Annotated in this window: 55 protein-coding genes (1 of these 55 cut by a window edge); 22 read left to right on the top strand and 33 right to left on the bottom strand. The window is 67.8% G+C overall.

Annotated elements, in window-relative coordinates:
* Both serB and AC3ENO_RS13320 read left to right on the top strand, forming a co-directional pair.
* Positions 1–566: the 3' portion of a phosphoserine phosphatase SerB gene (gene serB / locus AC3ENO_RS13325; protein ID WP_434971103.1), read on the top strand. It extends 70 nt beyond the left edge of the window; only the last 566 of its 636 coding nucleotides appear in the window; its start codon lies off the left edge, out of view; its stop codon occupies positions 564–566.
* Positions 567–650: 84 nt separating this feature from the next.
* The gene (locus tag AC3ENO_RS13320) at positions 651–1,349 is read left to right on the top strand and encodes an alpha/beta fold hydrolase (RefSeq protein WP_434971084.1); all 699 of its coding nucleotides are present in this window, start codon (positions 651–653) and stop codon (positions 1,347–1,349) included.
* 6 nt (positions 1,350–1,355) lie between these two features.
* Here AC3ENO_RS13320 and fabG read toward each other — a convergent pair whose 3' ends face one another.
* On the bottom strand, positions 1,356–2,066 hold the full coding sequence (fabG, locus tag AC3ENO_RS13315; protein ID WP_434971083.1) for a 3-oxoacyl-ACP reductase FabG: 711 nt from the start codon (positions 2,064–2,066) through the stop codon (positions 1,356–1,358).
* 141 nt (positions 2,067–2,207) lie between these two features.
* Between fabG and AC3ENO_RS13310 the strand changes: the two genes are divergently transcribed.
* The 4 genes from AC3ENO_RS13310 to AC3ENO_RS13295 all read left to right on the top strand — a co-directional run bounded on the left by AC3ENO_RS13310 (position 2,208) and on the right by AC3ENO_RS13295 (position 4,133).
* A complete protein-coding gene (locus AC3ENO_RS13310; RefSeq protein ID WP_434971082.1) occupies positions 2,208–2,675 on the top strand; it encodes a DUF4190 domain-containing protein in 468 nt (155 codons plus the stop codon).
* Positions 2,676–2,741: 66 nt separating this feature from the next.
* Complete coding sequence (locus AC3ENO_RS13305; protein ID WP_434971081.1) at positions 2,742–3,104, top strand: DUF3099 domain-containing protein; 363 nt, start codon at positions 2,742–2,744, stop codon at positions 3,102–3,104.
* The gene (locus AC3ENO_RS13300) at positions 3,094–3,297 is read left to right on the top strand and encodes a hypothetical protein (RefSeq protein WP_434971080.1); all 204 of its coding nucleotides are present in this window, start codon (positions 3,094–3,096) and stop codon (positions 3,295–3,297) included. Before AC3ENO_RS13305 ends, AC3ENO_RS13300 begins: the two co-directional genes overlap by 11 nt.
* Positions 3,294–4,133 (top strand): SURF1 family cytochrome oxidase biogenesis protein, encoded by an 840-nt coding sequence (locus AC3ENO_RS13295; RefSeq protein WP_434971079.1) that lies wholly within the window; start codon positions 3,294–3,296, stop codon positions 4,131–4,133. The genes AC3ENO_RS13300 and AC3ENO_RS13295 overlap by 4 nt, the downstream gene beginning before the upstream one ends.
* A gap of 17 nt (positions 4,134–4,150) precedes the next feature.
* Here AC3ENO_RS13295 and AC3ENO_RS13290 read toward each other — a convergent pair whose 3' ends face one another.
* The gene (locus AC3ENO_RS13290; RefSeq protein WP_434971078.1) at positions 4,151–5,749 is read right to left on the bottom strand and encodes an ABC-F family ATP-binding cassette domain-containing protein; all 1,599 of its coding nucleotides are present in this window, start codon (positions 5,747–5,749) and stop codon (positions 4,151–4,153) included.
* 110 nt (positions 5,750–5,859) lie between these two features.
* On the opposite strand from AC3ENO_RS13290, the gene AC3ENO_RS13285 reads away from it, so the two are divergent.
* On the top strand, positions 5,860–6,498 hold the full coding sequence (locus AC3ENO_RS13285) for a biotin transporter BioY (protein ID WP_434971077.1): 639 nt from the start codon (positions 5,860–5,862) through the stop codon (positions 6,496–6,498).
* A gap of 3 nt (positions 6,499–6,501) precedes the next feature.
* Here AC3ENO_RS13285 and AC3ENO_RS13280 read toward each other — a convergent pair whose 3' ends face one another.
* The 6 genes from AC3ENO_RS13280 to sufB all read right to left on the bottom strand — a co-directional run bounded on the left by AC3ENO_RS13280 (position 6,502) and on the right by sufB (position 11,976).
* On the bottom strand, positions 6,502–7,656 hold the full coding sequence (locus tag AC3ENO_RS13280) for a MalY/PatB family protein (protein ID WP_434971076.1): 1,155 nt from the start codon (positions 7,654–7,656) through the stop codon (positions 6,502–6,504).
* A gap of 250 nt (positions 7,657–7,906) precedes the next feature.
* A complete protein-coding gene (locus AC3ENO_RS13275) occupies positions 7,907–8,236 on the bottom strand; it encodes a metal-sulfur cluster assembly factor (RefSeq protein ID WP_195693758.1) in 330 nt (109 codons plus the stop codon).
* A 9-nt stretch (positions 8,237–8,245) separates the two neighbouring features.
* Complete coding sequence (sufC, locus tag AC3ENO_RS13270) at positions 8,246–9,016, bottom strand: Fe-S cluster assembly ATPase SufC (RefSeq protein WP_434971075.1); 771 nt, start codon at positions 9,014–9,016, stop codon at positions 8,246–8,248.
* A gap of 11 nt (positions 9,017–9,027) precedes the next feature.
* Positions 9,028–9,369, bottom strand: coding sequence for a non-heme iron oxygenase ferredoxin subunit (locus AC3ENO_RS13265; protein ID WP_434971074.1), 342 nt, complete (start codon positions 9,367–9,369; stop codon positions 9,028–9,030).
* Positions 9,366–10,556 carry a Fe-S cluster assembly protein SufD gene (sufD, locus tag AC3ENO_RS13260; protein ID WP_434971073.1) on the bottom strand — a complete coding sequence of 397 codons (1,191 nt, stop codon included), beginning with the start codon at positions 10,554–10,556 and terminating at the stop codon, positions 9,366–9,368. Before sufD ends, AC3ENO_RS13265 begins: the two co-directional genes overlap by 4 nt.
* Position 10,557: 1 nt before the next feature.
* A complete protein-coding gene (gene sufB / locus AC3ENO_RS13255) occupies positions 10,558–11,976 on the bottom strand; it encodes a Fe-S cluster assembly protein SufB (protein WP_434971072.1) in 1,419 nt (472 codons plus the stop codon).
* 240 nt (positions 11,977–12,216) lie between these two features.
* Between sufB and AC3ENO_RS13250 the strand changes: the two genes are divergently transcribed.
* Together AC3ENO_RS13250 and AC3ENO_RS13245 are read left to right on the top strand one after the other, a co-directional pair.
* Positions 12,217–13,206 (top strand): COX15/CtaA family protein, encoded by a 990-nt coding sequence (locus AC3ENO_RS13250; RefSeq protein WP_434971071.1) that lies wholly within the window; start codon positions 12,217–12,219, stop codon positions 13,204–13,206.
* 89 nt (positions 13,207–13,295) lie between these two features.
* Positions 13,296–13,742 (top strand): hypothetical protein, encoded by a 447-nt coding sequence (locus AC3ENO_RS13245; RefSeq protein ID WP_434971070.1) that lies wholly within the window; start codon positions 13,296–13,298, stop codon positions 13,740–13,742.
* A gap of 178 nt (positions 13,743–13,920) precedes the next feature.
* Here AC3ENO_RS13245 and AC3ENO_RS13240 read toward each other — a convergent pair whose 3' ends face one another.
* Positions 13,921–14,841: a heme o synthase gene (locus AC3ENO_RS13240; protein ID WP_434971069.1), complete on the bottom strand. Its 921-nt coding sequence runs from the start codon at positions 14,839–14,841 to the stop codon at positions 13,921–13,923.
* 240 nt (positions 14,842–15,081) lie between these two features.
* Here AC3ENO_RS13240 and tkt point away from each other — a divergent pair, with 240 nt between their 5' ends.
* From tkt to pgl, 6 genes are read left to right on the top strand one after another with little or no spacing between them, the layout of a single operon-like run.
* Complete coding sequence (gene tkt, locus AC3ENO_RS13235) at positions 15,082–17,181, top strand: transketolase (RefSeq protein WP_434971068.1); 2,100 nt, start codon at positions 15,082–15,084, stop codon at positions 17,179–17,181.
* Positions 17,182–17,207: 26 nt separating this feature from the next.
* Entirely contained in the window at positions 17,208–18,317 is a 1,110-nt protein-coding gene (gene tal / locus AC3ENO_RS13230; protein WP_434971067.1) for a transaldolase, read from the top strand.
* A gap of 7 nt (positions 18,318–18,324) precedes the next feature.
* Positions 18,325–19,944: a glucose-6-phosphate isomerase gene (locus AC3ENO_RS13225; protein ID WP_434971066.1), complete on the top strand. Its 1,620-nt coding sequence runs from the start codon at positions 18,325–18,327 to the stop codon at positions 19,942–19,944.
* A gap of 13 nt (positions 19,945–19,957) precedes the next feature.
* The gene (gene zwf / locus AC3ENO_RS13220; RefSeq protein WP_434971065.1) at positions 19,958–21,508 is read left to right on the top strand and encodes a glucose-6-phosphate dehydrogenase; all 1,551 of its coding nucleotides are present in this window, start codon (positions 19,958–19,960) and stop codon (positions 21,506–21,508) included.
* A complete protein-coding gene (locus AC3ENO_RS13215; RefSeq protein WP_434971064.1) occupies positions 21,505–22,452 on the top strand; it encodes a glucose-6-phosphate dehydrogenase assembly protein OpcA in 948 nt (315 codons plus the stop codon). Before zwf ends, AC3ENO_RS13215 begins: the two co-directional genes overlap by 4 nt.
* Positions 22,445–23,224, top strand: a complete 780-nt coding sequence (gene pgl, locus AC3ENO_RS13210; protein ID WP_434971063.1) for a 6-phosphogluconolactonase — start codon at positions 22,445–22,447, stop codon at positions 23,222–23,224. The genes AC3ENO_RS13215 and pgl overlap by 8 nt, the downstream gene beginning before the upstream one ends.
* Positions 23,225–23,253: 29 nt before the next feature.
* Here the strand turns inward: pgl and AC3ENO_RS13205 are convergent, their stop codons facing one another.
* From AC3ENO_RS13205 to uvrA, 10 genes are all read right to left on the bottom strand, one after another.
* The gene (locus tag AC3ENO_RS13205) at positions 23,254–23,607 is read right to left on the bottom strand and encodes an RNA polymerase-binding protein RbpA (RefSeq protein ID WP_434971062.1); all 354 of its coding nucleotides are present in this window, start codon (positions 23,605–23,607) and stop codon (positions 23,254–23,256) included.
* A complete protein-coding gene (gene secG / locus AC3ENO_RS13200; RefSeq protein WP_434971061.1) occupies positions 23,607–23,855 on the bottom strand; it encodes a preprotein translocase subunit SecG in 249 nt (82 codons plus the stop codon). Before secG ends, AC3ENO_RS13205 begins: the two co-directional genes overlap by 1 nt.
* 192 nt (positions 23,856–24,047) lie before the next feature.
* A complete protein-coding gene (gene tpiA / locus AC3ENO_RS13195) occupies positions 24,048–24,836 on the bottom strand; it encodes a triose-phosphate isomerase (RefSeq protein ID WP_434971060.1) in 789 nt (262 codons plus the stop codon).
* Complete coding sequence (locus AC3ENO_RS13190) at positions 24,824–26,041, bottom strand: phosphoglycerate kinase (protein ID WP_434971059.1); 1,218 nt, start codon at positions 26,039–26,041, stop codon at positions 24,824–24,826. The genes tpiA and AC3ENO_RS13190 overlap by 13 nt, the downstream gene beginning before the upstream one ends.
* Positions 26,042–26,064: 23 nt before the next feature.
* Positions 26,065–27,075 carry a type I glyceraldehyde-3-phosphate dehydrogenase gene (gene gap, locus AC3ENO_RS13185; protein ID WP_434971058.1) on the bottom strand — a complete coding sequence of 337 codons (1,011 nt, stop codon included), beginning with the start codon at positions 27,073–27,075 and terminating at the stop codon, positions 26,065–26,067.
* A gap of 152 nt (positions 27,076–27,227) precedes the next feature.
* Positions 27,228–27,854, bottom strand: a complete 627-nt coding sequence (locus AC3ENO_RS13180; RefSeq protein WP_434971057.1) for a superoxide dismutase — start codon at positions 27,852–27,854, stop codon at positions 27,228–27,230.
* A gap of 160 nt (positions 27,855–28,014) precedes the next feature.
* Positions 28,015–28,992, bottom strand: a complete 978-nt coding sequence (gene whiA / locus AC3ENO_RS13175) for a DNA-binding protein WhiA (RefSeq protein ID WP_434971056.1) — start codon at positions 28,990–28,992, stop codon at positions 28,015–28,017.
* Between the two features lie 97 nt (positions 28,993–29,089).
* A complete protein-coding gene (rapZ, locus tag AC3ENO_RS13170) occupies positions 29,090–29,968 on the bottom strand; it encodes an RNase adapter RapZ (protein ID WP_434971055.1) in 879 nt (292 codons plus the stop codon).
* Positions 29,969–30,057: 89 nt separating this feature from the next.
* The gene (gene uvrC / locus AC3ENO_RS13165; protein WP_434971054.1) at positions 30,058–32,061 is read right to left on the bottom strand and encodes an excinuclease ABC subunit UvrC; all 2,004 of its coding nucleotides are present in this window, start codon (positions 32,059–32,061) and stop codon (positions 30,058–30,060) included.
* Between the two features lie 2 nt (positions 32,062–32,063).
* Positions 32,064–34,970, bottom strand: coding sequence for an excinuclease ABC subunit UvrA (gene uvrA, locus AC3ENO_RS13160; RefSeq protein WP_434971053.1), 2,907 nt, complete (start codon positions 34,968–34,970; stop codon positions 32,064–32,066).
* A 267-nt stretch (positions 34,971–35,237) separates the two neighbouring features.
* Here uvrA and AC3ENO_RS13155 point away from each other — a divergent pair, with 267 nt between their 5' ends.
* Entirely contained in the window at positions 35,238–35,531 is a 294-nt protein-coding gene (locus AC3ENO_RS13155; protein WP_434971052.1) for a GIY-YIG nuclease family protein, read from the top strand.
* A 99-nt stretch (positions 35,532–35,630) separates the two neighbouring features.
* Here AC3ENO_RS13155 and AC3ENO_RS13150 read toward each other — a convergent pair whose 3' ends face one another.
* Entirely contained in the window at positions 35,631–35,876 is a 246-nt protein-coding gene (locus tag AC3ENO_RS13150) for a hypothetical protein (protein WP_434971102.1), read from the bottom strand.
* A gap of 34 nt (positions 35,877–35,910) precedes the next feature.
* Here AC3ENO_RS13150 and AC3ENO_RS13145 point away from each other — a divergent pair, with 34 nt between their 5' ends.
* The gene (locus AC3ENO_RS13145) at positions 35,911–36,354 is read left to right on the top strand and encodes a MarR family winged helix-turn-helix transcriptional regulator (RefSeq protein ID WP_434971051.1); all 444 of its coding nucleotides are present in this window, start codon (positions 35,911–35,913) and stop codon (positions 36,352–36,354) included.
* Positions 36,355–36,531: 177 nt separating this feature from the next.
* Here the strand turns inward: AC3ENO_RS13145 and AC3ENO_RS13140 are convergent, their stop codons facing one another.
* Together AC3ENO_RS13140 and uvrB are read right to left on the bottom strand one after the other, a co-directional pair.
* Entirely contained in the window at positions 36,532–36,954 is a 423-nt protein-coding gene (locus tag AC3ENO_RS13140) for a VOC family protein (protein WP_434971050.1), read from the bottom strand.
* A gap of 116 nt (positions 36,955–37,070) precedes the next feature.
* Positions 37,071–39,152, bottom strand: coding sequence for an excinuclease ABC subunit UvrB (gene uvrB / locus AC3ENO_RS13135; RefSeq protein ID WP_434971049.1), 2,082 nt, complete (start codon positions 39,150–39,152; stop codon positions 37,071–37,073).
* A 151-nt stretch (positions 39,153–39,303) separates the two neighbouring features.
* On the opposite strand from uvrB, the gene AC3ENO_RS13130 reads away from it, so the two are divergent.
* Positions 39,304–39,933: a DUF4126 domain-containing protein gene (locus AC3ENO_RS13130; protein WP_434971048.1), complete on the top strand. Its 630-nt coding sequence runs from the start codon at positions 39,304–39,306 to the stop codon at positions 39,931–39,933.
* Here the strand turns inward: AC3ENO_RS13130 and coaE are convergent.
* The 4 genes from coaE to AC3ENO_RS13110 all read right to left on the bottom strand — a co-directional run bounded on the left by coaE (position 39,873) and on the right by AC3ENO_RS13110 (position 44,180).
* The gene (gene coaE, locus AC3ENO_RS13125) at positions 39,873–40,493 is read right to left on the bottom strand and encodes a dephospho-CoA kinase (protein WP_434971047.1); all 621 of its coding nucleotides are present in this window, start codon (positions 40,491–40,493) and stop codon (positions 39,873–39,875) included. The two genes, AC3ENO_RS13130 and coaE, sit on opposite strands and share 61 nt — an antisense overlap.
* Positions 40,494–40,495: 2 nt before the next feature.
* The gene (locus tag AC3ENO_RS13120; protein ID WP_434971046.1) at positions 40,496–41,716 is read right to left on the bottom strand and encodes a hypothetical protein; all 1,221 of its coding nucleotides are present in this window, start codon (positions 41,714–41,716) and stop codon (positions 40,496–40,498) included.
* Positions 41,713–43,359, bottom strand: coding sequence for a sensor histidine kinase (locus AC3ENO_RS13115; protein WP_434971045.1), 1,647 nt, complete (start codon positions 43,357–43,359; stop codon positions 41,713–41,715). The genes AC3ENO_RS13120 and AC3ENO_RS13115 overlap by 4 nt, the downstream gene beginning before the upstream one ends.
* Positions 43,360–43,532: 173 nt before the next feature.
* Entirely contained in the window at positions 43,533–44,180 is a 648-nt protein-coding gene (locus tag AC3ENO_RS13110) for a hypothetical protein (protein ID WP_434971044.1), read from the bottom strand.
* Between the two features lie 328 nt (positions 44,181–44,508).
* On the opposite strand from AC3ENO_RS13110, the gene AC3ENO_RS13105 reads away from it, so the two are divergent.
* Positions 44,509–46,869: an ATP-binding cassette domain-containing protein gene (locus AC3ENO_RS13105; protein WP_434971043.1), complete on the top strand. Its 2,361-nt coding sequence runs from the start codon at positions 44,509–44,511 to the stop codon at positions 46,867–46,869.
* Between the two features lie 195 nt (positions 46,870–47,064).
* Here the strand turns inward: AC3ENO_RS13105 and AC3ENO_RS13100 are convergent, their stop codons facing one another.
* Positions 47,065–48,657: an MFS transporter gene (locus tag AC3ENO_RS13100; RefSeq protein ID WP_434971042.1), complete on the bottom strand. Its 1,593-nt coding sequence runs from the start codon at positions 48,655–48,657 to the stop codon at positions 47,065–47,067.
* Between the two features lie 129 nt (positions 48,658–48,786).
* Here AC3ENO_RS13100 and AC3ENO_RS13095 point away from each other — a divergent pair, with 129 nt between their 5' ends.
* A complete protein-coding gene (locus AC3ENO_RS13095) occupies positions 48,787–49,761 on the top strand; it encodes an FUSC family protein (RefSeq protein WP_434971041.1) in 975 nt (324 codons plus the stop codon).
* Between the two features lie 106 nt (positions 49,762–49,867).
* Here the strand turns inward: AC3ENO_RS13095 and AC3ENO_RS13090 are convergent, their stop codons facing one another.
* Both AC3ENO_RS13090 and AC3ENO_RS13085 read right to left on the bottom strand, forming a co-directional pair.
* Positions 49,868–50,371 (bottom strand): Rossmann-fold NAD(P)-binding domain-containing protein, encoded by a 504-nt coding sequence (locus AC3ENO_RS13090; RefSeq protein ID WP_434971040.1) that lies wholly within the window; start codon positions 50,369–50,371, stop codon positions 49,868–49,870.
* Complete coding sequence (locus AC3ENO_RS13085) at positions 50,322–50,807, bottom strand: SDR family NAD(P)-dependent oxidoreductase (RefSeq protein ID WP_434971039.1); 486 nt, start codon at positions 50,805–50,807, stop codon at positions 50,322–50,324. The genes AC3ENO_RS13090 and AC3ENO_RS13085 overlap by 50 nt, the downstream gene beginning before the upstream one ends.
* Before the next feature lie 115 nt (positions 50,808–50,922).
* Between AC3ENO_RS13085 and AC3ENO_RS13080 the strand changes: the two genes are divergently transcribed.
* The gene (locus AC3ENO_RS13080; protein ID WP_434971038.1) at positions 50,923–51,762 is read left to right on the top strand and encodes a helix-turn-helix transcriptional regulator; all 840 of its coding nucleotides are present in this window, start codon (positions 50,923–50,925) and stop codon (positions 51,760–51,762) included.
* Positions 51,763–51,874: 112 nt separating this feature from the next.
* Here AC3ENO_RS13080 and AC3ENO_RS13075 read toward each other — a convergent pair whose 3' ends face one another.
* On the bottom strand, positions 51,875–52,645 hold the full coding sequence (locus AC3ENO_RS13075; RefSeq protein WP_434971037.1) for an SDR family oxidoreductase: 771 nt from the start codon (positions 52,643–52,645) through the stop codon (positions 51,875–51,877).
* 100 nt (positions 52,646–52,745) lie between these two features.
* Here AC3ENO_RS13075 and AC3ENO_RS13070 point away from each other — a divergent pair, with 100 nt between their 5' ends.
* Entirely contained in the window at positions 52,746–53,594 is an 849-nt protein-coding gene (locus AC3ENO_RS13070; RefSeq protein ID WP_434971036.1) for a helix-turn-helix transcriptional regulator, read from the top strand.
* Positions 53,595–53,623: 29 nt separating this feature from the next.
* Here the strand turns inward: AC3ENO_RS13070 and AC3ENO_RS13065 are convergent, their stop codons facing one another.
* The 3 genes from AC3ENO_RS13065 to rpsA all read right to left on the bottom strand — a co-directional run bounded on the left by AC3ENO_RS13065 (position 53,624) and on the right by rpsA (position 55,961).
* Positions 53,624–53,866 carry an AbrB/MazE/SpoVT family DNA-binding domain-containing protein gene (locus AC3ENO_RS13065; RefSeq protein WP_434971035.1) on the bottom strand — a complete coding sequence of 81 codons (243 nt, stop codon included), beginning with the start codon at positions 53,864–53,866 and terminating at the stop codon, positions 53,624–53,626.
* An 88-nt stretch (positions 53,867–53,954) separates the two neighbouring features.
* Positions 53,955–54,365 carry a hypothetical protein gene (locus AC3ENO_RS13060; RefSeq protein ID WP_434971034.1) on the bottom strand — a complete coding sequence of 137 codons (411 nt, stop codon included), beginning with the start codon at positions 54,363–54,365 and terminating at the stop codon, positions 53,955–53,957.
* A gap of 120 nt (positions 54,366–54,485) precedes the next feature.
* Complete coding sequence (gene rpsA, locus AC3ENO_RS13055) at positions 54,486–55,961, bottom strand: 30S ribosomal protein S1 (protein WP_434971033.1); 1,476 nt, start codon at positions 55,959–55,961, stop codon at positions 54,486–54,488.
* Positions 55,962–56,581: the final 620 nt, after the last annotated feature.

The following is a 56,581-nucleotide window of genomic DNA, read 5'->3' as shown; positions in this document are numbered from 1 at the left end:
TCGCCGACGAGGCGGGACGCGGTGCCGACGTCGCCGCCGCCACAGAAGCGGCGATGCGCGGCGAGGTCGACTTCGCGGAGAGCCTGCGCAGCCGGGTGTCGGCGCTGAAGGGTGTGCCGCTCGAGGCGTTCACGCGGGTACGGGCGCGCGTGGAGCCGACGACCGGCGCGGCCGAGTTCATCGGCGGAGTGCACGCCCGCGGCGGCGTCGTGGGCGTCGTCTCCGGCGGATTCCATGAAGTGCTGGACCACATCGCACCCCCGCTCGGAGTGGACCGCTGGCGCGCGAATCGCCTCGGCGCGTCAGACGGTGCGCTCACGGGCGTCGTCGACGGCGACATCGTGGACGCCGACGGCAAGGCCGCCACGCTCCAGGAATGGGCGCTGTCGCTCGACCTGCCGCTGTCGCGAACCATCGCCGTCGGAGACGGCGCCAACGACCTGCGCATGATGAGAGTGGCCGGGCTCGGCGTCGCGTTCAACGCGAAACCCGCCGTGCGCGACCAGGCCAATCTGGTCGTGGAGCCGGTGGATCTGCGAGAGATCCTTCCCCTTCTTCCTCGCTGATCCCCCGCGGCTGCGGGACTGCACTCCGCGGTCCAGGGCGACTCCCCACCTCGCCCTGTCGGTGACCTGAGCTAGCGTGACGCCATGAACATCATCCTGGTTCCCGGTCTGTGGCTCGACGCAGCGTCATGGGACGACGTCGCCGCCCGACTCCGCGCCGCGGGGCATGACACGCACGCCGTCACACTTCCCGGCCTCGGCGAACCCGCCGAGGCCTCGAGCGAGGTCGGCATCGCGGACTGGGTGGATGCCGTCGTTGCCGTCATCGACCGACTCGGCGAACCCGTCGTCGTCGTGGGCCACAGCGGCGGTGGCAACGTCGCGTGGGGCGCCGCGGATCAGCGCCCCGACCTCATCGCACGGGTGATTCTGGTGGATACCATTCCCCCTCTCCCGGGCGGAGTCATCTGGGAGTTCCCCGTCGTCGACGGCGTCGTACCGTTCCCGGGCTGGGACGCGTTCGAGGAGACCGAGATCCACGACCTTTCGGACGCGGTGCGCGCGACGGTTGCACAAAAGGCGCTGTCGGTCCCCGCACGCGTGCCCACCGACCCGATCGCCCTGAGCGACCCCCGGCGCCACCGCATCCCGACAACGATCCTCATGGGCACCGCCAGCGCCGATGAGATGAGCGGGTACCTCGAGAGCCAGCCGGCGTGGGCGGCGGAACTCGTCGCCATCGACCAGCTGTCGATCGTCGAGATCGCCTCGGGCCACTGGCCCCAGTTCTCGATCCCCCGCGAACTCGCTGACCGGATCGTGTCAGCGATTCGGGAGCACTGACAGGGGTCAGTGCCCCATGCCGAGTCCGCCGTCGACCGGGATCACGGCTCCCGAGATGTAGGCGGCATCGTCCGACGCCAGCCACGTGACCACTCCCGCGACCTCGTCGGGTGTGGCGAAACGCCCCGCGGGGATCGTCGCCTTGTACTGAGCCTGCGTCTCTTCCGGCAGTTCGGCCGTCATGTCTGTCTCAATGAACCCCGGAGCCACGACATTCGCCGTGATCGCGCGGCCGCCGAGCTCGCGAGTGAGCGACCGGGCGAACCCGACGAGCCCGCTCTTGGAAGACGCGTAGTTGATCTGACCGGGCGAGCCATACAGGCCGACGACGCTGGAGATCAGGATGACGCGACCCCACTTGGCGCGCAGCATGCCCTTGGCGGCGCGCTTGACGACGCGGAAGGCGCCACCGAGGTTTGTGGCCACCACGTCGTCGAAGTCGTCCTCGGTCATCCGCAGCAGCAGGGTGTCCTTCGTGATCCCGGCGTTCGCGACGACGATCGTCACGGGGCCGAGCTCACGTTCGACCTCCGTGAAGGCGGCGTCGACGGCCGCGGCATCCGTCACATCGGCCCGTACCGTCAGCGTGCCCTCCGGACCCTCCCCGGATCGCGCGGTCACGGCGACCCGGTATCCCGCAGCGACGAACCGCTCGGCAATGGCGCGGCCGATACCGCGGTTGCCTCCGGTGACGAGAACGACGTGATCGGTGGACATACGGCATCTCCTGTCGTCGGTGCGACCCGCGATCGGGCGGGACCGCCCCAGACTACCGTCCACGTTGACACACCATGGGGCTCCTGGAACGCTGGTGACAGCACGAAACATCGTGCGGATGCGTGTCAGAAAGGCCGAATCGTGAGCGACCCGAACACCCCCGCGAACCCCGACGAGCAGCCGGCACACGCGGCCCCGACACCGCCCGCCGCGGATCCGGGCGCACCCGCCTCCTACCCGCCGCCGGTCCCCCCGGCACCTCCCGCCTACGGCACTCCCGCCGCGCCGCCCGCCTACAGCGCAGCTCCCGCGTACGCTGCATACCCCCAGGGGCCGAAGACGAACACCCTCGCGATCGTGTCGCTGGTCTCCTCGCTCGTGGGCGTGTTCGTTATCCCGGTCATCGGTCAGATCGTCGGCATCATCACCGGCCACATGTCGCTCAGCCAGATCAAGCGCACGGGCGAGAACGGTCGCGGTCTCGGACTCGCGGGCGTCATCATCGGCTGGGTCACCCTCGGACTCGCGATCATCGGTGTCATCGCCCTGATCGCCTGGTTCGGCGTGATCTTCGCGAACGCCAGCGAGTTGACCGTCCGCACGTCCTGACACGCACGCCACAAAGGCCGCCCCGACGGATCCCGTCGGGGCGGTGCGGCGTACTCTGGAAGGACCGTGAAAACTCCCACCAGACCGCAGCCGGCGACGTCGCTACCGAGGGCGCCGAAGGAAGACGCGGGCAAGCGTTCGACGACGTACCTGATCATGATGGGCATCCGTCTCGTGTGCTTCGCCCTCGTCTTGTTCGTGACGCCCTACAGCTGGTACACCTGGGTCTTCGCCGCCATGGCGATCTTTCTGCCCTACCTTGCCGTCGTCGTCGCCAACGTCAGCGCGAACATGACCGCACCGACGGCCCTGGGGCCCGAGCGCATGATCGAGGCTCCCCGAGCGGAACCCGTCCCTCGTGCCGCTGCGCCCGCCACGCGGATCATTCGGATCGACGAGAGCCCGCAGGAGCCCTCACGTGACCGCTGAGGCGCCGTGCTCACGGGCCGGATGCCGGGAATCGGCGCGGTGGAGCATCCGATGGCGCAATCCCCGTATCCATACCGGTGACCGCAGCAAGACGTGGCTCGCGTGCGATGACCACGTCGACTACCTCCGCGAGTTCCTGGCGGCGCGCTCCTTCCCGCTCACGGTGGACGCCTTCGCGACGGAACCATCGTGAGTCGCCGACAGGCACCCGCCGCGGTGCGATGGACGGCGTATGTCGGCGTGGCAGTCCTGTTCGCGATCGCGTGTGGGTTTCTCGCGAACTGGCAGTTCGAACGCAACACCGAGCGGTCGAGGCAGCTTGCGTTGATCGCGGCGAACTACGACGCCGAACCGGCTCCGCTCAACGAGCTCGTGCCGATGACGGGTGATCTCCCGATCGACAGCGAGTGGCATCCGGTCGACCTGGTGGGCACCTATCTCACCGACGACACCGTCCTGGTGCGCAACCGCCCCCACGGCGGCACTGCAGCCTTCGAAGTTCTCGTGCCCTTCCAGACCCAGGATGGGCGCATTCTGCTCATCAATCGAGGGTGGGTCCCACCGGCGGAGAACAGCTCCCCCAGCGCCGTTCCCGCGCCGCCAGGCGGCACGGTGGAAGTCACCGCCCGTCTGCGCCCGGGCGAATCCCTCCCCCGTTCGGGACGCACTGATGCGCCCGAGGGCCAAGTGCCGACGATCCACCTTCCGCTGATCGCCGATGCTCTCGGGGGCGATCCCTCCGTCATCACGAGCGCGTACGGGATCATGGTCTCCGAGACACCCGCCCCGGCGTCGGTGCCCAATGCGCTGGCCTCCCCCTCCGAAGACCCCGGCCCGCACCTGTCGTATGCGATTCAGTGGATTCTGTTCGCTGTGATGGGGTTCTTGTTCATCGGGTACGTCATCCGCACCGAGCTCCACCACCGCCGCGAGGACGCGGAGGATTCTCCGCGACCGCTGCGCACGCAGCGTCGCGTCGACCGCGATATGGCCGAGGAGGACGAGATCCTCGACCGGCTCCCCAGCTGATCCTCTCGGAACCGGGTTCAGGCCAGCGTGATGAGGTCGATGTAGTCGCGACCCCAGATGTCTTCGACGCCATCCGGCAGGATGAGCACGCGCTCCGGATTGAGGGCTTCGACGGCTCCCTCATCGTGGGAGACGAGCACCACCGCCCCCTCGTAGTGCGCGAGCGCGCCGAGGATCTCGTCCCGTGATGCCGGATCGAGGTTGTTCGTCGGCTCGTCGAGCAGAAGCACGTTGGCGCTGGAGACGACGAGCGTGGCGAGCGAAAGACGGGTCTTCTCGCCACCCGAGAGCACGCCCGCGGGCTTGAGGACGTCATCGCCGGTGAACAGGAACGACCCGAGCACCTTGCGGGCCTCGGTCGCCGTGATGTCGGGTGCTGCCGACATCATGTTGTCCAGGACCGAGCGCGTGACGTCGAGGTTCTCGTGCTCCTGCGCGTAGTAGCCGATCTTCAGGCCGTGCCCCGGCTCGACCTGTCCGGTGTCGGGTCGGTCGACGCCCGCGAGGATCCGCAGCAGGGTCGTCTTGCCGGCGCCGTTGAGGCCGAGCACGACCACCTTCGATCCGCGGTCGATGGCGAGGTCGACATCCGTGAAGATCTCCAGCGACCCGTACGACTTCGACAGGTTGGATGCCATCAGCGGTGTCTTGCCGCATGCCGCCGGCTTCGGGAACCGGAGCTTGGCGACGCGGTCGTCTTGTCGGACCTCGTCGAGCCCCGACAGCAGCTTCTCGGCGCGAGCGAGCATCTGGTGCGCGGCAGCCGCCTTCGTTGCCTTCGCGCCGAACTTTGCCGCCTGCTGCTGCAGGGCGGTCGCCTTCTTCTCCGCGTTGGCGCGCTCCTTCTTGCGGCGCTCCTCATCGGCGACGCGCTGGCGGAGGTAGTTCTTCCACGTCATGTTGTAGATGTCGATGACCTGGCGGTTCGCATCGAGGTAGAAGACGCGGTTGACGGTTTCGCCGACCAGTTCGACATCGTGGGAGATGACGATGAGTCCGCCCTTGTAGGTACCCAGGAAGTCGCGGAGCCAGACGACACTGTCAGCATCCAAGTGGTTCGTCGGCTCGTCGAGGATCATCGTCTGCGCATCGGAGAACAGAATGCGGGCGAGCTCGATCCGTCGACGCTGACCGCCCGAAAGGGTGCTGAGCGGCTGGTCGAGGATGCGATCGGGCAGCGCCAGATTGTGGGCGATCGAGGCGGCCTCCGCCTCGGCGGCATATCCGCCGAGCGCTTCGAACCGCTCGGTCAGCGAGCCGTAGCGGCGCATGGCCCGTGCTGCCACGTCCGGGTCGTCGTCGGCCATCGCCAGGCTCGCCTCGTGCATCCCGATCGCAAGCTGCCCCAGCCCCCGGGCATCCAGGATGCGGGTGCGCGCGAGATCCTCGGGGTTTCCCGATCGCGGGTCCTGCGGGAGGTAGCCGAGCTCCCCGCTTCGATCCACGCGCCCCGCGGCCGGCAGCAGATCGCCCGCGAGCACCTTCGTCAGCGTCGTCTTACCGGCGCCGTTGCGTCCCACGAGACCGACCTTGTCGCCGGGACCGACCCGAAACGACACGTCCGACATGAGCACACGGGCGCCCACCCGGATTTCGAGGTCGTGCACGGCGAGCACAGCAATAGTCCGTTTCGTTGAGTGAGAAGGGTACAAGGGCGGCAGATAGCCAGCCCCCTAGTATAGGTCGCAATACGTTCGCCGCCTGGATCCGACGACCAAGGAGCACCATGACGACTGCTGCAGCGCCGACGCCGAGAATCCGAGTTCTCGCCGATGTCATTGCTCGTCCAACCTCGCGCACCCGCGCGCTGGCGATCGACACCGGACTGGTCCTGGCCGGCGTTGCCGTCGTGGCGCTGCTCGCCAAGGTCTCGTTCTTCATCGGCCCCATCCCGATCACGGGTCAGACCCTTGGCGTCATCCTCGTCGGGGCCGCTCTGGGCTCAGCCCGGGGCGCGGCCGCCATGACGACCTACATGTTCGTCGGCCTCTTGGGGCTCCCGGTCTTCGCCGGACCCATCGCCGGTCCCGCCTACCTGCTTGCGCCGTCCTTCGGCTTCATCCTGGGTTTCATTCCGGCGGCGTTCGTCGCGGGCTGGTTCGCCGAGCGCGCGTGGGACCGCAAGCCCCTCCTCGCGTTCGCGGGATTCGTGACCGCGAGCATCATCCCCTTCCTGATCGGCGTCCCGTACATGGCGTTCATCCTCTCGAGCGTCATGGGTCAGCAGATTTCGCCGGAAGGCGTTCTGGATGCCGGGCTGTGGCCCTTCATCGTCCCCGGCCTCATCAAGGCGGGCTTCGCCGCGCTGCTCATCCCCGGGGCTTGGGCGCTGGTGCGGCGGATCGACGCCGCCAAGAAGGGCTGAGCCTCAGCGCGCGATCGCGCCCATTCGCTCGACCGCGTCGCGGAGCACCTCGGGAGAGCATCCGAAGTTCAGTCGCACGAACCCTCGCCCCTGCTCACCGAACGCCGGCCCGTGGTGGAGGGCGACCCGCGCCTGAGCAAGGATCCGCTCGGCGGGGTCATCGCCCCATGCAAGCTCGGAGAGGTCGATCCACGCAAGGTACCCGGCATCCGGAATGGCGTAGCGCGCCCCCGGAAGGTGCTCCGCGAGGAGGTCGGCGAGCAGACGGCGGTTCTCGTCCAGCGCGGCGAGGAGGGCGTCCAGCCACGGATCGCTCTCGGGGGCGAACGCTGCGATACCCGCCAGCGAACCGAAGTGACCCGTGCGCCACTCGACCTCTTGGGGAAGACCCTGCACGACGCGGCGGGTCTGGTCGGCAGCGGTCAGCATCAGCGCGCACTTGAGGCCTGCGAGGTTGAACGCCTTGCTCGCGCTGGCGACGGCGTATCCGACGGATGCCGCGGTCGGCGAGGCAGTCAGGAACGGGGTGAACCGCGCCGGCGCATGAACGAGCGGAGCATGGATCTCGTCGCTGACGACGATCGCGCCGAAGCGCGCCGCGAGATCCGCAAGGTCCGCGAGCACGTCGCGGGAATGGACCGTACCGGTCGGGTTGTGCGGGTTGCACAGGAGCACGGCTCGCGCGCCGCGAGCGAGCGCGCCCTCGATGCCGGGGAGATCGAGCGTGTACCCGGCGTCCGCGATGAGCGGCACGGTCTCGACCACTCCCCCGACCTCGGGGATGAGGTCGTAGAACGGCGGGTACACCGGCGGCGTGATGACGACACGATCACCGGGCGTGATCGTCGCCCGCAGGATCTCGACGAGTCCCATGACCACGTCCCCGGTGGACCGGATGTGCGCGGGATCGACATCCCATCCGTAGCGTCGGCGAGCAAAGCTCGCGTACGCATCACGGATACCGGAGTCCGGCGGGGTGTAGCCCGTGTCGCCGATCTCGATCGCCTCGCCCAGCCGTCGGGTGATGGCCGGTGCAAGCGGGAAGTCCGTTTCCGCGACGAACAGCGGCAGCACATCCGCCGGATACGCACGCCACTTCGTGCTCGTCCGTTCACGCAGTCGTTCGATCGGCAACGCCTGGAGAGGGCTCACGCTCATCCTTCGAGCCTAGCGCCGCGCCTCCGTCACGCCCTGCACGTCGACAACTCCTCAAGATCGCCCGCGAGTTATCCGCATCCCACGAACGGAGCGGAGCGGTGGTGCCGGCCGCGGGGCTGGCACCGGGCCTGGCGGGAGCAGGCGGAGCCCGCGAGGGCATGTCCCCGCGGCCGGCACCACCGCGCAGCGTCACCCCGCGGCCGGAAGCCGAAGCTTCGTGTGCCGAGGCAGACCGCTGCGTCAGCGGACGTCAGATGGCGAAGCCAAGGGCGCGCATCATGTCCCGCCCGTCGTCGGTGATCCGCTCGGGACCCCACGGCGGCATCCAGACCCAGTTGATGCGGAACCGCTCCACGACGTCGTCGAGCGCCTGTGCGGTCTGCTCTTCGAGCACGTCGGTAAGCGGACAGCCGGCCGAGGTCAGCGTCATGTGGATGACGAGGGCGTCGTTTTCGTCATCCCAACTGAGGTCGTAGATCAGACCCAGGTCGACGACGTTGATCCCGAGTTCGGGATCCATGACGTCTTTGAGAGCCTCGGTGACCTCGTCGAACTTCTCAGGGCTGAGAGTCGCGGTCATGTCTCGATCCTATGCATCGGATCCGGCAGCGGGCTCGAGGTAGCGGTCATATCCTTCGGATTCGAGCCGGTCCGCAAGCTCGGGACCCCCCTCCTCGACGATGCGGCCGCCGACCACGACGTGCACGAAATCGGGGTGGATGTAGCGGAGGATGCGGGTGTAGTGCGTGATCAGCAGCACGCCCATGTCCGTCTCGGCCTTAGCGCGGTTGACACCTTCGGAGACGACCTTGAGAGCGTCGACGTCCAGGCCCGAATCGGTCTCGTCGAGCACGGCGATCTTCGGCTTCAGCAACTCGAGCTGCAGGATCTCGTGGCGCTTCTTCTCCCCGCCGGAGAAGCCTTCATTGACGTTGCGCTGCGCGAACTTCTCGTCCATGCGCAGATCCGCCATCGCTTTCTTGACGTCCTTGGTCCAGGTGCGGATCGAGGGCGCCTGCCCGTCGATCGCCGACTTGGCCGTGCGGAGGAAGTTCGTGACGGTGACACCCGGGATCTCGACCGGATACTGCATCGCAAGGAACAGGCCCGCGCGGGCACGTTCGTCCACCGACATCTCCAGGACGTCTTCGCCGTCGAGAGTGATCGAGCCGCTCGTGACGGTGTACTTGGGGTGACCGGCGATCGTGTACGCAAGGGTCGACTTGCCGGAGCCGTTGGGCCCCATGATCGCGTGGGTCTGCCCCGTGCGGATCGTGAGGGTCATTCCGTTGAGGATCTCGGTCTCGCCGGCATCCGTGTTGACCGTGACGTGCAGGTCGCGGATCTCGAGAACAGCCATGGGGTTCCTTTTCAGTGGATGTCTGTGGTGACGGCCTTGGTGACGGCGGGGTCGATGAGGACGTCATCGCCCTCGATCGTGACCTCGTACACCGGCACCGGCTCGTACGCGGGAAGGTTCAGGGGGCGACCGGTCAGCAACGAGAACGCCGAGCCGTGAGCCCAGCACTCGAGCGTGTCGCCTTCGACGAAGCCATCGGACAGCGAAATGTCGCCGTGCGTGCACGTGTCACCGATCGCGTGCACGTCGCCATTGGAGTCCTTCACGACGGCGATCGGGATGCCGTCGATCACGACGCGCTTGGCAGCATCCTGTTCGAGCTCGCTCAGCGAGCACACGCGAGTGGCGCTCACGCAGCCGCCTCCTGTTCGAGTTCGGCGGTGACCGCCGCGGTCAGTTCTGCCTCGAGCTCGGGGATGCCCAGGCGTTGGATGATGTCGCTGAGGAAGCCGATCACGACGAGTCTGCGGGCTTCGTCCTCGGGGATTCCGCGCGCCTGCAGGTAGAACAGCTGCTCGTCGTCGAAACGGCCCGTCGCGCTGGCGTGGCCGGCACCCTGGATGTCGCCGGTTTCGATCTCCAGGTTGGGGATCGAGTCCGCGCGGGCGCCATCGGTGAGCACGAGGTTGCGGTTGGCTTCGTAGGAGTCCGTTCCGACGGCGTCACGTCCGATCAGAACGTCGCCGACCCAGACGCTGCGCGCGCTCGAGCCCTGCAGGGCGCCCTTGTAGAGCACGTCGGCTGTCGTCTGCGCACCGCGGTGATGCACGAACACCTGGCTCTCCAGGTGCTGACCGGCGTCAGCGAACGACAGGCCGTAGACCTTGCCCTCCGAGCCGGCGCCGGCGAGGTCGACAGAAGGGTTGACCCGCACGACGGCGCCGCCGAGGCTCACCACGGTGTGGCGGAGGGTGGCATCACGTTCCACGACAGCCTGGTGGGAGGCGACGTGGACCGCGTCATCGTCCCATCGCTGGAGCGAGACGACTGTCAGGTTCGCGCCGTCGCGGACGATGATCTCGACGTTCTGAGCGAACTGCGCCGAGCCTTCGTGCCGCAGGACGATCGTCGCTCGCGAATGGGACGCGGCCTCGATCACCACGTGAGAGTGGGCACGCAACGAGGCACCTGCCCCCGTGAAGACGACTTCGACCGTCTCGTCGAGTTCCGCATCCGCCGGGACCTTGAGGTACAGCGCCTGCGCCGAGCGCTGCCAGGCGATCGCGCTCGGCAGGTCCTCGGGGACGAATGCCTCCCCGCGCGGCGCGTCTGCGATGCCCAGCCCCGACGCAGCGAGCGGCCCGGTGATGGTGATCCCCACGGCCCCCTCGTCGCCGGGCTCGTCCGCGAACAGCGGCGCGATCCGCGCGATCGGGCTGTGCTTCCAGTTGACCTCGCGCCCCGTCGGGGCGCCGAACTCGGCGGGGTCATACGACCGCGGACGTTCCGAACGGGTCTGAACGGGGACGACGCCCCATCCCCCGTCGGTGTGCGCGGTGGATCCGGGCACCGTCGCCGGCGCCTGTGTTGTTGTCGTCATCTCAGCCGACGCTGCCTTCCATGCTCATCTCGATGAGCTTGTTCAGCTCCAGCGCGTACTCCATCGGCAGTTCACGTGCGATCGGCTCGATGAATCCGCGCACGATCATGGCCATCGCCTCGTCTTCGGGAAGGCCGCGCGACTGCAGATAGAAGAGCTGCTCCTCGCTGACCCGCGAGACCGTGGCTTCGTGCCCCAGCTGCACATCGTCGACTCGGATGTCGATCGCGGGGTAGGTGTCGGACCGCGAGATCGTGTCGACCAACAGCGCATCACAGCGCACGGTGTTGGCCGAGTGATGCGCATTCGGATCGACGCGGACCTCTCCCCGGTAGCCGGCACGTCCGCCGCCACGGGCGATCGACTTCGACACGATCGAGGATGTCGTATACGGCGCCATGTGGATCATCTTCGCGCCGGCATCCTGGTGCTGCCCGGGACCGGCGAAGGCGACCGAGAGCGTCTCACCCTTCGCGTGCTCCCCCATGAGGAACACGGAGGGGTATTTCATCGTGACCTTGGAACCGATGTTCCCGTCGATCCACTCCATGGTGGCACCCTCGTGCGCGACCGCCCGCTTGGTGACCAGGTTGTAGACGTTGTTCGACCAGTTCTGGATCGTCGTGTAGCGCACGCGCGCGTTCTTCTTCACGATGATCTCGACGACGGCCGAGTGCAGCGAGTCGCTCTTGTAGATCGGAGCCGTGCAGCCCTCGATGTAGTGGACGTAGGAGCCCTCATCGGCGATGATCAGCGTCCGCTCGAACTGGCCCATGTTCTCGGTGTTGATCCGGAAGTAGGCCTGCAGCGGAATCTCGACGTGCACGCCCGGTGGGACGTAGACGAACGAACCTCCCGACCACACGGCGGTGTTCAGGGCCGCGAACTTGTTGTCACCGGCGGGGATGACGGTGCCGAAGTACTCCTCGAAAAACTCGGGGTGCTCACGCAGCGCGGTGTCGGTGTCCATGAAGATGACACCCTGCGCCTCGAGGTCCTCACGGATCTGGTGGTAGACGACCTCGGACTCATACTGCGCCGCGACGCCGGCGACCAGGCGCTGGCGCTCCGCCTCGGGGATGCCGAGACGCTCGTAGGTGTTCCGGATCTCTTCGGGAAGGTCTTCCCAGGTCTGCGCCTGCTTCTCGGTGGAGCGCACGAAGTACTTGATGTTGTCGAAATCGATCGCGCTGAGGTCAGCACCCCACGTGGGCATGGGTTTGCGGCCGAACAGCTGCAGGCCCTTGAGCCGGGTCTTCAGCATCCACTCGGGCTCGGACTTGAGCGACGAGATCCCCCGGACCACGTCCTCGTTGATTCCGCGCTGGGCCACCGCGCCGGCGGCGTCGGTGTCGTGCCAGCCGAACTCGTAGACTCCCAGGCTTTCGAGTTCGGGACGCTCGATCAGCACATCGGACATCGGTATTCTCCTTCGCGGCCATTGCGGTGTCATCCGCACCGACATCCGTCGCCCCCGGCGGAGCACCGGAGGGGATGTCGCTTACGGGCCCTTTCACGTCTTCGGCGAATTCTCGCGCCTAGACTGGTGATGATCCTGCGGCTTTTCTCCGCGGAATCAGACCCTTTGAGTCTACAGGCATCGACCCGGCCCCGGGCCGAGAGCGCCACGCCCCACCGGGCGACCCCAGGAGTGAACAGCGTGTCCGCACCGTCCCCGACCCCCGCCCCCATCTCCGTGCTCGGGAGGTTCTGGGCGTGGCTTCCCGACCGCGTCGATCGGCGCGTCCGCGTCGCGGCGTGGCTCTCGTTCCTCGCCGAAGTGCTGATCATCGGCACCGGCGGTGCGGTACGACTGACCGCGTCCGGCCTGGGATGCCCAACCTGGCCCACCTGCACGGCGGATTCTCTCGTGTCCACCCCAGAGATGGGGATCCACGGAATCATCGAGTTCGGCAACCGAACCCTGACCGGACTCGTCGGCATCCTCGCGCTCATCGTGCTGGTCTTCGTGGTGCGTATGCGGCGCGAGCGCCGTGACCTCTTCGCCCTGGCCGTCGTGGTCGTGCTCGGCGTGATCGCCCAGGCGATCGTCGGCGGCATCACGGTCCTGACTGGTCTGAACCCGTTCATCGTCGGATTCCACTACGTCGCGTCGGTGGTGCTGGTCGCGGTGTGTGCCGCATTCCTGGTGCTCATGCGCACACCGGGCGGACCGCGCGTTCGAGTCGTGACGCGGGCGCACGCGCTGTGGGTACACGCCGCCACGGTCGTGCTCGCCATCACCATCGGTTTCGGCATCCTGACCACGGGCGCCGGTCCCCACTCGGGCGACGCGGATGCCGGACGCAACGGCTTCGATGCCGAGCTGCTCGAGCACATCCATGCGTGGCCGTCCTACGCCCTCTTCGCGATGACGCTCGTGCTCCTCGTGTTCGCGTACCGGCGGCGCCAGGAATTGCCGCGTGTCATGGCGTGGACGCAGGCCGTTCTCGGTGTCGAGGTGCTTCAGATCGCCGTGGGACTCTTCCAAGCACGCAACGGCCTGCCACCGCTCGCGGTGGGGATCCATATGGTACTGGCGGCTCTGCTCGCGGCGGCGATGACGGCTCTCGTGCTCAATCTGCGTCAGTCGGTCGCCTCGGCGGCGCTCCCCGCGGAATCCGTCGGCGCACAGGCGATCCATAGCTGACGCATCGACAGCGCAGGCACCGAGGGACCAGACTTGTCGGGCCGACCACGTCGGATCGACACATCCCATCCCCTCGCAGGAGTACCTCTATGACTAACCGCCTCGCCCGAAGCCTCCCCTTCTGGGTGCTCGTCCTCGCGTCCCTCGCAAGCATCGGCCTCGGGCTGTGGATCGTGCTCAGCAAGATCGCCGAAATGAGCGCGACACTGTCCGACGAAACGGCGACCTACGAGCAGGTGTACGTCAACCCGGCCTGGATCGGATTCGGCGGCGTGTTCGTCGGCGCCGGTATCGTCGGCCTGCTGCTCGTGCTGACCCTCGCGGCCCTACGCTCCGCGCTCCCGGATCCGGTGGCCGCCGCAACTGTCGTGGACGAGGCCGTCGTTGTCGAAGCGGCGCCCAGCACTCATGACGCACCAGTGTTCGAGGACGCCGATGTCGAGACCTCGACGACGGATGCCGCCCCTCCCGCTGCTGCCGCCGAGGCGGCCTCGGCGACGGATGCACCCGCATCGGACACACCCGAACAGCGCTGAGCGCCAGCGTCTGATCCGCGAGGACGCAGCCTCGCGCCGAGCACCCCGGTGTCTCGTGCGCGAGGCTGCGTCTTTGCGCCGGCGGTTCTGGTTGACGGCAGCGGCCACGCCGCGTCACCTCAGGGGGGGCCAGGACGTCAGGGAGGCCAGGACATCGCCCGAGGCGGCGGCCACCGCCCTAGAAGGGCAGCAGCGGGTCGACCGCGATGGCGACGAACAGGAGCGTCAGGTAAGTGATGGATGCGTGGAAGACGCGCATCGGCCGCGGCTCGGTGCCCCGCACGGCGCGGGAATAGAGGACATGCGATTCGTAGATGAACCAACCGCCGAACACCAGCGCTGACGCCGTGTAGACCAGACCCATCGACGCCACGGGAATCAACAGGAGCGAGGTCACCACCGTCGCCCATGCGTAGAGGATCACCTGCAGGCCGACCTGGGAACCGGACCGAGTGGCGCCGAGCATCGGGACATCGACTTCGTCGTACTGGTCGCGGTACTTCATCGACAGCGGCCAGTAGTGCGGCGGCGTCCACAGGAACACGAGCAAGAACAGGATGAGCGCCGGCCAGGCGAGGGACCCGGTGACGGCGCTCCAGCCGATCAGCACGGGGAAGCAGCCGGCGATTCCGCCCCAGACGATGTTCTGCTCGGTGCGGCGCTTGAGGATCATCGTGTAGATGACGACGTAGAAGAAGATGGCACCCGCCGACAGCGCTGCTGCGAGCCAGTTGGTGGTCACGCCCAACCACAGGGTCGAGCCGACCGCGAGAGTCCACGCGAAGATCAACGCGCCGCGGGGCGACACCTCCCCCGTCACGAGGGGGCGGTTCTCGGTGCGCTGCATGTGCGCATCGATGTCACGGTCCAGATACATGTTGAACGCTGCCGCCGACCCTGCGCTGGCCGATCCGCCGATCACGGTGGCAACGACCAGCCACAGCGGCGGAAAACCCTGCTGGGCGAGGATCATGACGGGCACCGTCGTGACCAGCAGCAGCTCCAGCACGCGCGGCTTGGTCAGGGCGACATAGGCGCGGATCGTGCGGCCGAACGATGCGGGTGCGATCGGCGCACGCGTCGTCGTGGAAATGTCCATTGCCCTCACTATCGGCCGTCACACCGGGAGTCTCCAGTCTATGGCATCGCCGTGGAGAGCGTCGTCCGAGGCCTGCCCCCGACGCGCCACGCGCGCGTCGAAACACGGCCCCCCCGAACGAAGCGGAATCGCTATGCTGAGACCACACGCGCGCTCTGCGCCGGCTGCTCTTCCCGTGGTGACGCGGTCTGCGGACCGGTGGTCTCAGGGCGCACCCCCTCTCGAACGGAAGGCAATCCGGTGACGGAACTGCGTTGGGAAGAGATCGACAAGCGCGCGGTGGACACCGTGCGCGTTCTTGCGGCGGATGCCGTGGAGAAGGTCGGCAACGGTCACCCCGGGACGGCGATGAGCCTCGCCCCCGCGGCCTATCTGCTGTATCAGCGGGTCATGAAGCACGACCCGGCCGACACGCATTGGCCCGGACGCGACCGCTTCATCCTGTCGTGCGGCCACTCCTCGCTCACGCAGTACATCCAGCTGTACCTGGGCGGATTCGGTCTCGAGCTCGATGACCTCAAGAGCCTGCGCACCTGGGGATCGCTGACCCCCGGTCACCCCGAGTACGGACACACGAAGGGCGTGGAGATCACGACGGGCCCGCTCGGCCAGGGGCTCGCCTCGTCCGTCGGTTTCGCCTACGCCGCTCGCTACGAGCGGGGTCTCTTCGATCCCGAGGCAGCCGAGGGTGAGTCGCCGTTCGATCACTTCATCTACGTCATCGCCTCCGACGGCGACATCGAAGAAGGCGTCACCAGCGAGGCGTCGTCGCTGGCCGGCCACCAGAAGCTCGGCAACCTCGTCGTGATCTACGACTCGAACCAGATCTCGATCGAGGACGACACGAACGTCGCTCTCACCGAGGACGTTGCGCGCCGCTACGAGGCCTACGACTGGCACGTGCAGACCGTCGACTGGAAGAAGACCGGCGAGTACGTCGAGGACGTCCACGCGCTCTACGACGCCATCGAGAAGGCCAAGGGCGTCACCGACAAGCCCTCGCTCATCATCCTCAAGACGATCATCGGCTGGCCCTCCCCCGGCAAGCAGAACAGTGGGAAGATCCACGGCGCCGCCCTCGGTGGCGAGGAACTCGCCGCGACCAAGAAGGTTCTCGGCTGGGATCCCGACAAGACGTTCGAGGTGCCCGACGACGTCATCGCCCACACCCGATCGCTCGTGGAGCGGGGTGAGGCCGAGAAGGCTGCCTGGCAGGAGAAGTTCGACGCGTGGGCCCAGGCCAACCCCGAGCGCAAGGCGCTGTGGGATCGGCTGCAGGCACGCGAGCTGCCGGCGGACATCGCCGACGCGCTTCCGACGTTCGAGGCGGGCAAGGATGTTTCCACCCGCGCAGCATCCGGTCAGGTCATCAACGCGCTGGCCGCCCGGCTCCCCGAGCTGTGGGGCGGGTCGGCTGATCTCGCCGAGTCGAACCTCACCACCATCAAGGGTGCTGCGTCGTTCATTCCCGAGGAGTGGTCCACGCACGAGTGGAGCGGCTCGCCGTATGGTCGCGTGCTGCACTTCGGTATCCGCGAGCACGCGATGGGATCGATCCTCAACGGCATCGTGCTGCACGGACCCACCCGCCCCTTCGGTGGCACCTTCCTGATCTTCAGCGACTACATGCGTCCCCCCGTGCGCCTGGCCGCACTGATGAACATTCCGACGCTGTTCGTGTGGACGCACGATTCGGTCGCGCTCGGTGAGGACGGCCCGACTCACCAGCCGATCGAGCAGCTTGCGGCTCTGCGTGCCATCCCGAACTTCGCCGTGGTCCGGCCCGCTGACGCGAACGAGACCGCGGCGGTCTGGCTCGAGCTCGTGCGTCGACACGAGGGACCGGCGGGGATCGCGCTCACACGTCAGAACGTCCCCACGTTCCCGCGCGGCACCGGCGAAGCGTCGGGCGACGAGTTCGCCTCGGCCGACCTCGCAGCCAAGGGTGCGTACGTGCTGGCTGAGTCGCCGACGGGCACGGTCGACGTGATCCTGATCGCGAGCGGGTCCGAGGTGCAGCTGGCCGTGGCCGCTCGTGAGCAGCTCGCCGAGAAGGGCATCGGTGCTCGCGTGGTCTCGGCGCCCTCTCTCGAGTGGTTCGCCGAGCAGGACGAGGCCTACCGCGAGAGCGTGCTGCCGGCATCCGTGAAGGCTCGCGTGTCTGTCGAGGCAGGGCTCGCGATGCCGTGGCGCGACATCGTCGGCGACGCCGGACGGTCGGTGTCGATCGAGCACTTCGGCGCCTCCGCCGACTACAAGACTCTGTTCCAGAAGTTCGGAATCACGACCGACGCGGTCGTGAACGCCGCCCACGAGACGATCGCCGCCGCGGGCGCCTGAGCCGCGGGGCACACGAAGGAGAAGCCATGACCACCCCTACTGAGAAGCTCGTCGCCGAGGGCGTCAGCATCTGGCTCGACGATCTGTCGCGGGAGCGCATCAGCTCCGGCAACCTCGCCGCGCTCATCGTCGACCGCAACGTCACGGGCGTGACCACGAACCCGACGATCTTCGCCGGGGCCCTTGCGAAGGGCACCGCCTACGACCAGACCATCCGTGACCTGAAGTCGCAGGGAGCCGACACCGAGACGTCGATCTTCGCGATCACGACGACCGACGTGCGCGACGCCGCCGACATCTTCCGTCCCGTCTACGACGCCACCGGCGGTGTGGACGGCCGCGTGTCGATCGAGGTCTCCCCCGAGCTCGCCCACGACACCGAGGCGACGATCGCGCAGGCCAAGGAGCTGTGGAAGACCGTCGACCGGCCGAACACGCTCATCAAGATCCCCGCGACCAAGGCCGGTCTGCCGGCGATCACCGAAGTGATCGGGTCGGGGATCTCGGTCAACGTCACGCTCATCTTCAGCCTCGAGCGCTACGCCGCGGTCATCGACGCGTACCTCACGGGCATCGAGCAGGCCAAGGCCGCCGGTCACGACATCAGCACCATCCACTCGGTCGCGTCGTTCTTCGTTTCGCGCGTCGACACCGAAGTGGACAAGCGGCTGTCGGCGATCGGCTCGGATGCCGCGACGGCGCTGAAGTCCCGCGCGGGCATCGCCAATGCGCGTCTGGCCTTCGAGCTGTTCGAGAAGGAGTTCGCGACCGACCGCGCGAAGGCGCTCGTCGCTGCCGGCGCCACCGTGCAGCGCCCCCTGTGGGCCTCCACCGGTGTCAAGGACCCGTCGCTTCCCGACACGCTCTACGTCACCGAGCTCGTCGCACGCGGCACGGTCAACACGATGCCCGAGAAGACCCTCGAGGCGACGTTCGACCACGCCGATGTCACCGGTGACACCGTCACCGGCAACTACGCCGACGCGCACGCCGTGTTCGACGGTCTCGCATCGGTGGGCATCGACTTCGCCGACGTGACGCAGGTTCTCGAGGACGAGGGTGTGGAGAAGTTCATCACCTCGTGGCACGAGTTGCAGGCGACCGTCACCACGGCCCTCGACAACGCGAACGTCTGAGCCGGAGATGGCGTTCGACATCCACCTGACAGGACACGTCAAGTCGGTCGTCGAGGCGACCCTGCCGAGCCTGACCGGCGACCTCGTGGCGTCGGGCGTGACCGCGGGTGACAGTTCGCTGTGGGGACCGGATGCCGAGCCCGAAGCCTCGCGACGTCTCGGGTGGCTGGACGCAGTAACGGTCTCGCGACCGCTCATTCCGCAGATCCTCGCGCTGCGCGACGAGCTCCTCGCGCAGGGTCTGACGCGCGTCGTGCTCGCGGGGATGGGGGGTTCCTCGCTCGCCCCCGAGGTCATCGCGCAGACGGCGGGTGTTCCGCTGGTCATCCTCGATTCGACGGCGCCGGGACAGGTGCTCGCCGCGCTCGACGGCGATCCCGAGGCCGGTGGGCTTGAGCGCACCGTCCTCGTCGTGTCGTCGAAGTCGGGATCGACGGTGGAGACCGACTCTGTCAAGCGCGCCTTCGAGGCTGCGTTCCGGGATCTCGGCATCGACCCGGCCGAGCGCATCATCGTCGTCACCGATCCCGGTTCGCCGCTGGACGAGTCGGCGAGAGCGGACGGATACCGTGTGTTCAACGCAGACCCCAACGTCGGCGGGCGCTACTCCGCGCTCACCGCGTTCGGCCTGGTTCCGGCCGGGCTGGCAGGCGCGGACATCGAGGAGCTCCTCGCGGAGGCCGACGCCACGCTGCTCGAGGTCGCGATCGACAGCCCGGAAAACCCGGCGCTCGTGCTGGCGGCAGCCATCGCGGGGGGAGATCCGCGTCGCGACAAGCTCGGCCTCATCAGCGACGGCACGCACATCGTCGGCCTTCCCGACTGGATCGAGCAACTGATCGCCGAGTCGACCGGCAAGGACGGGACCGGCATCCTTCCCGTCGTGATGCTGCCGGTCTCGCCCGAGCTCGAAAGCGCGCCCGCCGACCTCCAGGTCCTGCGCCTGGTCGACGAGGCGAACGAGTTCCACCTGTTCGAGCACCATCAGGGTGAGATTCTGGTGAGCGGGTCGCTCGGCGCGCAGTTCGTCGTATGGGAATACGCGACGGCGATCGCGGGGCGGATGCTCGGCATCAACCCGTTCGATCAGCCCGATGTCGAATCCGCGAAGGCGGCAACGCGCGGCCTGCTCGAGCGGCAGCCGGAGCCGACGCCGCCGGCCTTCGTGGTCGACGGCGTCGAGGTACGGGTCACGGATGCCGCTCTCGCGGCCTCCGGCACCATCGCGGGCGTGATGGACGCACTGTGGGCGCTCCTCCCCGACGACGGATATGTCTCGGTGCAGGCGTACGTCGACCGCCTCTCGATTCCGCAGCTCCAGGGGCTGCGCGAGTTGGTCGCCGCCGACTCCGGACGTCCGACGACGTTCGGGTGGGGGCCGCGCTTCCTCCACTCGACCGGCCAGTACCACAAGGGTGGACCCGCCAACGGCGTCTTCCTGCAGATCGTGGAACGCACCGACGTGGACGTCGAGATCCCCGGCCGACCGTTCACCTTCGGTCAGCTGATCGCCGCGCAGGCCGCCGGCGACGCCGAGGTTCTCGCCGCGAAGGGACGTCCCGTGGTCACGCTGACCCTGACCGACCCTCAGGTCGAGGTCCTTTCCCTGTTCGAAGCGGCCCAGTAAGGCATCCCACCCGATGACAGTAGAGATCACTCGCGGGCACAATCCGCTGCGCGACCCCGAAGATGCACGCCTGAATCGGATCGCCGGCCCCAGCGCCCTCGTGATCTTCGGCGTGACCGGCGACCTCTCCCGCAAGAAGCTCATGCCGGCGGTCTACGACCTGGCCAACCGCGGCCTGCTGCCCCCGGGCTTCGGCTTGGTCGGGTTCGCGCGGCGTGACTGGGAGGACCAGGACTTCGCGCAGGTCGTGCACGACGCGGTCCGCCAGCACGCCCGCACCGCCTTCCGCGAGGAGACATGGCAGCAGCTGCTGCAGGGCATCCGTTTCGTGTCCGGTGAGTTCGGTGACGACGAGGCGTTCGCACGCCTGCGCGCGACCGTCGAGCGCCTGGACCAGGAGCGCGGCACGATGGGCAATCACGCCTTCTACCTGTCGATTCCGCCCAAGGACTTCCCTGTCGTTGCCCGGCAGTTGCGCACCTCGGGGCTCGTCGACGACACCGCCGATCAGCCGGAGCGGTGGCGGCGCGTCGTCATCGAGAAGCCGTTCGGACACGACCTCGCGTCAGCGCGGGAACTCAACGACGCACTGCGCTCGACCTTCCCCGCCGACTCGATCTTCCGGATCGATCACTATCTCGGCAAAGAGACCGTCCAGAACATCCTCGCGCTCCGGTTCGCGAACGAACTGTTCGAGCCGATTTGGAACCGCAACTACGTCGACCACGTGCAGATCACGATGGCCGAAGACATCGGTGTGGGCGGCCGCGCCGGATACTACGACGGGATCGGTGCGGCCAGGGACGTCATCCAGAACCACCTGCTGCAGCTTCTCGCGCTGACAGCGATGGAGGAACCGATCAGCTTCGATGCGAGCCACCTGCGGGCCGAGAAGGAGAAGGTGCTCGCGGCCGTCACACTCCCCGAGGACCTCTCGCTCGCCACCGCACGCGGGCAGTATGCGGGTGGATGGCAAGGCGGCGAGCATGTGACCGGCTTCCTCGACGAGGACGGGATGAAGCCCGACTCGACCACCGAGACGTATGCCGCATTGAAGCTCGAGATCAACACCCGCCGCTGGGCCGGCGTCCCGTTCTACCTGCGCACGGGCAAACGACTCGGACGCCGCGTCACCGAGATCGCCGTGGTCTTCAAACGTGCGCCCGAACACCTGTTCACGCGCTCGCAGACCTCGGGCCTGGGCGAGAACGCCCTCGTCATCCGCGTCCAGCCCGACGAGGGTGTCACCATCCGCTTCGGTTCCAAGGTGCCGGGCGCGAGCACCCACGTGCGTGACGTCACGATGGACTTCGGGTACGGTCACGCGTTCACCGAGGCGAGCCCGGAAGCCTACGAGCGGCTCATCCTCGACGTGTTGCTGGGCGACCCGCCGCTGTTCCCCCGCCACGAAGAGGTCGAATTGTCGTGGAAGATCCTCGACCCGGTCGAGGAGTTCTGGGCGCAGCAGGGCGGACCCCTGGACCAGTACGAACCGGGGTCGTGGGGACCGAAGTCGGCCGATCAACTCCTTGCCCGCGACGGACGCACCTGGAGGCGGCCATGATCGTCGATCTTCCCGACACGACAGTCAGCAAGATTTCGCGTGCGCTCATCGATGTGCGCGAAGAGGGCGGCGCCGTTGCGCTCGGGCGGGTGCTCACGCTCATCATCGTGACCGCCAACGGCGGCACCGAGGACGGCATCGACGCGGCCAATGACGCCTCCCGAGAGCATCCGATGCGCGTCATCAGCCTCCGGCTCGATCCGAGCGGCGAACCCCGACTGGATGCCGAGATCCGTGTCGGCGGCGATGCCGGTGCCAGTGAAGTCGTCGTGCTGCGCGCCTACGGGGATGCGACCTCCAACGTCGAGAGTCTGGTGACGGGCCTGCTCCTGCCGGATGCCCCTGTCGTGGTGTGGTGGCCGGACAACCCTCCCGCGACACCGTCGCACTCCCCGCTCGGTCGGATCGCGCAGCGCCGCATCACAGACGCCTCGACCGTCCCGTTCGAAGCCACCCGCGTCGCCCACCTCGGCGACTGCTACTCCCCCGGTGACACCGACCTCGCCTGGACGCGGCTTACGCACTGGCGAGAGCAGCTCGCGGCAGTGCTCGACCAGCCGCCCTACGAGCCCGTCACGGCAGTCGAGGTCCGCGGCGCCGCCAGTTCACCGTCCACCGCACTGCTGGCGGCCTGGCTCCGTCTGACGCTCGGCGTTCCGGTTGACTGGCGCTACCTCTCGCCGCAGGAGTGGAGCGACGGCATCAAGTCCGTTCGGCTCACACGAGCCAGCGGAGACATCGTGCTGGAACGGTCATCCGCGGCCATCGCCCGGTTGTCGCAACCTGGACAGCCGCAGCACGATCTGGTCCTGCCGCGCCGCACACTGCGAGAGTGCCTCGCCGAGGAGCTTCGCCGGCTCGACGCAGACCTCTTGTATGGGCGAGTCATCACGGAAGGCTGGGCGTTGTTGGACCCGGCAACGTCCCAGGAGACCGATGGCTGAGATCACGAACGAAAAGCGGGTGCTCATCAGCCCCGACCGGACCGCACTGGCAGACTATGTGGCGGACCGATTCCTGCGACGCATTGAGAAGCAGGTGGATGAGCCCGCGGTTCACGTCTCGCTCACCGGCGGCACGATGGGTGTCGCGGTCCTCGCGGCCGCTGCCACGAACCCCCGCCTCGCGGGCCTGCGCTGGGACAACGTGCACTTCTGGTGGAGCGACGAGCGCTTCGTCCCCCGGCACGATGACGAACGCAACGAGAAGCAGGCTCGAGAAGCACTGCTCGATCAGCTCCACATCCCGGCTGGGAACATCCACAGCGTTGCGGCGAGCGACGAAGGCATCGGCCTCGATGAGGCAGCACGTGTGTACGCCGACGAACTTGCGCGTTTCGCCCAGCCCGGTGGGCCGGCGTGGCCGTCATTCGACATGTGCTTTCTGGGGGTCGGACCGGACGCTCACATCGCCTCCCTGTTTCCCGACCACCCCGAGATCCGCGACACGGAACACGCCGTGCTCCCGGTACGGAACTCGCCGAAACCGCCGCCGGAGCGCGTGACCTTCACGCGTCCCGTGATCAACGGGTCCCAGCGCGTGTGGCTCGTGATGTCGGGGCCCGACAAGGCAGCGGCGCTCGGGCTGGCACTTGCCGGAGCGAACTACACCAGTGTTCCCGCCGGCGGGGCAAAGGGCCGGCGGCGCACGGTGTTCTTCGTGGACCGCGAGGCCGCCGAGCAGGTTCCGCCGGAACTCATCGACCAGGAGTACTGACCGCCCGTCGCGGCAGCGTCAGCCCAGGACTAGAGGCCGCGGCGCTCGCGAAGCGACTTCAGCGCATCCTCCAGGAGCGCATCGGCTTCCTCTTCCGTGCGACGCTCCTTCACGTACGCGAGGTGCGTCTTATAGGGCTCGGTCTTGGCCATCTGCGGAGGATTGTCCTTGTCGCGGCCGGCGGGAAGACCGGAATGCGGGGAATCGATCGTCTCCGGGATCTCCTCGTCGGGGATCCCCGCGGCGAAGTAGCGAACCGTCTCGTTGCCCAATGCGTCCCAGTACGAGACCGCGATGCGGTCGGCGTGGTAGCCGTGGTCCTGTTCACCCATCGGGCCGGCACCCACGCGGGTGCCTCGGATTGCGTTTCCGCCGGTTGCCATCAGATCACCTGGAACTTCGTAATGAGGCCGAGGCCCACGATGGTGACGAACCACACCAGGGCCAGGACGATCGTGAATCGGTTGAGGTTGCGCTCTGCGAGCCCCGAGGAGCCCAGTGCGGAGGTCATCCCGCCACCGAACATGTCGGACAGGCCGCCGCCGCGCCCCTTATGAAGCAGGATGAGCAGGGTGAGCAGAAGGCTCGTGAGCCCCAGGATGACCTGCAGGACCAGTTCGAGAATCGCCAAGACGTGAGACCTTTCGTCGCGACGATGTCTCGCCGCACAATCGTCCAGTATACGGAAACGGTGGCGCTCGTTTCGGCTCGGCGCCGCGCGCGCCTCGCTCAACGACCGAGAACGACACCACGTCTCGGTCGTTGAGCGAGCGCAGCGAGACGACCGCCGGTCGTTGAGCGAGCGCAGCGAGACGAAACGCCGTCAGACGCCGACGTGCTTCTGGTATCGGATGATCGCCGCGAACTCATCCACGATGAGACTCGCACCGCCGACCAGTGCGCCGTCAACGTCCGGCTCGCGCATGAAGCTCGCGATGTTCGCCGCCTTGACCGACCCGCCGTAGAGCACGCGGGTCCGTGCGGCGGCATCCTCACCGAGTGCGTCCCCGACGACGGCGCGGAGCTTGGCGCAGACCTCCTGCGCCTGCTCCGGTGTCGCAGCCTGGCCGGATCCGATCGCCCAGACAGGCTCGTAGGCGACCACGATGTCGGCATCCGCCGGCACGTCCGCAAGCGCGGTCTGCAGCTGTCCCACGGGCACGGCGCTGGCGCCGTACTTCTCGAGATCCTCCGCGGTCTCCCCGACGCAGATCACCGGCACGAGCCCGTGTCGCAACGCAGCCTGCACCTTGCTGGCCACGACCTCGTCGCTCTCCTGGTGGTACTCGCGCCGCTCCGAGTGCCCGATGATGACGTATCGCGCGTCGAGCTTGGCGAGGAAGGCGCCCGAGATGTCGCCCGTGTACGCACCCGAGTCCTTCGGCGACAGGTCCTGCGCGCCGAGGGCGAACGGGATCTTGTCGGCATCCAGGAGCGTCTGGACGGTACGCAGATCGGTGAAGGGCGGGAACACCGCGACCTCCACCGAGCCGTCCTCGTGCTTGGCGTCCTTGAGCGTCCAGTGCAGCTTCTGGACGAACGCGACAGCCTGCAGGTGGTCGAGGTTCATCTTCCAGTTGCCGGCGATGAGCGGTGTTCTCACTGTTCCCATCCGAGGACCTCCAGTCCGGGGAGCTTCTTGCCCTCGAGGAACTCGAGGCTCGCACCGCCGCCGGTCGAGATGTGACCGAAGGCGTCGTCGGCGAACCCGAGCTGGCGCACGGCGGCGGCGGAGTCCCCGCCGCCGACGACGCTCAGTCCGTCCACCTCGGTCAGCGCCTGAGCGACAGCCTTGGTCCCCGCGGCGAACGCGGGCATCTCGAACACGCCCATCGGCCCGTTCCAGAAGACCGTCTTGCTTCCGCGGATCGCCTCGGCGAAGATGCGGGCGGTGTCAGGGCCGATGTCCAGGCCCATGCCGGTCGCGCCGAACGGCGTCTCCTCGAGAGCGTCAGCCGGAGCCACGACGTGTTCGGCGTCGGCACTGAACGAGGCAGCCATGACGGCATCCACCGGCAGCACGAGCTCGACTCCACGCTCGTGGGCTGTCGTCATGTAGCGGGTGACGGTGTCGATCTGGTCCTCTTCGAGGAGGCTCTTGCCGACCTGGTAGCCCTTGGCCTTCAGGAAGGTGAAGAGCATGCCGCCGCCGACGAGGATGCGGTCCACGCGCGGCAGGAGGTGCTCGATGACGCCGAGCTTGTCGCTGACCTTGGAGCCGCCGAGCACGACCGTGTAGGGCCGCTCGGGCTTCTCGGTCAGGCGGTCGAGGACGTCGACCTCCTTCTCGATCAGGAAGCCCGCCGCGGACGGCAGGATCTCGGCGAGGTCGTACACGCTCGCCTGCTTGCGGTGCACGACACCGAAGCCATCCGAGACCAGAGCGTCGCCGAGAGCTGCGAGTTCGCGGGCGAACGCGCCGCGGACCTCGGCATCCTTCGCCGTCTCGCCCGGGTTGAAGCGGAGGTTCTCGATCACCGCGACGTCGCCGTCCTCGAGGGCGGCCACGGCGTCGTGCGCCGAATCGCCGACGGTGTCGCGGGCGAACGCGACCGGCTTGCCGAGCAGCTCCGACAGGCGCTGAGCCACGGGCTCGAGGCTGTACTTCGGGTCGGGTGCCCCATCGGGGCGTCCCAGGTGCGAGCACACCACGAGGCGCGCTCCCTGGTTGATGAGGGCGTTGAGCGTGGGAACGGAGGCCCGCACGCGGCCATCGTCCGTGATGACCCCGTCCCGCAAGGGGACGTTGAGGTCACAACGGGCGATGACGCGCTTGCCGGCCAGCGACCCCAGCGAATCGAGGGTGCGCAGAGCCATGTCTGTCTACCGGATGCCGGCGCTCAGAGCTTGCTGGCGACGAGCTCGGTGAGGTCGACGAGGCGGTTGGAGTAGCCCCACTCGTTGTCGTACCAGGCCGAGACCTTCACGAGGTTGCCGCTGACATTGGTCTGACCGGCGTCGAAGATCGACGAGTGCGGGTCGTGGACGATGTCGGTCGACACGATCGCGTCGGTGTTGTACTTCAGGTATCCCGCGAGGGCGCCGTCGGCCGCAGCCTTCTCGTACGCCGCGTTGATGGTCTCCTTGGTCAGACCCTCGGTCGGCGTGATGATCGTGAGGTCGACGATCGAGCCGGTGGGGACCGGCACGCGGTACGACGAGCCGCTGAGCTTGCCGTTGAGCTCGGGCAGCACGAGGCCGATGGCCTTGGCGGCACCGGTGGCGGCCGGAACGATGTTCAGCGCGGCGGCGCGAGCACGGTGCAGGTCGCCGTGGGGGCCGTCCTGCAGGTTCTGGTCTGCCGTGTAGGCGTGAGCGGTCATCATGAAGCCGCGCTCGATGCCGAAGTTGTCGTTGAAGACCTTCGCGAGAGGCGCGAGGCAGTTCGTGGTGCACGACGCGTTCGAGATGACGTGCATCGTGGCCGGGTCGTAGTCCCCGTCGTTGACACCCATGACGAACGTGCCGTCGACGTCGGTGCCGGGAGCCGAGATGAGAACCTTCTTCGCGCCGCCGGCGATGTGCTTGCTGGCGTCGGCGGCCTTGGTGAACCGACCGGTCGACTCGATGACGATGTCGACGCCCAGCTCGCCCCAGGGGAGGTTCGCGGGGTCGCGCTCCTCGAAGACCTTGATGCTCTTGCCGCCGACGGTGATCGAGTCCTCGGTGTACGACACCTCTTCGGACAGGCGCCCGCCCACCGAGTCGTACTTCAGGAGGTGAGCGAGGGTCTTGTTGTCGGTGAGGTCGTTCACCGCCACGATGTCGAGGTCCGCGCCCTGCTCAAGCGCTGCGCGGAGGTAGTTACGTCCGATACGGCCGAAGCCGTTGATACCGATCTTGACAGACACGGTGTCTCCCTGATTCTCATCGCGCCAAAGCGCCGGGGGTCAGCTCCGGATCGACGACCCGGAGAGGGGTGTCATTTGTGGTGTGTTCCAGCAGACATATGAGGGTGCCGGAGCCCCCGAGTCGGCGAGGGCTCCGCGGCATCCTCACCTGATCATGACCCTAGCAGCAGACCCGCCGTCTTCTCACGGGCCGTGACAAAGCGGTCCTGGACGTTCTGCCAGTTGACGATGTTCCAGAAGGCCTTGACGTAGTCGGCGCGGACGTTCTGATAGTCCAGGTAGTAGGCGTGCTCCCAGACGTCGAGCATGAGCAGCGGGACACTCGCGGCAGCGAGCTGACCCTGCTGGTCGAAGATCTGCTGGATGATCAGGCGCTGCCCGATCGAGTCCCAGAACAGCGCCGCCCAGCCCGAGCCCTGCACGCCGAGCGCCGCTGCGGTGAAGTGCTTCTGGAAGCCGTCGAAGGACCCGAAGTACTCGTCGATCGCTGCGGCGAGCTCACCGGTGGGCTTGTCGCCGCCGTCGGGCGACATGTTGGTCCAGAAGATCGAGTGGTTGGTGTGGCCGCCGAGGTTGAACGAGAGGTCCTTCTCGAGCTTGTTCACGTTCGCGAGGTTGCCGGTCTCCCGCGCCTCGGCGAGCTGCTCGAGAGCCGTGTTGGCGCCCGTCACGTACGCCTGGTGGTGCTTGTCGTGGTGAAGCTGCATGATCGTGGCGCTGATGTGCGGCTCGAGCGCAGCGTAGTCGTAGGGGAGGTCGGGAAGGGTGTAGGTGGCCATTCGCTCTTTTCTTCCTGTCGTCGCGGCGCCAGGGAAGCCCCGGCGTCGCTGGGGGTGACTGCTTGTCATCCTAGTGAGCCTGGGGCTGTCTCCGGCGGGTCTTGCGCGAGAGCGAACTACCGGTTAACGGTCGGCGCGATGGCAGCCGGGAGGCGGCGCGTCAGTCCAGCGCACTCGCGGGCACCGCGGATTCGGTGCCGGGAATTCCTTCCGCAGCGGCTTTCTTGTCGGCCATCGCGAGCAGACGACGGATGCGGCCCGCAACGGCATCCTTCGTGAGGGGCGGGTCGGCGTGATGCCCGAGTTCGTCCAGGCTCGCGTCCCGGTGGGCAAGGCGCAGGTCGCCGGCCTCGCGGAGGTGGTCGGGGATGTCATCGCCGAGGATCTCGAGGGCCCGTTCGACGCGTGCGCACGCCGCGACGGCGGCCTGCGCTGAGCGACGCAGGTTGGCGTCGTCGAAGTTCACGAGGCGATTGACCCCCGCGCGTACTTCACGACGTTGACGCATCTCATCCCAGTGCGCGGCGACCTGCCGCGCACCCATCACCGAGAGCGCTGCTCGGATCGCGTCCCCCTCGCGGACGACCACGCGGGGCGCTCCGCGCACTTCTCGGGCTTTCGCCCCGACGCCGAGGCGGTGGGCAGCACCCACGAGAGCCATCGCTGCTTCGGAAGACGGGCACAGGACGTCAAGAGAGGCCGATCTGCCGGGGTCGCTGAGAGCTCCGGCACCGAGGAACGCGCCGCGCCACACCGCCGCCAGATCACCGCGGGAGCCGGTCGTGAGCTTGTTGGGCAGTCCGCGCACGGGCCGGCGCCGCTGGTCGAGCAGACCGGTCTGACGAGCCAGCGTCTCGCCTCCGTCGATGACGCGCACCGCGAACAGAGCGCCGGCGCGGGAGCCGGAGCCCTGTGTCTGGACGATCTCGGGACGCACCCCGTAGATCTCCACGAGCTCGCGCCCCACCCGACGCGCGAGGGCTTCGGAGTCCACCTCCGCCTCGACGGCGACACGGTTCGCGATGGAGTGCAGTCCGCCCGCGAACCGGAGCAGTGATGTCAACTCGGCGACCCGGGCGCTGGGAAGCGGATCCCGAACCGCGATGAGCTCTGCTTTGACATCGGCCGTCAGCGACACGGGGCTCCTTTCAGGGGTGCCGGCAGGGCCGGCGGATGACGATCTAGCCTACTCGGGCGCATCGCGGGAATTCTCCCGCGCGGACCGATCCCGGGCGCTATTCGCGGCCGAGGTCGCGGTGCTTGACGCGCACGGCGACGCCCGTCTCACCCTCGAGCCGCCGAGCGAGTTCCTGGGCGACGACGACGGATCGGTGTTTGCCGCCCGTGCAGCCGACCGCGACGACCGAGTGGCGCTTGTTCTCGCGCTGGTAGCCCTGCAGCACCGGGCGCAGCGCCGTGGCGTACGCTTCCACGAACTCCCCGGCTCCGGGCTGCGCGAGCACGTACTGGCGCACCTGCGGATCCTGACCGGTGAAGGCCCGCAGCGCGGGATCCCAGTAGGGGTTGGGCAGAAAACGCATGTCGGCGACCATGTCGGCATCCGTCGGCAGACCGTACTTGAAGCCGAAGCTCATGATCGTGAGCATGTGGCGGGCGGCGCCTTCGTCGGAGAACAGCTCGAAGATGCGCGTCGCGAGCTGATGAACGTTCAGGGAGGTCGTATCCACGACGATGTCCGCGCGCTCACGGATCTCGGACAGACGCTCGCGTTCGATGCGGATGCCGTCGATGATCGTGCCCTCGCCCTGCAGCGGATGCGGCCGGCGAACGGCTTCGAAGCGCCGCACGAGGACGTCGTCCGACGCATCGAGGAACACGATGCGCACATGCCTCCGGGAGCGCAGCTCCCCCACCTCGGCGGGAAGCGCTGCGAACAGGTCCCGGCCACGCACATCGACCACCGCGGCGACCTTCGGCAGAGCGGACGCCGCGATCTCCGAGAGCTCCAGGAGGGGCTTGAGCATCTGCGGGGGCAGGTTGTCGACGACGTACCAGCCGAGGTCCTCGAGGGCGTTCGCCGCTGTCGAGCGCCCGGCGCCGGACATCCCCGTGAGGATGAGCACGTCGCTGGTCGCGGCTGTCGTCTCGTCCATCGGGACCCCTCGTCCTCGGGTGGCGCGGTCTGCGGGCACGTCGGGCGCTGTGCTCGTCGGGCACGGGGCCGCCCGCGCGCACTGACAGCCTATCGACTCGCCAGGCGCGCGTGGATCGTCGCGGCGAGCTTGGGACCGATGCCGGGCAACTCCTGGATCTGCTCGGCTGTCGCGTTCTTGAGGGCGGTGACAGAACCGAAGTGGCGCAGGAGTGCACGGATGCGGGCCTCTCCCAGCCCCGGGATCTCCGCGAGAACGGTCTGGATGTCGCGCTTGCGCTTTCCCCGCTGCTTGGTGATCGCGAAGCGGTGCGCTTCGTCACGAAGCCGCTGCAGCAGATACAGCGCTTCGCTCGTGCGCGGCAAGATCACGGGGTAGTCCTCGCCGGGCAGCCACACCTCCTCGAGGCGTTTCGCGATGCCGCACAGCGCGATCTGCGGATGCCCCGCATCGGCCAGAGCGCGCGCCGCGGCGGCCACCTGCGGCTTGCCGCCATCGACCACGAGCAGCTGAGGGCGATACGCGAAGCGCGGCCGGGAGCGCGCCGTCACGACGGTGCCGTCGGCGGTCGGGTCGGTGCTGACCGGGTCGAGTGCCCCCTCCGGTACGTGCGCGGTGGTTGTGGCTTGGGCGTCTGCGGCTTCCGCGGTGCGTGGGGCGTCGGCGACGGCATCCGTCTCCGCGGCATTCCGGTCATCGTCGATGTACGCGAGCCGGCGGGTGAGCACCTGGTAGAGCGAGTCGGTGTCGTCGGTCGTCTCCGGGATGCCGAACGTGCGGTACTGGTCTTTGCGCGGCAGTCCGTCTTCGAACACCACCATCGAGGCAACCACGTTCGTTCCGCTGAGGTGTGACACGTCGTAGCACTCGATCCGCAGGGGTGCCTCGTCGAGGCCAAGCGCTTCCTGCAGATCGGTCAGGGCCTGTGTGCGCGCGACGTAGTCGCTCGTGCGCCGCGTCTTGTGCAGCAGCAGCGCCTGCTGCGCGTTGAGGGCCGCGTTCTTCATGAGATCGGCCTTCGCCCCGCGCTGTGCGACCTGGATCGTCACGTTGGTGCCGCGCTTGTCCCGTAGCCACGCTTCCAACTCGGCGGCGTCTTCGGGCATCGCCGGCACGAGGACCTGCTTGGGAATCTCGGTCGCGGCGGCATCCCCGTACGTGCGCTGCAGGATCTGGTCGACGAGGTCTCCCCCGGTGATGTCGAGTTCCTTCTCGATCGTGGTGGCCCGCACGCCTCGCACACGTCCGCCGCGGATGACGAAATGCTGCACCGCGGCGGCCAGTTCGTCTTCCGCGATGCCGAACAGGTCGGCATCCGTATCGGCGGGAAGCACGAGCGCGCTCTTGTTGAGCACCGCCTCGATCGCCTGCAGCCGGTCGCGGTACACCGCGGCGGATTCGTAGTCCATCGCCGCGGATGCCTCGCGCATCCGGGCCGTCAACTGCTTCGTGAAGCGCTGGTCGCCGCCGGACATAAAGGCGACGAAGTCCTCCACGATCGCTCGGTGCTCGTCGATCGTGACCTTCATCGAACACGGTCCGCCGCATCGGCCGATCTGACCGGGGAAGCAGGGCCTGCCGGTGGCCATCGCCCGCTTGTACGACGAGTCGCTGCACGTGCGAATCGGGAAGACCTTGATCATGAGGTCGATGACCTCGTGCACCGCCCAGACCTTGGGGTAGGGCCCGAAGTACTTGGCGCCGCGGATTCGGTGGTTGCGGGTCACCATGACCCGAGGAGCCTCGTCGGCGAGCGTGATCGCCATGTACGGATAGGACTTGTCGTCCTTGTAGCGCACGTTGAACGGCGGCGAGTACTCCTGGATCCACATGTACTCGAGCTGCAGGGCCTCGACGTCGCTGCCGACGACCGTCCACTCGACCCCGGTGGCGGTGGTCACCATCCGTCTGGTGCGCTCGTGCAGGGTGTGCAACGGCGCGAAGTAGTTCGACAGGCGGGCCCGCAGGTTCTTCGCCTTGCCGACGTACAGGATGCGACCGGCGTCGTCGCGGAACCGGTAGACGCCCGGGTTGGTCGGGATCTCCCCCGGCTGGGGCCGGTACGCGAGCTGGGGGTGGGTGGCGCGAGCCACGCTCAGCCCGCCTTGCGGGCCGCCGGCGCGTCGTGGGCGTCGAAGAGTTCGGCCAGGAAGTGTCCGGTGTAGCTCTCCCGCACCTGCGCCACCTGCTCGGGCGTGCCGGTGGCGACGATCTCGCCACCTCCGGAGCCCCCCTCCGGCCCGAGGTCGATGATCCAGTCGGCGGACTTGATGACGTCGAGGTTGTGCTCGATGACGATCACGGTGTTGCCCTTGTCGACGAGGCCGTTCAACACCTCCAGCAGCCGTCGGACGTCCTCGAAGTGCAGGCCCGTCGTCGGCTCGTCGAGCACGTAGATGCTGCGCCCGTTGCTGCGCCGCTGCAGCTCGGTCGCGAGCTTGACGCGCTGCGCCTCGCCGCCCGAGAGGGTCGTCGCGGACTGCCCGAGCCGTACGTAGCCGAGTCCGACGTCCACGAGGGTCTGCAGATAGCGGTGGATCGCCTGGATCGGCTCGAAGAACACCGCCGCCTCAGCGATCGGCATCTCGAGCACCTCGGCGATGTTCTTGCCCTTGTAGTGCACGCTCAAGGTGTCACGGTTATACCGCTTGCCATGGCACACCTCGCAGTCGACGTACACGTCGGGCAGGAAGTTCATCTCGATCTTGATCGTGCCGTCGCCCGAGCATGCCTCGCAGCGCCCGCCCTTGACGTTGAAACTGAACCGCCCGGGTTGGTAGCCACGGGCTTTGGCCTCGGGTGTCTCACTGAAGAGGGTACGGATGCGGTCGAACACGCCCGTGTAGGTCGCGGGGTTCGAGCGGGGCGTGCGGCCGATCGGCGCCTGGTCGACGTGCACGACCTTGTCGAGGTTGTCGAGGCCCGTGACCCGCGTGTGCTTGCCGGGAACGGTGCGCGCCCCGTTGAGGCGGGCCGCAAGCACCTGGTAGAGGATGTCGTTGACCAGTGAGGACTTGCCCGAGCCGCTCACGCCCGTGACAGCGGTCAGCACCCCGAGGGGGAACTGTGCCGAGACCTGCTTGAGGTTGTTCTCGCGCGCGCCGACGACCTCCAGCATCCGTTTCTTGTCGATGGCGCGACGGGCGGCGGGGATCGGGATACTGCGGCGCCCGGCCAGGTAGTCCCCCGTGATGGATGCCGGGTCGGCGAGGAGGTCGGCGAGCGGCCCCGAGTGCACGACGTGTCCACCGTCGACGCCGGCGCGCGGGCCGATGTCGACGATCCAGTCGGCGGCGTGGATCGTCTCTTCGTCATGCTCGACGACGATCAGGGTGTTGCCGAGGCCCTTGAGCTTGAGGAGCGTCTCGATGAGGCGACGGTTGTCGCGCTGGTGCAGCCCAATCGAGGGCTCGTCGAGCACGTAGAGCACGCCCGTGAGCCCCGAGCCGATCTGGGTCGCCAGACGGATGCGCTGGGCCTCGCCGCCGGAGAGCGAACCCGCCGACCGACTCAGGTTGAGGTAGTTCAGGCCGACCTGGATGAGGAACTCGAGGCGCGCGCGGATCTCGCGCAGCACGGCAGCCGCGATCATCGCCTCGCGATCGGTCAGCTCGAGCTTCGCGAAGTACTCCTGGGCTTCGGCGAGGCTCAGGCGCGAGGCGTCCGCGATCGACCGCCCGTGGACGAGCACCGCGAGCACCTCGGGCTTGAGGCGGTCGCCGTTGCACGCGGGACACGGAACCTCGCGCAGGTACTCGGCCCAGCGCTGACGCTGCGTGTCGGACTCGGCCTGTACGTACTGGCGCTCGATGTAGGGCACGACACCCTCGAAACCGGACGTGTAGCGCATCTCGCGCCCGTACCGGTTCTTCCACTTGACGTTGACCTTGAAGTTCTCGCCGTGCAGGACGGCGTTCTGCACTTCGGCCGGCAGTTCGCGCCAGGGGGTGTCCAGCGAGAAGCCGAGGTCATCCGCCAGGCCCTCGAGCAGCCGCTCGAAGTACTGGAACAGGCCCTTGCCCTGCGTGGTCCACGGGATCAGCACGCCCTCGCGGATCGACAGGTCGGGGTCGCCGAGCATGAGCTCGACATCCACCGACATCCGGGTGCCCAGGCCCGAACAGGTGGGACAGGCGCCGAAGGGCGCGTTGAACGAGAACGTGCGCGGCTCGATCTCGGTCAGCTGCAGCGGATGCCCGTTGGGGCACGAGAGCTTCTCGCTGAACGATTGCCAGGCATCCTCGCCCTCTTCGTCGACGAAGTTGACCTGCATGATGCCACCGGCAAGCCCGAGTGCGGTCTCGACGGAGTCGGTGATGCGGCCGAGGATGTCGGGGCTTGCGACGAGGCGGTCGACGACGACCGCGATGTCGTGCTTGTAGCTTTTCTTCAGCGTCGGGGGTTCGGCGAGCTGGATGAGCTCGCCGTCGACGACGGCGCGGGCGTACCCCTTGGCCGACAGCTCCTTGAAGAGGTCGACGAACTCGCCCTTCTTCTGGGTGACGACCGGGGCGACGATCTGGTACCGGGTGCGCTCGGGCAGCTCCATGAGCTGGTCGGCGATCTGCTGCACCGTCTGACGCTGGATCTGCGCGCCGCACTCGGGACAATGGGGAACGCCGATGCGCGCCCACAGCAGACGCATGTAGTCGTGGATCTCGGTGATCGTCCCCACCGTCGATCGCGGATTGCGGTTCGTCGACTTCTGGTCGATCGAGACGGCAGGGCTCAGCCCCTCGATGAAATCGACATCCGGCCGGTCGACCTGCCCCAGGAACTGGCGCGCATACGAGCTCAGCGACTCGATGTAGCGGCGCTGGCCTTCGGCGAAGATGGTGTCGAACGCGAGGCTCGACTTGCCCGACCCCGACAGGCCGGTGAAGACCACGAGCGAGTCGCGCGGGATGTCGAGATCGACATCCTTGAGGTTGTGGACGCGGGCGCCGCGGACACTCAGAGTTCCGCTGCTATGGGCAGGCGTAGACACAGGGACGATGGGCACCCGACAAGTGTAGGTGCGCCCTCCGACATCGGATCCGGGCTTCGCTCTGAGCATCCGTCGGTGCATCCGCGGCGCTCCTCCCCCGGTCATTGAGCTCCTCCCCCGGTCGTAGAGCTCCTCCCCCGGTCGTTGAGCGAGCGAAGCGAGTCGAAACGACCGCCCCCGCGCCGAGCACACCGCTCCTCCCCCGGTCGTTGAGCGAGCGAAGCGAGTCGAAACGACCGCCCCGCGCCGAGGAAGCGAACCGCGCACGCCTAGTGTGCCGACATGCCATACGTCTACATCCTGGAGTGCGCCGACCACACCTTGTACGTCGGAAGTACCCGCGACATCACCGTGCGGTTCGCGCAGCACGCGTCGGGGCATGGCGCGGAGTACACGAAGCGTCGCCTGCCTGTCCGCCTCGTCTGGTCGGAGGAGTTCGAGCGGGTCGAGGAAGCATTCGCCTGGGAGAAGCGCATCCGGGGATGGTCACATGACAAGCGAGGGGCACTGATCTCGGGAGGACTCGAGGCAGTACGTGGATGGAGCCGACGGCACCGTTCACAGCGCTCAGGGTGAGCGCTTCGACTCGCTGCGCTCGCTCAACGACCGAATGAACGGATGCGTTTCGACTCGCTGCGCCCGCTCAACGAACGAAAGCGGGACGCGGTTCCGAGCTCAGGGGCAGTGCATCAGGGGTTTGTCGCCCGAACGGTCGAACTCGTGGCGGTTCATGGGCTGGCGGCACAGCGGACAGGCCCGCTCCGCGCGCTCCTCGGCGGTGGGACCGGGCTCGAGGGGGCTGACGGCGGGCGGGCCGGCGACGCGGATGAGGTTGGTGTTGAACCACGTGTACCACCCACCGGCTTCGCGTACCCGCTCACGCAGCGGCCGCTTCTCTTCGCCATTCTTTCGCGTCACGATAATTAGTGTACTAACCAATCGATAGGATGTCTCCATGACGGATGACGAGGATCTGCTGAAGCTCGAGAACCAGGTGTGCTTCGCGCTCGTGACCGCCGCGCGCAACGTCGTGTCGATCTACCGGCCGATTCTCGAGCCGCTCGGCCTGACGCATCCGCAGTACCTGGTGATGCTCGCACTGTGGGAGCAGTCCCCGCGCTCGCTCGGGGAGCTCGCGGATGAACTCGCGATGGAGCCCGCCACCCTCTCCCCGCTCGTCAAGCGCCTGGAGGCGCAGGGACGCGTCACGCGTGCGCGGCGGACGGATGACGAGCGCGTGCTCGACATCAGCCTGACTCCGACCGGGCGCGCGCTGCGGGAACAGGCGCTCGATGTCCCGCGCCAGATCATGGCCGTCACCGGTCTCGGAGCGGAACAGCTGGCCGAACTCCGCGACGGTCTGCAGCCCTTCACGGGCCGCGCCGCGCGCCTCGCCTGAGTCGAACCCCCGCATACTCCCCCGTGATCCGTGCCCGCGTGTGGACACAACGGCGCACGGATGCTGCGGCACTCCGCAAAAGCCTCCAGGGCTGCCGCGGGTCGGCGACTTCCTGCGCCGTTGCGCCCAGCGCACGAGCAGCGGACCCGACGGGTTCCCATCCTCGGCGGCGCGACGTCAGCCGATCGTGACGCGGCCTGCGTCATCGAGCGGCCAGCTCGGATTGTGGGCTACCTCCCACGGGTGGCCGTCGGGATCGATGAACACGCCCGAGAAACCACCCCAGGGGGTCGGCGCCGCCGGGCGGCCGATGCGCCCGCCGGCCGCCTCGGCTGCGGCGAGCACCGGGGCGACATCATCGGCCGACCGCACGTTGTAGGCGAGCGTGACACCGCCCCATCCGCCGGGGTCATCGACAGCGGAGTCCGCGGCCAACTCAGCGCGGCTCCACAGCGCGAAGGCGAGACCGTCCAGCTGGAAGAACGCGACGACCCCGGGTACGGATGCCGGATGCGACGTCCAGCCCATCGCGCGATAGAAGGCGATCGCACGCTCGAGGTCCGACACCCCGAGCGTGATCAGACTGAGTCTCTGCTGCATGTGCAGCACTCTCTCATGTCGTCTCGACTCGCTTCGCTCGCTCAACGAACGGACGGATGCGTCTCGACTCGCTTCGCTCGCTCAACGAACGGACGGATGCGTCCGCTCATGATCGGTCAGGCGTGGCCGGCGCGCTCCATCGCGCGAAGCTCCTTCTTGAGGTCTTGCACCTCGTCACGAAGCCGCGCGGCGAGCTCGAACTTCAACTCGGATGCCGCGGCGAGCATCTGGTCCGAGAGATCGGCGATCGTCGCCTCGAGCTGGTTCGCCCCCTCGGCAGCGATGCCCTCTCGCCGCAGGTTCGGCGTCGGGCTCTTGCCCTTGCCGCTCTTTGCAGCCGCGCCATCCCGACGGCTGAGCATCGCCTTCGTGTCGGCGCCCTCGCGGATCAGGGCATCCGTGATGTCGGCGATCTTCTTACGCAGCGGCTGCGGATCGATGCCGTGCTCGAGGTTGTACGCGATCTGCTTCTCGCGGCGCCGGTCGGTCTCGTCGATCGCCGCACGCATGGAGTCAGTAATGGTGTCGGCGTACATGTGCACCTCGCCCGACACGTTTCGCGCGGCGCGCCCGATCGTCTGAATCAGCGACGTCCCCGAGCGCAGGAAGCCCTCCTTGTCGGCATCCAGGATCGAGACAAGCGAGACTTCGGGCAGGTCAAGACCCTCCCGCAGCAGGTTGATACCGACCAGGACGTCGTACACGCCCGAGCGCAGTTCGCTGAGCAGCTCCACACGACGCAGGGTGTCGACATCCGAGTGCAGATACCGCACCCGCACGCCGTGCTCGCCGAGGAAGTCGGTCAGCTCCTCCGCCATCTTCTTGGTGAGCGTCGTGACGAGCACCCGCTCGTCACGTTCCACACGGATGCGGATCTCCTCGAGCAGATCGTCGATCTGCCCCTTCGACGGCTTGACGATGATCTGCGGGTCGACCAGACCGGTCGGGCGGATGATCTGCTCCACGACCCCGTCGGCGATACCCATCTCGTACCGGCCCGGTGTGGCGGACAGGTACACCGTCTGACCGACCCGATTCTTGAACTCGTCGAACCGAAGCGGACGGTTGTCGAGGGCCGACGGCAGTCGGAAGCCGTGATCGACGAGGGTGCGCTTGCGCGAGGCGTCCCCCTCGTACATGGCACCGATCTGCGGCACCGTCACGTGCGACTCGTCGATCACGAGCAGGAAGTCATCGGGGAAGAAGTCCAGCAGCGTGTGCGGCGGTTCCCCCGGCTCACGGCCGTCGAGGTGCCGCGAATAGTTCTCGATTCCCGAGCAGAAGCCCAGCTGCTGCAGCATCTCGAGGTCGAACGTCGTCCGCATCCGCAGCCGCTGAGCCTCGAGGAGCTTCTGCTGGGATTCGAGTTCCTTCAGCCGCAGCGCGAGCTCGTCCTCGATCGTGCCGATCGCGCGCTGCACGGTCTCCGTTCCGGCGACGTAGTGGGATGCCGGGAAGATCGGCACGGAATCCATCTTCTGGATCACATCGCCTGTCAACGGATGCAGCAGATACAGCGCCTCGATCTCGTCCCCGAACAGCTCGATACGGATGGCGTACTCCTCGTACACCGGGATGATCTCGATCGTGTCGCCGCGCACACGGAAGTTGCCGCGCGAGAAGTCGACATCGTTGCGGTTGTACTGCATCGCGATGAACTTGCGGATGAGGGCGTCGCGGTCGTACCGCTCCCCCACCTGCAGCGCGACCATCGCCCGCAGGTACTCTTCCGGCGCGCCGAGGCCGTAGATGCACGAAACCGTCGAGACCACGACGACGTCGCGACGCGACAGCAACGAGTTGGTCGTGGAGTGCCGCAGCCGTTCGACCTCGGCGTTGATCGACGAGTCCTTCTCGATGAAGGTGTCGGTCTGCGGGACGTACGCCTCGGGTTGGTAGTAGTCGTAGTAGGACACGAAATACTCGACGGCGTTGTGGGGCATGAGCTCGCGGAATTCGTTGGCGAGCTGCGCGGCGAGCGTCTTGTTGTGCGCCATCACGAGCGTCGGGCGCTGCACCTGTTCGATGAGCCACGCGGTGGTCGCCGACTTGCCGGTGCCGGTCGCGCCGAGCAGCACGACATCCGTCTCGCCGGCGTTGATGCGCGCCGCGAGCTCGGCGATCGCCTGCGGCTGGTCACCGGACGGCGCGTACTCGCTGACGACTTCGAACGGTCGGACGGATCGCGTGGTCTGCACCTTTCCAGGGTAGGCGGCCCCTCCGACATCGGGGCTGGCGTGGCGTTTCGTCTCGCTTCGCTCGCTCAACGAGCCGGACCGCTTCGCTCGCTCAACGAGCGGGACCGCTTCGGGCGTTTCGGTGGGCGCAGATGATGCCTACCCTGGAGGGGTGCTCGAGTTCTTCGTGGGATCCGGCCTCGCCGCAGCGGCGGGGCTGAACGCATGGATGCCGCTGCTGGTGCTCGGGCTTGCCAATCGCTTCTTCGACGCGATCGAGCTCCCGGCCGGGTGGGCATGGCTGTCCAGCGACATCGCCCTGTGGATCATCGGCGCTCTGCTCGTGCTCGAGATCATCGCCGACAAGGTGCCGGTGCTCGACTCCGTCAACGATGCCGTACAGACGGTCATCCGTCCCGCGTCCGGGGGAATCGCATTCGGCGCGGGAGCGAGCGCCGAGACCCTGCGTGTGGATGACCCGGGCGCGTTCTTCGCGGACCAGAACTGGGTGGCGATCGGCATCGGCGTCGCGATCGCGCTGGTCATCCACGTCGTGAAGGCCTCATTCCGCCCGCTGGCGAACGCCTCGACGGCCGGCGTCGCCGCCCCGATCGTCAGCACCGTCGAGGATGTCACGAGCCTCGCGCTGTCGGTGTTCGCGATCGTGATCCCGATCGTCGGATTCGTGCTGCTGGTCGGCGGGATCGTCGCGGCTGCCGTGATGATCCCGCGGTGGAAGCGTCAGCGCGACGTGCGGGCGGCGATCCGCAACGGCAACGCCTCCCAGAGCACGTCGACCTGATCGCGGGTCTGCGCGAGGGTCCCCGCGGTGTCGATCACGACGTCGGCGATCCCCAGGCGCGCCTCGTCGGGGACCTGCGACGCGATGCGGGATGCCGCCTCCTGGGCGCTCATCCCCCGCAACTCCCGAAGGCGTCGCTCGCGCACCTCGGCGGGCGCGTGGGCGACGACGATCAGCTCCCACGGGTCGTCGACGCGTGCCTCCACCAGCAACGGCACGTCGTAGACGACGACCGCGTCCGCATCGGCCGAGAAAGCCTGTCCGAAGCGGCGAGCGGACTCCTCGCGCACTGCCGGGTGCACGATCGCGTTGAGCGCGGCGAGCCGGTTGGGGTGACCGAACACGAGCGAGCCGAGCGCGGCACGGTTCAGTGAGCCATCGGCCGACAGGATGCCGTCGCCGAACTCCGCGACGATTCTCTGCAGCACCGGCGACCCGGGGCCCTGGACGTCCCGCACCACCTGGTCGGCGTCGACGATCACCGCGCCCAGCTCGGCCAGACGCTCCGCCACCGTGGACTTTCCCGCGGCGATGCCGCCGGTCAACGCGATGAGGGGCACGGTCAGTTCTCCGATCGAGTCGAGGCCGTCGGGTCGGAGGCGGCCGCGGCCGGGGGGCGGGAACGCGACGGCTCTGCCATCAGCACCGAGATGTCGCCGGTCTTCGCAGAGCGAGCGGATGCCGCCTCGGCCGCGTCGATGAGCTCACTGGTCTGGTATCCGAAGTCGTCCGTCACGGCGACACCGATCCCGACCACCGGCACGACGGCATCCGGAACGTTCCGGAGCGCCTCGAAGACGGCAGTGGCGAGTCGGGACGCCTGGCGACGGGCCTCCGCCGCATCCCAGGTCGTATCGCACACCCACAACAGCGTGGCCCCGTCGTCTCCGATGACCGCGAGGGGTTCCACCGTGCGTCGCACGGCGTCGCGCGCGGCGACGGCGACCTGTCGCCCCACCTCGTTCCCGAACGCTTTGGCGATGAACGGGAGATCGTCGATGCGCATCGCGACCAGGCCGATGCCGATGCCCTTCTCGGCCGCGCGTTCGAGCACGTCCGTCACCGTGGCACGAAACTGCGGCTCCGTGAGGATGCGATCGGTGCCGTCAGCGGCGACGAGATTGGTGTAGCCCCGCATCCCGGCCCGACCGGCCCGCAGGATGGAGGTGACGATCGCCGCCGTGATCACGAGCGCGATCGTGACGAAGCTCGCGGGGATCGTCGCGAACCACGTCTGGAACACGGGATCGTCGGGGCCGAGGATGAGGAACACGATCGCGCGCGCGGCCGTGTAGACGGCCTCGACGGCGAGCACGACGGCCAGGGCGATCGTCGTGCGGGTCCGCGCCAAACGTCCACGCGCGGTCTCCCACACGCCCAGCGAGGCGAGCACGGTCAGCACCGCGTACATCCACACGACACCTGCCCAATCGCCGCCATCGGGACCGGCGGCGGCCACCGCGACGAAGGCGATCGCCATGCCGGCGCCGACCGTGAGGTAGGCCCAGAGGGTGCGGTTGCCGTTGTAGCTTCGGCATCCGATCCAGATGAAGCCGGTCGCCGCGACGAACGCCGCGTTTCCCGCGGCGATCGCGACCCATCCCGCGCCCGCCGCCCACATCGCGTAGGCGATCGTGGTGAGGATGCCGGCGAGGAACGCGATCGACCAGTGGCGCCCCGAGACCTCGTCGCGGCGGATGAGCGTTTCGGAGATGTAGATCACGCCGACGATCACGACGACCGCGGCGGTCATCACGCTGACCGAGAAGAGGTCGAGGGTCACGCCGTCGCCTCCATGTCCGAGCGTCCCGCCGTCGTGATCGCCCCCGACATGTTGAGGGCGTGTTCCGGGTCGATCGGCGGCAGTGTCACGTCAACCTGGGCGGGGACGCGTACGAGGAACGCCGAACCGACACCCTGTTCGCTCCCCACGATGATCTCGCCCCCGTGCGCGCGCACGATGTCGCGGCAGATCGTGAGGCCGAGGCCGGTGCCACCGACGTCCGTGTGCGCCCGGAAGAACCGCCGGAACAGTCGGTTCTGGTCTTCTGCCGACAGGCCGATCCCGTCGTCGCGGACCAAGAGGTAGGAGGCGGTCTCGTCGCCGTACACCGCCAACTGGACCGAACCTCCTTCGCGACCGTACTTGATGGCGTTGCTGATCAGGTTGTCGGCGACCTGCCTCATCCGTGCCGGGTCGACGTACGCGTGAGTGGGTCGGACGTCGTCGGTGAAGATCGTGATCCGCCGTTCGTGCGCGGTCGGCTCCCACGCGGCGGCCGACTCGAGCACCAGTCGCTGAAGGTCGACGTTCTCCGGCGAGATCGTGACGTCCACGGTGGACTTGGACGATGACGTCGCCGAAAGGATGTCGGAGATGATCTGGATCATCCGTTCCGCGTTCTGCGTCGCGACCTCGAGGTCACCGCGGACCTTCGGGGGGATGCCGTCGGTCTCGAGCGCCAGATCGAGGTAACCGACGATCGCGGTGAGCGGCGCGCGGAGCTCGTGCGAGACGGATGCCACGACGTTGTCCCGCGCCAACAGCGCCGTCCGCTCCGCCGTCACGTCCCTCGAGATGACGACGACGCCGGCGTCTGCGCCTTGCGCATCGCGGAGGCGACGCGCTGTGACGCTCAGCGCGCGACGGGTCGTGTCCGGCGCCCCGAACCACACGATCTGGTTGTCGAACACTTCCCCCCGGCGCGCGCGGGCAAGCGGCATCCGTTCCGGGTCGAGCGGTGTCTTGCCGTCGGTGTCGTAGGCGGGCAGCTGGTGATGTCCGTCCGGGCCGACGAGAGCGTGCTGCATCCGCGCGTGGGCTTCGTTCGTGATCGTGACGCTGCCGTCGGCAGAGATGCGGATGACACCGAAATCGACGGAGTCGAGAACCTGCGTGACCAGCTGCTCCTGGTGCTGCGTGCGCTCCAGACTCTGTCCGAGCACGAGCGCCTGCTTGTCGAGGAGCTTGCGCTGCGCGGCGAATCGCCGAACGCTCACGAACGCCCCGGTCGAGACGGCGAGGACCACGACCGGCAGGAGCAGCAGCGCGAACGTGAACACCGACTCCTGACCCGCGGCGATGACCCACCAGTACGCGACCCAGATGAACAGGTTCGACGCGATGTAGCCGAGCAGCCCCAGCGAAGCCGACAGCCACATCACGGGGAACAGCCAGAGCAGCGCCAACCCCGACTGCGGGAACGCGATACGAATGAACAGGATCGCGACGATATCGAGCGCCGGGATGACCCCGATCGCCCACGCGGGCAGGCTGTTCCAGGGAATGAGGACCGTCGCAACGGTGAGGACGAAGATCATCCCCACGCCGACGAAGAAGATCGTGTAGTCCCCGGGCACGGCGGCGATGATCGCAAACGCGGTCACCGCCAGGACGACAACTGCCAGCATGAGCTGCTGGAGCATCGCGACTCGCGTCTGAAGCTGGTCGCGGTAGGGAGCGAGTTCTGAGACGAAAGAGCGCCACAGGTGATTGCGCCCTGTGAAACGTCGGTCACCTCCGCGTGACGAACCCGCCTGCCCCATACCTGAACGTTATCGCGCGGGCGGCCGACAGAGGTCCCGACCTCGCCGCGCGATCAGAAACCGAAGTCGCCGAAGTCCCCGAATCCGCCGTCGCCGAACCCGGGGTCTGCGGCGCCCGAGGCATCCGCCCACCCCGAATCGGCGCCCGCGTCGGTTCCGGCATCCGCGGGCGCGGCATCCGTGGCCCCATCCGTCGCTCCGGCATCCGCAGCGAACGCGGGAGCCATGAACGCCGACACCAGTGCCGATCCGATGACGTACCCCGCGACCGTGCCCAGCAGCGACGAGCCGACCATGGAACCGAAGGACGGCCCCTGGCGCTGGCCACCGAGCGTGCGTTCCATGGAGCCGGGGTTCATGTACTCGGCCCGGGTGGCTGCGCGCGCCATGTCGCCGGGGTCGGTCGATCGGGGCTGCTCGGATGCCGGCAGGGTCGTGGTCATCTCGGCCAGCACCTGCTGGCGCTGCTGCTCGGTGAGCTTCGAGAAGGCCTCGGCGTGCACCTGCTCGATCGTCTCGGGCGGCGCGGTGCGCAGCAGATAGCGGTATCGCTCGATGGCGAGTTCGTCTTCGCTCTGCGGCGGCGTCGTCGACGGGTAGCCCGCCGAGCGCGGCTGGTAGGCCTGCTGGCCATAGGGCTGCGGCGTGGTCTGGCGCGGGTTCTGGGGCTCGGTGCCGAAGAGTCGGTCAAGGAATCCCATGGTGTCCTCCGGGTGGTCGAGAGCGGGGACCCCTCACGCTATCCCTGTGAGCTTTGGGCCCGCTGAGAACCTCGGTCCGGCATGGCCGCCGCAACTCCTGGCCGGGCCGCCGCGAACTCCTGACCGGGCCGCCGCGAACTCCTCGCCGGGCCGCCGCGAACCTCGCAAGAAGTGACGTACTGCGCACTCGCGCGTCGCCATCCTGCGAGGTACGCACCAAACTGCGGAGTTGATGATGGAGGTTGTGCGTGACGCGGCTGGCGGAGAGCACCGGATGCCGTCACGAATCGAGAAGACGGATGTCGCGGCATCCGGATAGCGTGTGCTCATGCCTGCACCGACGCCGCACGCCGCTGACTCGCACGACATCATCCGGGTGCTCGGCGCCCGCGAGAACAACCTCAAGAATGTCAACGTCGACCTCCCCAAGCGCCGGCTCACGGTCTTCACGGGAGTGAGCGGTTCGGGCAAGAGCTCGCTCGTGTTCGGCACGATCGCCGCGGAGTCGTCGCGGATGATCAACGAGACGTATTCCACGTTCATCCAGGCCTTCATGAACACCCCGCCCCGTCCCGATGTCGACGTGCTCGAGGGGCTCACGACGGCGATCATCGTCGACCAGGAACGGATGGGAGCGAACGCCCGCTCCACGGTGGGGACGGCGACGGATGCCAACGCGCTGCTGCGGATCCTGTTCAGCCGCGTCGGGCAACCGCATGTCGGCGGCCCGCAGGCGTTCTCGTTCAACGTCGCCTCGGTCAGCGGCAAGGGAGCCGTCACGATGCAGACTGCCGACGGCAAGAAGGTCGAGCGGCGCAGTTTCACCGTCACCGGCGGGATGTGCCCGAACTGCGACGGCATGGGGCAGGTCAGCGACATCGATCTGGCACAGCTGTTCGACGAGACGAAGTCCCTCGCCGGCGGTGCGCTCACGGTGCCGGGCTACACGGCTGACGGCTGGTACGTGAAGATCTTCGGTGCCGTGGTGCCCATGGACGTGCCGATCCGGGATTTCACCGAGCAACAACGTCACGACTTCCTCTACGGCGAACCTCGCAAGGTGAAGCTCGAGAACATCAACATGACCTACGAGGGGCTGGTTCCGAAGATCCAGAAGTCGTTCCTCTCGAAGGATGTCGAGTCGATGCAGCCGCACATCCGCGCGTTCGTCGAGCGAGCTGTCGCGTTCCAGCCGTGCCCCGAGTGCGGGGGCACGCGGCTGAACGAGGGCGCCCGGTCGTCGAAGATCGACGGCAAGAGCATCGCGGATGCCTGTGCCATGCAGATCTCGGACCTCGCCGCCTGGGTCAAGAGCCTCGACGAGCCCAGCGCCGCTCCCCTGCTGGCCAGTCTCGGCGCACTGTTCGACTCATTCGTCGATATCGGCCTCGGCTACCTGTCCCTCGACCGGGCATCAGGGACGCTCTCGGGCGGCGAGGCCCAGCGTACGAAGATGATCCGCCACCTCGGGTCGGCGCTCACCGACGTCACGTACGTGTTCGACGAGCCGACCGTGGGGCTGCATCCGCACGACATCCAGCGGATGAACCGGCTGCTCGAGCAGTTGCGCGACAAGGGGAACACCGTGCTCGTGGTCGAGCACAAGCCCGAGACGATCGCGATCGCCGACCACGTCGTCGACCTCGGCCCCGGCGCCGGGACGAATGGCGGCGAGATCATGTTCGAGGGCACCGTCGAAGGACTCCGTGCCTCGGGCACGCTGACGGGCCGCCACCTCGACGACCGTGCACAGCTCAAGCCCGAGGTGCGGCAGCCGACCGGCGCGATCGAGGTGCGCGGCGCGCGCTCGCACAACCTGCAGGACGTGGATGTCGACATCCCGCTCGGGGTGCTCGTGGCCGTGACGGGGGTCGCGGGTTCGGGAAAGAGCTCGCTGATCCACGGGTCGGTCGCGGGCCGGGAGGGCGTGGTCGCGATCGACCAGAGCGCGATCAAGGGGTCGCGCCGGTCGAGCCCGGGCACGTACGCGGGGATGCTCGACCCGATCCGCAAGGCGTTCGCAAAGGCGAACGGGGTCAAGCCTGCCCTGTTCAGCGCGAACTCCGAGGGCGCGTGCCCGGCGTGCAACGGATCGGGGGTGATCGTCACGCAGCTCGGTCCCATGGAGCAGGTCGAGACACCGTGCGACGTCTGCGAGGGCAAGGGGTTCGACGAGGCGGTGCTCGAGTTCCGGTTGGGCGGACGGAACATCGTCGAGGTGCTCGACATGTCGGCATCCGAGGCGGCGGAGTTCTTCTCATCCGGCGAGGCGAAGGTGCCAGCTGCCGCGGCGATCTTGAACCGGATGGTGGATGTCGGACTGGGCTATGTCCGGATCGGCCAACCCCTGCCGACCCTGTCGGGCGGCGAGCGTCAGCGACTGAAGCTCGCCGTGCAGATGGGCGAGAAGGGCAGCGTGTACGTGCTCGACGAACCGACGACGGGCCTGCACCTGGCGGACGTCGAGAACCTGCTGGCGCTGCTCGACCGACTGGTCGACTCGGGAGTCTCGGTCATCGTGATCGAGCATCACCAGGCCGTCATGGCTCACGCGGATTGGATCATCGACCTCGGACCGGGCGCGGGCCACGACGGCGGTCGCGTCGTGTTCGAGGGCACGCCCGCCGATCTCGTCGCGGCCCGCTCGACGTTGACGGGTCAGCACCTCGCGGAGTACGTCGGCGCCTGACGCGCCCGCTCGCGCTACGCGGGCTCAGCAAGCGGCATCCGCGCCCTGCACGACGCCCCGTGCGCTGCAAGACGCCCCGCGCGAGAACCGGTGTGTCTCGACCGCGCCGAAGTTCGCAGAATCGCGCGAGCTTCGCAGCCTGGGCCGCGTGGGCTACGAGGTACGCGCGATCCTGCGGACTTCGCGCATCCGACCTCAGGCCTTGTCGGCGTCGGCCTTCTCGTAGGATGCGACGAGCTCGAGTTCGCGGGCCTTCTTCGGCAGGAAGAACCAGACGACCGCCGCACCGATCGCGATCGCGATGGCACCGACGGCGTATGCGGCGATCGCGCCGGTTTCGAGGGACTGCTGCGCGGCCTGAATGATCTGGTCCTTGTACTGCGGGTACTGGTCGGCCACGTGCAGAGCGGATGCGTAGGAGGCCTGGAGCGCGGCGGTGATCTGGTCGCTGATGCTCGACGCCTCGGAGGACTCGGCGATGAGCTTGCCGAACGCGTGCGCGAAGCCCGCGGCGAGGATCGCGCCGAGCACGCCCTGCATGATCGAGCCACCGAGGTCGCGCTGCAGGTCGGCGGTGGCCGAGGCCATTCCGACCCGGCGCACCGGGGTCGATTCCGTGATGGCCCGGGATGCCGGCGTCATCGCGAACCCGGCACCGATACCGATCACCAGGTAGCCGAGCGAGACGTACCAGAACGGGGTGGTCTCGTTCCAGAAGAGGGCGAGGATGAACCCGGCGAGCACGAAGCCGTATCCGAGCATCATCGTGAAGCGCGAACCTCGGGTGAGCACGAGCTTGGCCGACTGCGGGGCGACCAGCAGCAGGCCGATACCGGCGGGAACGATCGAGAGCGAGGCATCCAGCGTCGAGTAGCCGAGGATGTTCTGCTGGAACTGCTGCCCGACGAACATCGCCCCCATGAGCGAGCCGAACACGATGAGGCCGCCGGTGGCCGGTGCCCAGAACATCCGACGCCGCGCGACCTTCAGGTCGTAGAGGGGGCTTTGCGCGGTGAGCTGTCGCCACGCGAACAAGGCGACGAGAACCACCGCCGAGATCAGCAGGACGACGCCGAACGTGCGGGTGACGGGCACGAACACGGTCGAGAGCCCGAGCACGATCGACCCGATCATGAACACCGAGATCACACCGCCGAGGTGGTCGACCTTCTCCCGGTTCTCAGCCACGTGGGAGGGCACGAACAGCAGCACGAGGATGAACCCGGCGATCGCAAAGGGCACTGCCAGCAGGAACGCCGATCCCCACCAGAACCACAGCAGCAGGATGCCGGCAAGAACCGATCCGATGACCGTGGCGGTCGCGCTGACGGCCGACCACAGGGCGATCGCGAGCGTGCGCTGCTTTCCGGGGCCCCACAGCGCCGTGATCAGCGAGAGGGTCACGGGGTAGGCCATACCGGCGGCGATGCCGGTGAGGATGCGGGCGACCACGAGCATCTCGACGGATGCCGCGAATGCCGCGAAGAAGCTGATCACGATAGTCAGACCCAGTCCGATCACGAGCAGCTGCTTGCGTCCGTAGCGGTCGGCGACCGCGCCGAGGTACAGCACCGACATCGCCAGGCCGAGGGAGCATCCGACGGCGACGAGGTTCAGCGCGGTCTGTCCCGCCCCGAACGCGTCACCGATCGAGGGCAGGGCGATGTTCGCGGCCGCCAGGTTGATGTTGCACACCAGCGCCCCGAGGATCAGCGCGGTCAACACGAGCTTCGGTCGCGGCGGAGCCGCGGGGGCGGCGGGAACTGCGGATGCGGCAGCGGCGGTCACGCGATAACACTAGCGATCACGCGTCGCCGCGCGAGCACCGGCGACACTGAGCCCGCAAAGTCACGTGAGCGCCCCGGTACCCTCGAATCGGCGGGCCTCCTGTGGCGGAGGCCCGAGGACGGAGCCGACATGACCTCGACCGCGACACGAACCGCTGCGGTCATCGGTGTCGGGCTCCTTGCGGCGGTTCCCCTCGTGGTCGTCTCGCTGTCGCCGTGGGGTGACGTCGGGGGTGTGCTCATTCTGGCGACGCTTCCGGTGCTCGCGGTGGCAACTGCCGGCATGCGGGGCATGCTGCAGGCGTCGGCCGCAGCCGTCGCGGTGACCGCGGTGGCCGTGCTGCTCTCGGCGACCGGGCCGTTCCTGCCCTGGCTGGGCACGGCGCTCGTCGTGCTCCTCGCACTCGGCGCATCGCCGCTCGTGTCGACCGGACGCCAAAGCACGGGCGCGCTACTGGTGGTGCTCGCGGCGTATCTGATGGCGTCGCCGGATTCGGCATCCGCGCTGTTTCCGGGTCTCTCGCCGCTGGGGATCGCCGGCGTTCTGGCGGCTCTTGTGGCAGCGAGCACCGCCTGGGTCACCGGCGTGCTGTCGCTGGCGCTGCGGCGGGTCCGACTGCCGCGTTCGGAGGTGCCGGCGCCGACCCTGCCGTACACGGTGCTGCTGGCTGCTCTTGCGGGCCTGTTCACCTGGGTGAGCCTGATGTGGTTCGCGGGGACCAACGCGTGGTGGTCGGTGTTGACGGTCGCCGTCGTGCTGCAGCCGACGGGAGCGCGGATGCGCACGAAGCTGCTCGCCCGGGCCGGCGGCACTCTGCTCGGCGGGCTGATCGCGCTCGGGCTCGCGCTGTGGCTACCGGCGCCCGCGACCGCGGTCGTCGGCGCGATCGCGGCGCTGGCGACCCTCGTCATCAAGCTGATGGCGGCTCCGTACTGGCTCTATGCGTCAGTGCTGACGGTCACGATCGTGTTCACGACGTTCAGTCCGCAAAATGCCGTCACCGGCGACATCCTGCGGGTGGGTATCACGCTGGGCACGGCGCTGGTGAGCGCGGTTGCGGCGGTGATCGCCGCCCGGTTGTTCCGGATGCGCGCATCGACGTGACTGCCGCGAACCTCAGGCGACGAAGCGACGCCGGTCGTTGAGCGGCCGTACCGCCGCCGGTCGTTGAGCGAGCGAAGCGAGTCGAAACGCCGTACCGACGCCCGTGTCACACCGCAGCCGAGGCAAAACGCACGCGCGTGAGCTCTTCCGAGACTGCCCAGAGTCGGGCAGCATCCGCCTCGCTACGCAGGGGCTTCCACAGCGCCTGGCGTCCCGGGGCGCCGCCGACCTTGCCGAACCCCTGCGGGCCGAAGAACTCGCCACCCTCCCCGGTCGTCGCGGCCATGAGGGCGGGCAGAGCGGCGGACTCGGGCGTCCCGGCAATGCCCCAGGCCGACATCCGCCGGATGAGCCGGATCTCGCGCGTGTCATCGGCCCGCCCGATCTCGGGACGCACGGCCAGAAGACTCGTCGGCGCGACGCCCGGGTGCGAGATCGTGCTCGTGATCCCCCATCCGGATGCCGCGCTGCGGCGCTGCAACTCCAGACCGAACAGCCCGCAGCCGAGCTTGGACTGCCCGTACGCGCGCATGTCGTCGTATTCGCTCTCCCAGTTCAGGTCATCCCAGTTGATGCGCCCATTGCGCGCCGCGATGCTCGTCTGGGTCACAACGCGAGCACGGCCCGGCACGCAGCAACGGCAGCAGGTGCGCCGTCAGCGCGACGTGCGAGAGGTGGTTCGTGCCGAACTGCATCTCGAATCCGTCGGCGGTGACCTGCCGCGCGGGCGGCCGCATCACGCCGGCGTTGTTGATCAAGACGTGCACGGGCGCGCCCTCGTCGCGCAGGGACTCCCCGAGCGCGGCGACGGACTCCAGCGACGACAGGTCGAGGTCGCGCAGGCTCACGACGGCATCCGGATGGGCGGTGCGGATGCCGGCGATGGCGACTTCGCCCTTCGTGCGGTTGCGCACCGGCAGCACCACCTCGGCACCCGCTCCGGCGAGCGAACGGGCGATCACGAGACCGATCCCGTCGCTGCCGCCGGTGACGACGGCGCGGCGGCCGGTGAGGTCGGGCAGGGGCAGCTGGTAGGTGCGAGGCATGTCGCGACTCTTCTCTTCTCGGAGCGGGATGGATTCAGCATCCGTCGCCGCGCGAACCGTAGCCACGGCCTGACGATCCGAGGCTGCGGCATCCGATTCGCGAGAGGATGCCGTCATGATCGATCGAGCCGGACTCGCGCATTTTCTGCGCACCCGCCGCGAGGCATTGCAGCCCGAGGATGTCGGGCTCTTCCGGGGTGCTCGCCGGCGCACGAGCGGCTTGCGCCGCGAGGAGGTCGCGGCGCTGTGCCACATGTCGGCGGACTACTACTCGCGCCTCGAGCGCGAGAAGGGTCCGCAGCCGTCGGAGCAGATGGTCGCCGCAATCGCCCAGGGCCTGCACCTGTCGCTGGCCGAGCGCGACCACCTGTTCCGTCTCGCAGGGCACCGGCCGCCCGATCGGGGTGCGGGCGGCGAGCACGTGAGCCCCGGGATGCTGCGCATCCTCGACCGCCTCACCGACACGCCCGCCGAGATCGTCACCGAGCTGGGCGAGACCCTGCGCCAAAGCCCGCAGGGGGTCGCCCTCGTCGGGGATCTCACGCGCTTCACGGGCCCCTCCCGCAGCATCGGGTACCGCTGGTTCACCGACCCGGGCGCACGAGCCCTGCATCCGCCCGAGGATCACGAGTTCTACTCCCGCATGTACGCGTCGGGGCTGCGGGCCGTCGCCGCCCAGCGCGGACCGGACTCCAGCGCCGCACGGTATGTCGAGGCGCTGCTGGCCGAGAGCGCCGAGTTCCGCGAGTACTGGGACCGGCACGAGATCGGCATCCGTCCCCGCGAGATCAAGCGCTACGTGCATCCCGAGGTCGGGCTTCTCGAGCTCACCTGCCAGGTGCTGACGGATACCGAGGCATCCCACAGCCTGCTCGTCTACACCGCGGTTCCCGGCAGCGAGAGTGCCGAGAAGCTGCGGCTGCTCGCGGTGCTGGCCGCGGCAGTCGCGCCGTAGCCTGTTGGCGCGCGTCGCCAACTCCTCAAACCCGACCCCCGGCAGCCGCATTCGCCGCGACATGTGGCCCTGCAGCACGCGGAACTGAGGAGTTGGCCACGGCGCAGCCGGATCACTCCCCCGCGGCGTGCGGGTCGGTGGCGTTGATCGCGGCCACGACCTGCGGGTAGTCGCCGCGCGCCTCGCCGTAGCGCAGGAACCTCACGCGCTCGACGAGAATCTCGGATGCCTCGGGCTGGGTCTCGATGAGGCCCATCACCTCGTCGACGAAGTCCGCGAGCGGCAGCGCGTGAGGGTTCACGTCGTGCCCCGGCATGAGCGCGGTCTGCACGGCCGGCGGCACGAGCTCGACGACCGACACGGGCGTTCCGGCGAGCTGCAGCCGCAGCGTCTCGCTGAGCATGTGGATCGCCGCCTTCGACGCGTTGTAGCTGGGCGTCACCCGCAGGGGCGCGTGCGCAAGTCCCGACGAGACGGTCATGATCGTGGCATCCGGCCGGGTCTGCAGGTGCTCCACGAACGCGGCGATGAGCCGGATCGGGCCGAGAACGTTGGTCGTGATGATCTCTTCGGCGCTCGGCAGGATGCCCGCGCCGGTGCGCCAGTCCTCGGCGCGCATGATGCCCGCCATCGTGATGAGGACGTTCAGGTCGGGGTGGCGTTCGAGCACGGTACGGGCAGCGTCCTGGATGCTGGCGGCATCCGTCGTGTCGATCTGCACCGTGTCGATGCCGGGGTGCGCTCCGCGGATCTCGTCGAGCAGTGCGGCGCGCCGCCCGCCGACGATGACGGTGTTGCCGCGCTCGTGCAGGCGCAGGGCGAGGGCCAGGCCGATACCGCTGGTGGCGCCGGGGATGAAAACGGTGTTTCCGGTGATGTTCATGTCTCGAGCCTGCGGGCGGCGGCGAGGGCGCGACAGAGAGCGGATGTCCAGGGATCCGCGATCCCTGGAACGGATGCCGACAGCCGCGCAAACTGGCGGGATGGACCGTGACGCGCTCGCCGACTTCCTCGTGCATCACCGCTCCGCCCTCCAGCCGCAGGATCTCGGCCTGAGTGCTGGTCCGCGGCGGCGGGCGCCGGGGCTGCGGCGCGAAGAGGTCGCGCAGCTGGCGGCCATGTCGACCGACTACTACACGCGCCTCGAGCAGCGGCGCGGACCGCAGCCGAGCACGCAGATGCTCGAGGCGATCGCGCGGGCGCTGCGCCTGAACGCCGAGGAACGCGACTACCTCTTCCGCGTCGCCGGCCACAGCGCGCCCGACCGGGTCGCGAGCGACTTCGTCGCCCCGGGGCTGCTACGCGTCATGGACCGGCTCACCGACGTGCCGGCCTTCATCATCACGGCGCTCGACGAGACGCTCGTGCAGAATGTGCCGGGCCGCGCGCTGTTCGGCGACGCCTCAGCGTTCACCGGTCTCGAACGCAGCGGCATCTACCGCTGGTTCGCTCACCCCGAGACCGCCCGCACGGTCTATCCCGAGAGCGATCACGCCCGCCAGTCCCTCGCGCTGGTGTCGACGCTGCGGGCGGCATATGGCGCGATGGGACCGCGCTCGCGAGCCGGTGAGATCGCCCGCGCACTCGAGGCTCAGAGCCCCGAGTTCGCCGAGCTGTGGCAGTCGCAGCGGGTCGGGCGCCGGTTCGAAGACCACAAGGTCGTCATCCATCCCGAGATCGGTCCGATCGAGGTCGACTGCCAGGCGCTGTTCACCGAGGATGCCTCGCAGACCCTCGTCGTGCTGACTGCTCCCCCGGGCACGGACGCCGACAGTCGTCTGCGCCTGCTCGCCGTGCTCGGCACGCAGCAGTTCAGTGACGTCGAGCGCTGAACAAACTCACTCGTCGACGGACGTTTGTATCACCGAACGTCGGGGGCACGCCTGTTACGAGTTAGCGTCAGGATCTCGTCGGTGGCTGGTCCCGGGCCCGCTGCGCCACGTACGCGCAGCACCGCCCGCTGCCCGGGAGTCGGGTCGTCGCGATGGATGATCCGCAGAACTCCCCCGTCATCGATGACCTCTACCTCGTCGCCCGTGGCGAAGCCGTGTTTATGGCGCAGCTCGGCGGGGATGGTGACCTGCCCCTTGGCATTCAGCTTCATCTCGTTCCCCGTATTACACCGACGCTCGTCAGAGTAATACACCGTAGCCCCCAGAATCCCCCGCGATGGAGGCCGAAGCGGGACCAGTTCAGTCGACCACGTAGACGTTTTCGCTGATGACAGTCACCTCATCAGGAACCGATGAGCCGTCAGGCACGAGGTGGTACTCGACCCCATCCATCCCGCTGACCGCGACCTCACCTCCGCCGCCGCACCCGGTAACCCAGGACTCATCGTCCGGGTACACAACCAGACACACCTTCATTCCGCTCTCGGGGTCGATACGTGCGATCCACAGCCGCTTCCCGTCATGCTCGCCGACGTAGCGCGCATCACTGAGTTCGAACTCAGCGTTTCCTTCGTCGACGGCAGCGGGAATGGTGTCTGCTGCTGTCGGCGTTCGCTGAAAGACGCTGTATGGCTCAGACGGAGCTGAGCAGCCCGCCAGCCCGAGCACCCCAACGAACCCAACGGCCAGTACTGCGATCCCCCGATGCATGCGCCCAGTGTGGCACAGCGCCGCGGTCCCACAAACGCTGAAAGGCCGGGACCCCCGTAGGGATCCCGGCCTTTCGTTGCTGTGTGGTGCTACCGGCTGTGACGCGGGCGATGCCGGGTCTTAGCGGCCCGAGAGCTTCTCGCGCAGAGCGGCGAGAGCCTCGTCATCCGCGAGCGTGCCCACGGGGCTCTCGCTCGAGTACGAGCCGGAGCCCGACGCGGACGAACCGCTGTAGCTGTCGTCGGCTGCCTTGGCGGCCTCGGCCTCGGCGGCCTTGGCAACCGTGGCCTTGTGGGCTTCCCAGCGCGCCTGGGCAGCAGCGTATTCCTGCTCCCACTTCTCGCGCTGCTCGTCGAAGCCTTCCTTCCACTGGTTGGTCTCGGGGTCGAAGCCCTCGGGGTACTTGTACTCCCCGTTCTCGTCGTACTCCGTGACCATGCCGTAGAGGGCCGGGTCGAACTCGACACCGAAGGGGTCGATGGACTCGTTGGCCTGCTTGAGCGAGAGCGAGATGCGGCGACGCTCGAGGTCGATGTCGATGACCTTGACGAACACCTCTTCGCCGACCGAGACGACCTGCTCGGCGAGCTCGACGTGCTTGCCCGAGAGCTCCGAGATGTGCACGAGGCCCTCGATGCCGTCGGCGACGCGAACGAACGCACCGAACGGAACGAGCTTGGTGACCTTACCCGGTGCGATCTGGCCGATCGCGTGGGTGCGGGCGAACACCTGCCACGGGTCTTCCTGGGTGGCCTTGAGCGAGAGCGACACGCGCTCGCGATCGAGGTCGACCTCGAGGATCTCGACGGTGACTTCCTGGCCCACCTCGACGACCTCGGATGCGTGCTCGATGTGCTTCCACGAGAGCTCCGAGACGTGGACGAGACCGTCCACGCCACCGAGGTCGACGAACGCACCGAAGTTGACGATCGACGAGACGGTGCCCTTGCGGACCTGGCCCTTGTGCAGGTTGTTGAGGAAGTTCGAGCGCGACTCCGACTGGGTCTGCTCGAGCAGCGCACGACGCGAGAGCACGACGTTGTTGCGGTTCTTGTCGAGCTCGAGGATCTTCGCCTCGATCTCCTGGCCCAGGTAGGGGGTCAGGTCGCGGACGCGACGCAGCTCGATCAGCGATGCGGGGAGGAAGCCACGCAGGCCGATGTCGACGATGAGTCCACCCTTGACGACCTCGATCACGGAACCGGTGACAACACCGTCGTTCTCCTTGATCTTCTCGACGTCGCCCCAGGCACGCTCGTACTGGGCACGCTTCTTCGAGAGGATGAGGCGGCCTTCCTTGTCCTCCTTCTGGAGAACCAGCGCCTCGACCTGGTCGCCGACGTTGACAACCTCGTTGGGGTCGACGTCGTGCTTGATGGAAAGTTCACGGGAGGGGATGACGCCCTCGGTCTTGTATCCGACGTCGAGGAGCACCTCGTCGCGGTCGATCTTGACGACGGTGCCCTCGATGAGCGAGCCGTCGTTGAAGTCCTTGCCCTTGAGGGTCTCTTCGACCGCGGCCAGGAAGTCCTCAGCAGATCCGATGTCGTTGATCGCAACCTGCTTGGTGGCCGGGGCGGTCGTTGCAGTAGTCATGTAGTGGGTTGTCCTTGGATGGTGTTGTAGTCGGGGCCAGGTGCTTTTTCCGCTCGTTGACCGAGCGAAGCGAGTCGAAACGCGCCTCTCGGTCGTTGAGCGAGCAAAGCGAGCCGAAACGCACTTCACTCAAACGGATGCCGCACCAAGGCCAGGTGGATTGGGTTATGCGATGTCACTCCCCCGCGTTACCGCGGGCAGGCATGCAGAACGAAGCCCACGAGTGACACTTCAGCGTATCAGAGATGGAGCATGAACTCGGTTCAAGCAACATCCCCCTGAGCCGAAGGCCGCGCGCAACTGCTACCCGCCAAGACGGTCATGAGGGAATCGGCAGCTTCGACGCCATCAGCCAAAGTCACCCGCGCGCGCAGCGTGCGAGATCAGCGAAAGATCCGATCGGGCTGGGCAGGCCTCGCGGTAGAGGCGATTCAAGGCGGTCTCGTGCAACTGCAATCGCGCTCTTCAGGCTTCTGTCCATTGCGCCGACGTCATCGAGTTCTGGATACGTGACCCCACCAGCATCTACGGCGCGTTCAGCAGCACGCAGCCAAGCTCGAGTATTGGGATCTGGGATCCCGAACGCGCGGGAAATGACAGAAAGCGCAGCCATCCCCTTT

The organism is Microbacterium sp. bgisy207, assembly GCF_057706855.1.
This window is presented reverse-complemented; position numbering and strand designations above follow the sequence as displayed.

What these genes read in the sequence shown, in the direction of transcription:
- AC3ENO_RS13285 (WP_434971077.1), top strand. Translation starts at nt 5,860, where the DNA reads ATGACGACTGCTGCAGCGCCGACGCCGAGAATCCGAGTTCTCGCCGAT.
- AC3ENO_RS13205 (WP_434971062.1), bottom strand. Translation starts at nt 23,607, where the DNA reads ATGGCAACCGGCGGAAACGCAATCCGAGGCACCCGCGTGGGTGCCGGC.
- AC3ENO_RS13145 (WP_434971051.1), top strand. Translation starts at nt 35,911, where the DNA reads ATGACGGATGACGAGGATCTGCTGAAGCTCGAGAACCAGGTGTGCTTC.
- sufC (WP_434971075.1), bottom strand. Translation starts at nt 9,016, where the DNA reads ATGGCTGTTCTCGAGATCCGCGACCTGCACGTCACGGTCAACACGGAT.
- AC3ENO_RS13070 (WP_434971036.1), top strand. Translation starts at nt 52,746, where the DNA reads ATGGACCGTGACGCGCTCGCCGACTTCCTCGTGCATCACCGCTCCGCC.
- rapZ (WP_434971055.1), bottom strand. Translation starts at nt 29,968, where the DNA reads ATGGACGAGACGACAGCCGCGACCAGCGACGTGCTCATCCTCACGGGG.
- AC3ENO_RS13065 (WP_434971035.1), bottom strand. Translation starts at nt 53,866, where the DNA reads ATGAAGCTGAATGCCAAGGGGCAGGTCACCATCCCCGCCGAGCTGCGC.
- AC3ENO_RS13060 (WP_434971034.1), bottom strand. Translation starts at nt 54,365, where the DNA reads ATGCATCGGGGGATCGCAGTACTGGCCGTTGGGTTCGTTGGGGTGCTC.
- sufB (WP_434971072.1), bottom strand. Translation starts at nt 11,976, where the DNA reads ATGTCCGATGTGCTGATCGAGCGTCCCGAACTCGAAAGCCTGGGAGTC.
- AC3ENO_RS13225 (WP_434971066.1), top strand. Translation starts at nt 18,325, where the DNA reads ATGGCGTTCGACATCCACCTGACAGGACACGTCAAGTCGGTCGTCGAG.
- AC3ENO_RS13320 (WP_434971084.1), top strand. Translation starts at nt 651, where the DNA reads ATGAACATCATCCTGGTTCCCGGTCTGTGGCTCGACGCAGCGTCATGG.
- AC3ENO_RS13110 (WP_434971044.1), bottom strand. Translation starts at nt 44,180, where the DNA reads ATGGGATTCCTTGACCGACTCTTCGGCACCGAGCCCCAGAACCCGCGC.
- AC3ENO_RS13080 (WP_434971038.1), top strand. Translation starts at nt 50,923, where the DNA reads ATGATCGATCGAGCCGGACTCGCGCATTTTCTGCGCACCCGCCGCGAG.
- pgl (WP_434971063.1), top strand. Translation starts at nt 22,445, where the DNA reads ATGGCTGAGATCACGAACGAAAAGCGGGTGCTCATCAGCCCCGACCGG.
- AC3ENO_RS13140 (WP_434971050.1), bottom strand. Translation starts at nt 36,954, where the DNA reads ATGCAGCAGAGACTCAGTCTGATCACGCTCGGGGTGTCGGACCTCGAG.
- AC3ENO_RS13245 (WP_434971070.1), top strand. Translation starts at nt 13,296, where the DNA reads ATGACTAACCGCCTCGCCCGAAGCCTCCCCTTCTGGGTGCTCGTCCTC.
- AC3ENO_RS13180 (WP_434971057.1), bottom strand. Translation starts at nt 27,854, where the DNA reads ATGGCCACCTACACCCTTCCCGACCTCCCCTACGACTACGCTGCGCTC.
- tpiA (WP_434971060.1), bottom strand. Translation starts at nt 24,836, where the DNA reads ATGGGAACAGTGAGAACACCGCTCATCGCCGGCAACTGGAAGATGAAC.
- AC3ENO_RS13240 (WP_434971069.1), bottom strand. Translation starts at nt 14,841, where the DNA reads ATGGACATTTCCACGACGACGCGTGCGCCGATCGCACCCGCATCGTTC.
- AC3ENO_RS13085 (WP_434971039.1), bottom strand. Translation starts at nt 50,807, where the DNA reads ATGCCTCGCACCTACCAGCTGCCCCTGCCCGACCTCACCGGCCGCCGC.
- AC3ENO_RS13105 (WP_434971043.1), top strand. Translation starts at nt 44,509, where the DNA reads ATGCCTGCACCGACGCCGCACGCCGCTGACTCGCACGACATCATCCGG.
- AC3ENO_RS13095 (WP_434971041.1), top strand. Translation starts at nt 48,787, where the DNA reads ATGACCTCGACCGCGACACGAACCGCTGCGGTCATCGGTGTCGGGCTC.
- AC3ENO_RS13190 (WP_434971059.1), bottom strand. Translation starts at nt 26,041, where the DNA reads ATGGCTCTGCGCACCCTCGATTCGCTGGGGTCGCTGGCCGGCAAGCGC.
- AC3ENO_RS13115 (WP_434971045.1), bottom strand. Translation starts at nt 43,359, where the DNA reads ATGCTCCAGCAGCTCATGCTGGCAGTTGTCGTCCTGGCGGTGACCGCG.
- zwf (WP_434971065.1), top strand. Translation starts at nt 19,958, where the DNA reads ATGACAGTAGAGATCACTCGCGGGCACAATCCGCTGCGCGACCCCGAA.
- fabG (WP_434971083.1), bottom strand. Translation starts at nt 2,066, where the DNA reads ATGTCCACCGATCACGTCGTTCTCGTCACCGGAGGCAACCGCGGTATC.
- AC3ENO_RS13075 (WP_434971037.1), bottom strand. Translation starts at nt 52,645, where the DNA reads ATGAACATCACCGGAAACACCGTTTTCATCCCCGGCGCCACCAGCGGT.
- AC3ENO_RS13155 (WP_434971052.1), top strand. Translation starts at nt 35,238, where the DNA reads ATGCCATACGTCTACATCCTGGAGTGCGCCGACCACACCTTGTACGTC.
- rpsA (WP_434971033.1), bottom strand. Translation starts at nt 55,961, where the DNA reads ATGACTACTGCAACGACCGCCCCGGCCACCAAGCAGGTTGCGATCAAC.
- tal (WP_434971067.1), top strand. Translation starts at nt 17,208, where the DNA reads ATGACCACCCCTACTGAGAAGCTCGTCGCCGAGGGCGTCAGCATCTGG.
- AC3ENO_RS13280 (WP_434971076.1), bottom strand. Translation starts at nt 7,656, where the DNA reads ATGAGCGTGAGCCCTCTCCAGGCGTTGCCGATCGAACGACTGCGTGAA.
- AC3ENO_RS13215 (WP_434971064.1), top strand. Translation starts at nt 21,505, where the DNA reads ATGATCGTCGATCTTCCCGACACGACAGTCAGCAAGATTTCGCGTGCG.
- sufD (WP_434971073.1), bottom strand. Translation starts at nt 10,556, where the DNA reads ATGACGACAACAACACAGGCGCCGGCGACGGTGCCCGGATCCACCGCG.
- AC3ENO_RS13275 (WP_195693758.1), bottom strand. Translation starts at nt 8,236, where the DNA reads ATGACCGCGACTCTCAGCCCTGAGAAGTTCGACGAGGTCACCGAGGCT.